Annotated in this window: 44 protein-coding genes, 1 other RNA gene and 1 pseudogene (1 of these 46 cut by a window edge); 32 read left to right on the forward strand and 14 right to left on the reverse strand. The window is 48.3% G+C overall.

What is annotated here, in order from left to right; all coding sequences use genetic code 11:
* Positions 1 to 139: 139 nt before the first annotated feature.
* The 3 genes from cysT to HMPREF2696_RS02385 all read left to right on the forward strand — a co-directional run bounded on the left by cysT (position 140) and on the right by HMPREF2696_RS02385 (position 2,991).
* Complete coding sequence (gene cysT / locus HMPREF2696_RS02375; RefSeq protein WP_003683475.1) at positions 140 to 976, forward strand: sulfate ABC transporter permease subunit CysT; 837 nt, start codon at positions 140 to 142, stop codon at positions 974 to 976.
* Positions 977 to 1,060: 84 nt separating this feature from the next.
* Entirely contained in the window at positions 1,061 to 1,921 is an 861-nt protein-coding gene (gene cysW / locus HMPREF2696_RS02380; RefSeq protein WP_049336112.1) for a sulfate ABC transporter permease subunit CysW, read from the forward strand.
* Positions 1,918 to 2,991: a sulfate/molybdate ABC transporter ATP-binding protein gene (locus HMPREF2696_RS02385; protein ID WP_049336114.1), complete on the forward strand. Its 1,074-nt coding sequence runs from the start codon at positions 1,918 to 1,920 to the stop codon at positions 2,989 to 2,991. Before cysW ends, HMPREF2696_RS02385 begins: the two co-directional genes overlap by 4 nt.
* 54 nt (positions 2,992 to 3,045) lie before the next feature.
* Here HMPREF2696_RS02385 and ung read toward each other — a convergent pair whose 3' ends face one another.
* The gene (gene ung / locus HMPREF2696_RS02390) at positions 3,046 to 3,705 is read right to left on the reverse strand and encodes a uracil-DNA glycosylase (RefSeq protein WP_049336116.1); all 660 of its coding nucleotides are present in this window, start codon (positions 3,703 to 3,705) and stop codon (positions 3,046 to 3,048) included.
* A 192-nt stretch (positions 3,706 to 3,897) separates the two neighbouring features.
* Here ung and HMPREF2696_RS02395 point away from each other — a divergent pair, with 192 nt between their 5' ends.
* The 4 genes from HMPREF2696_RS02395 to HMPREF2696_RS02410 all read left to right on the forward strand — a co-directional run bounded on the left by HMPREF2696_RS02395 (position 3,898) and on the right by HMPREF2696_RS02410 (position 7,557).
* Positions 3,898 to 5,160, forward strand: coding sequence for a multifunctional CCA addition/repair protein (locus HMPREF2696_RS02395; RefSeq protein ID WP_004520587.1), 1,263 nt, complete (start codon positions 3,898 to 3,900; stop codon positions 5,158 to 5,160).
* A complete protein-coding gene (locus HMPREF2696_RS02400) occupies positions 5,160 to 5,798 on the forward strand; it encodes a hypothetical protein (RefSeq protein ID WP_004520588.1) in 639 nt (212 codons plus the stop codon). Before HMPREF2696_RS02395 ends, HMPREF2696_RS02400 begins: the two co-directional genes overlap by 1 nt.
* Before the next feature lie 62 nt (positions 5,799 to 5,860).
* The gene (locus tag HMPREF2696_RS02405) at positions 5,861 to 6,172 is read left to right on the forward strand and encodes a hypothetical protein (RefSeq protein ID WP_004520589.1); all 312 of its coding nucleotides are present in this window, start codon (positions 5,861 to 5,863) and stop codon (positions 6,170 to 6,172) included.
* Between the two features lie 167 nt (positions 6,173 to 6,339).
* Positions 6,340 to 7,557: a uracil-xanthine permease family protein gene (locus HMPREF2696_RS02410; RefSeq protein ID WP_003679234.1), complete on the forward strand. Its 1,218-nt coding sequence runs from the start codon at positions 6,340 to 6,342 to the stop codon at positions 7,555 to 7,557.
* 117 nt (positions 7,558 to 7,674) lie between these two features.
* Here the strand turns inward: HMPREF2696_RS02410 and ffs are convergent.
* Positions 7,675 to 7,771: signal recognition particle sRNA small type (ffs, locus tag HMPREF2696_RS02415), an RNA gene on the reverse strand.
* Positions 7,772 to 8,031: 260 nt separating this feature from the next.
* Between ffs and HMPREF2696_RS02420 the strand changes: the two genes are divergently transcribed.
* The gene (locus tag HMPREF2696_RS02420) at positions 8,032 to 11,865 is read left to right on the forward strand and encodes a DUF3683 domain-containing protein (RefSeq protein WP_049336118.1); all 3,834 of its coding nucleotides are present in this window, start codon (positions 8,032 to 8,034) and stop codon (positions 11,863 to 11,865) included.
* Between the two features lie 187 nt (positions 11,866 to 12,052).
* Here HMPREF2696_RS02420 and HMPREF2696_RS02425 read toward each other — a convergent pair whose 3' ends face one another.
* From HMPREF2696_RS02425 to HMPREF2696_RS02435, 3 genes are read right to left on the reverse strand one after another with little or no spacing between them, the layout of a single operon-like run.
* Entirely contained in the window at positions 12,053 to 13,507 is a 1,455-nt protein-coding gene (locus HMPREF2696_RS02425) for a LutB/LldF family L-lactate oxidation iron-sulfur protein (protein ID WP_049344815.1), read from the reverse strand.
* Positions 13,504 to 14,205 carry a LutC/YkgG family protein gene (locus HMPREF2696_RS02430; RefSeq protein ID WP_049344814.1) on the reverse strand — a complete coding sequence of 234 codons (702 nt, stop codon included), beginning with the start codon at positions 14,203 to 14,205 and terminating at the stop codon, positions 13,504 to 13,506. Before HMPREF2696_RS02430 ends, HMPREF2696_RS02425 begins: the two co-directional genes overlap by 4 nt.
* Positions 14,202 to 14,981, reverse strand: coding sequence for a (Fe-S)-binding protein (locus HMPREF2696_RS02435; protein WP_049344813.1), 780 nt, complete (start codon positions 14,979 to 14,981; stop codon positions 14,202 to 14,204). Before HMPREF2696_RS02435 ends, HMPREF2696_RS02430 begins: the two co-directional genes overlap by 4 nt.
* A 664-nt stretch (positions 14,982 to 15,645) precedes the next feature.
* Between HMPREF2696_RS02435 and HMPREF2696_RS02440 the strand changes: the two genes are divergently transcribed.
* The 10 genes and pseudogenes from HMPREF2696_RS02440 (at position 15,646) to clpP (ending at position 27,940) form a co-directional block, all read left to right on the forward strand.
* On the forward strand, positions 15,646 to 17,556 hold the full coding sequence (locus HMPREF2696_RS02440) for an alpha-amylase family protein (protein ID WP_070587669.1): 1,911 nt from the start codon (positions 15,646 to 15,648) through the stop codon (positions 17,554 to 17,556).
* Positions 17,557 to 17,710: 154 nt separating this feature from the next.
* The gene (locus HMPREF2696_RS02445; protein ID WP_070460706.1) at positions 17,711 to 18,535 is read left to right on the forward strand and encodes an amino acid ABC transporter substrate-binding protein; all 825 of its coding nucleotides are present in this window, start codon (positions 17,711 to 17,713) and stop codon (positions 18,533 to 18,535) included.
* A complete protein-coding gene (locus tag HMPREF2696_RS02450) occupies positions 18,525 to 19,241 on the forward strand; it encodes an amino acid ABC transporter permease (RefSeq protein WP_083300553.1) in 717 nt (238 codons plus the stop codon). The genes HMPREF2696_RS02445 and HMPREF2696_RS02450 overlap by 11 nt, the downstream gene beginning before the upstream one ends.
* A 9-nt stretch (positions 19,242 to 19,250) precedes the next feature.
* Positions 19,251 to 20,018: an amino acid ABC transporter ATP-binding protein gene (locus HMPREF2696_RS02455; RefSeq protein ID WP_070587672.1), complete on the forward strand. Its 768-nt coding sequence runs from the start codon at positions 19,251 to 19,253 to the stop codon at positions 20,016 to 20,018.
* Positions 20,019 to 20,187: 169 nt separating this feature from the next.
* Positions 20,188 to 22,104, forward strand: a complete 1,917-nt coding sequence (locus HMPREF2696_RS02460) for an ATP-binding cassette domain-containing protein (RefSeq protein WP_070587675.1) — start codon at positions 20,188 to 20,190, stop codon at positions 22,102 to 22,104.
* Between the two features lie 47 nt (positions 22,105 to 22,151).
* Positions 22,152 to 22,505 carry a hypothetical protein gene (locus HMPREF2696_RS02465; RefSeq protein WP_004520602.1) on the forward strand — a complete coding sequence of 118 codons (354 nt, stop codon included), beginning with the start codon at positions 22,152 to 22,154 and terminating at the stop codon, positions 22,503 to 22,505.
* Positions 22,506 to 22,541: 36 nt separating this feature from the next.
* Positions 22,542 to 23,093 carry a hypothetical protein gene (locus HMPREF2696_RS02470; protein ID WP_004520603.1) on the forward strand — a complete coding sequence of 184 codons (552 nt, stop codon included), beginning with the start codon at positions 22,542 to 22,544 and terminating at the stop codon, positions 23,091 to 23,093.
* A 293-nt stretch (positions 23,094 to 23,386) separates the two neighbouring features.
* A pseudogene (locus tag HMPREF2696_RS02475) lies at positions 23,387 to 25,726 on the forward strand (DNA translocase FtsK); the annotation flags it as partial.
* A gap of 192 nt (positions 25,727 to 25,918) precedes the next feature.
* Positions 25,919 to 27,229, forward strand: a complete 1,311-nt coding sequence (gene tig, locus HMPREF2696_RS02480; RefSeq protein WP_004520605.1) for a trigger factor — start codon at positions 25,919 to 25,921, stop codon at positions 27,227 to 27,229.
* A gap of 90 nt (positions 27,230 to 27,319) precedes the next feature.
* Positions 27,320 to 27,940, forward strand: coding sequence for an ATP-dependent Clp endopeptidase proteolytic subunit ClpP (clpP, locus tag HMPREF2696_RS02485; RefSeq protein WP_004520606.1), 621 nt, complete (start codon positions 27,320 to 27,322; stop codon positions 27,938 to 27,940).
* Positions 27,941 to 28,005: 65 nt separating this feature from the next.
* Here the strand turns inward: clpP and HMPREF2696_RS02490 are convergent, their stop codons facing one another.
* Both HMPREF2696_RS02490 and clpB read right to left on the reverse strand, forming a co-directional pair.
* Positions 28,006 to 29,991, reverse strand: coding sequence for a site-specific recombinase (locus HMPREF2696_RS02490; protein WP_070587682.1), 1,986 nt, complete (start codon positions 29,989 to 29,991; stop codon positions 28,006 to 28,008).
* Positions 29,992 to 30,218: 227 nt separating this feature from the next.
* On the reverse strand, positions 30,219 to 32,792 hold the full coding sequence (clpB, locus tag HMPREF2696_RS02495; RefSeq protein ID WP_070587684.1) for an ATP-dependent chaperone ClpB: 2,574 nt from the start codon (positions 32,790 to 32,792) through the stop codon (positions 30,219 to 30,221).
* A 259-nt stretch (positions 32,793 to 33,051) separates the two neighbouring features.
* Here clpB and trpS point away from each other — a divergent pair, with 259 nt between their 5' ends.
* From trpS to tpx, 3 genes are all read left to right on the forward strand, one after another.
* Positions 33,052 to 34,062: a tryptophan--tRNA ligase gene (gene trpS, locus HMPREF2696_RS02500; protein ID WP_070587687.1), complete on the forward strand. Its 1,011-nt coding sequence runs from the start codon at positions 33,052 to 33,054 to the stop codon at positions 34,060 to 34,062.
* Positions 34,063 to 34,143: 81 nt separating this feature from the next.
* A complete protein-coding gene (locus HMPREF2696_RS02505; RefSeq protein WP_070587691.1) occupies positions 34,144 to 34,683 on the forward strand; it encodes a hypothetical protein in 540 nt (179 codons plus the stop codon).
* Positions 34,684 to 34,726: 43 nt separating this feature from the next.
* On the forward strand, positions 34,727 to 35,221 hold the full coding sequence (gene tpx / locus HMPREF2696_RS02510) for a thiol peroxidase (RefSeq protein WP_004520611.1): 495 nt from the start codon (positions 34,727 to 34,729) through the stop codon (positions 35,219 to 35,221).
* A 284-nt stretch (positions 35,222 to 35,505) separates the two neighbouring features.
* Here the strand turns inward: tpx and ftsH are convergent, their stop codons facing one another.
* Together ftsH and HMPREF2696_RS02520 are read right to left on the reverse strand one after the other, a co-directional pair.
* A complete protein-coding gene (gene ftsH / locus HMPREF2696_RS02515) occupies positions 35,506 to 37,467 on the reverse strand; it encodes an ATP-dependent zinc metalloprotease FtsH (RefSeq protein WP_004520612.1) in 1,962 nt (653 codons plus the stop codon).
* 70 nt (positions 37,468 to 37,537) lie between these two features.
* Complete coding sequence (locus tag HMPREF2696_RS02520; protein WP_004520613.1) at positions 37,538 to 38,158, reverse strand: RlmE family RNA methyltransferase; 621 nt, start codon at positions 38,156 to 38,158, stop codon at positions 37,538 to 37,540.
* A 111-nt stretch (positions 38,159 to 38,269) separates the two neighbouring features.
* Between HMPREF2696_RS02520 and yhbY the strand changes: the two genes are divergently transcribed.
* The 8 genes from yhbY (at position 38,270) to HMPREF2696_RS02560 (ending at position 50,176) form a co-directional block, all read left to right on the forward strand.
* On the forward strand, positions 38,270 to 38,557 hold the full coding sequence (yhbY, locus tag HMPREF2696_RS02525) for a ribosome assembly RNA-binding protein YhbY (RefSeq protein ID WP_004520614.1): 288 nt from the start codon (positions 38,270 to 38,272) through the stop codon (positions 38,555 to 38,557).
* A gap of 224 nt (positions 38,558 to 38,781) precedes the next feature.
* The gene (locus HMPREF2696_RS02530; protein WP_004520615.1) at positions 38,782 to 40,209 is read left to right on the forward strand and encodes a tetratricopeptide repeat protein; all 1,428 of its coding nucleotides are present in this window, start codon (positions 38,782 to 38,784) and stop codon (positions 40,207 to 40,209) included.
* Between the two features lie 620 nt (positions 40,210 to 40,829).
* Positions 40,830 to 43,493, forward strand: a complete 2,664-nt coding sequence (gene aceE, locus HMPREF2696_RS02535) for a pyruvate dehydrogenase (acetyl-transferring), homodimeric type (RefSeq protein WP_004520617.1) — start codon at positions 40,830 to 40,832, stop codon at positions 43,491 to 43,493.
* Positions 43,494 to 43,630: 137 nt separating this feature from the next.
* The gene (gene aceF / locus HMPREF2696_RS02540) at positions 43,631 to 45,229 is read left to right on the forward strand and encodes a dihydrolipoyllysine-residue acetyltransferase (protein WP_070504889.1); all 1,599 of its coding nucleotides are present in this window, start codon (positions 43,631 to 43,633) and stop codon (positions 45,227 to 45,229) included.
* Between the two features lie 77 nt (positions 45,230 to 45,306).
* Positions 45,307 to 47,091, forward strand: coding sequence for a dihydrolipoyl dehydrogenase (gene lpdA / locus HMPREF2696_RS02545; RefSeq protein WP_049344805.1), 1,785 nt, complete (start codon positions 45,307 to 45,309; stop codon positions 47,089 to 47,091).
* 89 nt (positions 47,092 to 47,180) lie between these two features.
* Positions 47,181 to 47,519, forward strand: coding sequence for a P-II family nitrogen regulator (locus HMPREF2696_RS02550; protein ID WP_003683576.1), 339 nt, complete (start codon positions 47,181 to 47,183; stop codon positions 47,517 to 47,519).
* A gap of 404 nt (positions 47,520 to 47,923) precedes the next feature.
* A complete protein-coding gene (gene mpl, locus HMPREF2696_RS02555) occupies positions 47,924 to 49,300 on the forward strand; it encodes a UDP-N-acetylmuramate:L-alanyl-gamma-D-glutamyl-meso-diaminopimelate ligase (protein WP_049344804.1) in 1,377 nt (458 codons plus the stop codon).
* 222 nt (positions 49,301 to 49,522) lie between these two features.
* Positions 49,523 to 50,176: a DUF1287 domain-containing protein gene (locus tag HMPREF2696_RS02560; RefSeq protein ID WP_070587693.1), complete on the forward strand. Its 654-nt coding sequence runs from the start codon at positions 49,523 to 49,525 to the stop codon at positions 50,174 to 50,176.
* A 115-nt stretch (positions 50,177 to 50,291) separates the two neighbouring features.
* On the opposite strand, the gene HMPREF2696_RS11130 is transcribed toward HMPREF2696_RS02560, so the two are convergent.
* From HMPREF2696_RS11130 to lon, 5 genes are all read right to left on the reverse strand, one after another.
* A complete protein-coding gene (locus tag HMPREF2696_RS11130; RefSeq protein ID WP_003683546.1) occupies positions 50,292 to 50,420 on the reverse strand; it encodes a FeoB-associated Cys-rich membrane protein in 129 nt (42 codons plus the stop codon).
* A complete protein-coding gene (locus tag HMPREF2696_RS02565) occupies positions 50,417 to 52,285 on the reverse strand; it encodes a ferrous iron transporter B (RefSeq protein ID WP_049336637.1) in 1,869 nt (622 codons plus the stop codon). The genes HMPREF2696_RS11130 and HMPREF2696_RS02565 overlap by 4 nt, the downstream gene beginning before the upstream one ends.
* Positions 52,286 to 52,312: 27 nt before the next feature.
* Entirely contained in the window at positions 52,313 to 52,582 is a 270-nt protein-coding gene (locus tag HMPREF2696_RS02570; RefSeq protein ID WP_049344802.1) for a FeoA family protein, read from the reverse strand.
* A 347-nt stretch (positions 52,583 to 52,929) separates the two neighbouring features.
* Positions 52,930 to 53,199 (reverse strand): HU family DNA-binding protein, encoded by a 270-nt coding sequence (locus HMPREF2696_RS02575; RefSeq protein ID WP_003683413.1) that lies wholly within the window; start codon positions 53,197 to 53,199, stop codon positions 52,930 to 52,932.
* Between the two features lie 185 nt (positions 53,200 to 53,384).
* Positions 53,385 to 55,844 carry an endopeptidase La gene (gene lon, locus HMPREF2696_RS02580; protein ID WP_070587696.1) on the reverse strand — a complete coding sequence of 820 codons (2,460 nt, stop codon included), beginning with the start codon at positions 55,842 to 55,844 and terminating at the stop codon, positions 53,385 to 53,387.
* 213 nt (positions 55,845 to 56,057) lie between these two features.
* Between lon and HMPREF2696_RS02585 the strand changes: the two genes are divergently transcribed.
* The 3 genes from HMPREF2696_RS02585 to lipA all read left to right on the forward strand — a co-directional run.
* Entirely contained in the window at positions 56,058 to 56,333 is a 276-nt protein-coding gene (locus HMPREF2696_RS02585; protein WP_004519710.1) for an HP0495 family protein, read from the forward strand.
* The gene (gene lipB, locus HMPREF2696_RS02590) at positions 56,333 to 56,935 is read left to right on the forward strand and encodes a lipoyl(octanoyl) transferase LipB (protein ID WP_004519711.1); all 603 of its coding nucleotides are present in this window, start codon (positions 56,333 to 56,335) and stop codon (positions 56,933 to 56,935) included. The genes HMPREF2696_RS02585 and lipB overlap by 1 nt, the downstream gene beginning before the upstream one ends.
* Before the next feature lie 129 nt (positions 56,936 to 57,064).
* Positions 57,065 to 57,671, forward strand: partial view of a lipoyl synthase gene (gene lipA, locus HMPREF2696_RS02595; protein WP_003683323.1) — the 5' portion only. Its footprint extends 377 nt past the window's final position; the window shows 607 of its 984 coding nt (coding positions 1-607); its start codon is at positions 57,065 to 57,067; its stop codon lies beyond the right edge, outside the window.

The following is a 57,671-nucleotide window of genomic DNA, read 5'->3' on the forward strand; positions in this document are numbered from 1 at the left end:
CGTCTGAAATTTGGTTTTCAGACGGCCTTTTCATGTCTTCAATATAACAAAATCGTCTTTATACCAAACAAAGCATTCTTTCCAGTTTTCAGACTGCCTTGTTAAAGTAAGCGTGTATTAAATTCTGACGGTTGCCATTATGTTGTTACTCAAAACGCCTTCTGTATTGCCGGGTTTCAAGCTCAGTTTGGGTTTGACGGTTTTATGCCTGTCGCTTTTGGTGGTTTTGCCGTTTGCGATGATGGCGGCCAAAGCAGCAGAAATCGGCTGGAGCGGATTTTGGAACACGATTACCGAACCCAATGTCTTGGCGGCCGTCTGGCTGAGCTTGCGGATGTCGTTTTATGCGATGTTAACCAATATCGTGTTCGGCACGTTGGTCGCCTGGGTATTGGTGCGCTATGAATTTCCGGGCAAAGGGTTGGTAAACGCTTTGGTCGATTTGCCGTTTGCGCTGCCGACAGCGGTAACAGGCATTGCGTTGGCAACCCTGTATGCGCCCAATGGCTGGATAGGCCGTTTTTTCGAGCCTTTGGGTATCAAAATCGCCTTTACGCCCATCGGTATTTGGATTGCGCTGATTGTCGTCAGCCTGCCCTTTATCGTCCGCGCCGTACAACCGGTATTGGAAGAATTGTCGGGCGAGTATGAAGAAGCAGCGGCAACTTTGGGCGCAAGCCGTTGGACTACGTTCCGCCGTGTTCTCTTGCCTGAAATCACACCGGCCTTGTTGACCGGTGCAGGCATGATGTTTGCCCGCTCTACCGGCGAATACGGCTCGGTCATTTTCATCGCGGGCAATATTCCGATGGTGTCTGAAATCCTGCCCTTGATTATTACCGGCAAACTGGAGCAATACGATGCTCAGGGCGCGTCTGCCGTTGCTCTGTTTATGCTGATGATTTCGTTTGTCATCCTGCTGATTTTAAACATTATGCAATGGACTTTGAGCCGCCGTGCCGGAGCGAAGGTTTAACAAACAATAGGCCGTCTGAAACATCAAGCAAACATTTTTTAGACGGCCTAAACGGATACAAGAATAAATAGAGACTTCACTAACATGAAAACCCATTCTACCAATCCAAACCTGAGCGAACCGCGTTGGCTGCGCGTATTGCTGACTGCTACCGCCTTGGGCTTTCTGCTGCTGATGCTGGTCGTGCCTTTGGTTGCCGTATTCTACGAGGCCTTAAAAGGCGGTTGGGATTTATACCTGCAATCCTTGACCGATCCCGAAGCATGGTCTGCCATCAAATTAACCCTGATTACCGCTCTGATTGTTGTTCCTATCAATGCCGTATTGGGTGTGGCGATGGCGTGGCTGTTGACCCGTTTCGACTTTCGCGGCAAGCAGTTGCTGACCACCCTGCTCGATTTGCCGTTTTCCGTATCGCCCGTGGTGGCCGGTTTGATGTTCGTCTTATTGTTCGGCACGCATACGGCATTGGGCGGCTGGCTTGAAGCGCAAGGCATACAGATTATCTTCGCCATCCCCGGCATTATTTTGGCGACGCTGTTCGTTACCTTCCCCTTTGTCGCGCGCGAAATCATTCCTTTAATGCAGGCGCAGGGCGACAGCGAAGAACAGGCCGCGCTAATACTCGGCGCAAGCGGCTGGCAGATGTTTTGGCGCGTTACCCTACCCAACATCAAATGGGCGCTGCTCTACGGCATCATCCTCACCAACGCCCGCGCGATGGGCGAATTCGGCGCGGTCAGCGTGGTATCGGGACACATCCGCGGCGAAACCAACACCATCCCGCTTTTGGTTGAAATCTTCTACAACGAATACAACTTCACCGGCGCATTCGCCCTCTCCGGCGTATTGGCACTTTTAGCCTTGGCCACATTGCTGGTGCAAAACATCATCACAAAATTACAAGACAAAAAACTCGCCGCCGCTGAAAGGAACGCAGCATGAGCATTACTATTCAAAATCTAAACAAACACTTCGGAGCGTTCCACGCGCTGAAAAACATCAACCTCAACGTCCCCACCGGCAAACTCGTTTCCCTGCTCGGCCCATCCGGCTGCGGCAAAACCACGCTCCTGCGCATTATCGCCGGACTGGAAAACGCCGATGGCGGCCAAATTCTCTTTGACGGCCAAGACGTAACCGCCAAGCATGTGCGCGAGCGCAAAGTCGGCTTCGTATTCCAACACTACGCCCTCTTCCGCCACATGAACGTGTTTGACAACGTCGCCTTCGGTTTGACCGTATTGCCCAAGTCCGAACGCCCGTCCAAAGAACAAATCCGCGCCAAAGTCGAAGAATTGCTCAAACTCGTGCAGCTTTCCCAACTCGCCAAATCCTATCCGCACCAGCTCTCCGGCGGCCAACGCCAACGCATCGCCCTCGCCCGCGCCCTCGCCGTCGAACCCAAACTTCTGCTCTTGGACGAACCCTTCGGCGCGCTGGATGCCAAAGTGCGCAAAGAATTGCGCACCTGGCTGCGCGACATCCATCACAACCTAGGCGTAACCAGCATTCTGGTGACGCACGACCAAGAAGAAGCCCTTGAAGTTTCCGACGAAATCGTCGTCATGAACCACGGCAAAATCGAGCAAACCGGCAGTGCCGAAGCCATTTACCGCAAACCTGAAAACGCCTTCGTTACCGAATTTCTCGGCGAAACCGACGCCTTCGAAGGCAGAATCGAAAAAGGCATCTGGCATTACAACGGCTTCGCGTGGAAATTGGACACGCACTACAAATGGCAGGAACAAACCGCTATCGGCTACATCCGTCCGCACGAATGGCAGCTTGCCGCCGAAAACGAAACCCCGATGATCCGCGCCAAAATCGAAAAAATCCACGCCGTCGGCGCATTGACGCATATTGTGGTAAAACACGACAAACAAGACGTGCATATCACGCTGGCAGGCAGCGATGCCGCGCGTTACCAAATCGCCGAAGGCAAAGAATTGAGGCTGATTCCGAAACAGGTTTATGTCTTTTCTCAAAACGAGCTGATTGAATATTCGATTTGAGACTAAAGCATAAGGCCGTCTGAAAATCTGCTTTCAGACGGCCTTTCATCTTATTTAAACCTGCCAATCAATCGGCTCTAAACCATGTGCCTGCAAATAAGCGTTTGCCTGCGAAAAATGTTTGCAGCCAAAAAAGCCGCGATATGCCGATAAAGGCGAAGGGTGCGGCGCGGTCAGCACCAAATGGCGATTGCGGTCGATAAACGCGCCTTTCTTCTGCGCATGGCTGCCCCACAGCATAAAGACTAAATGCTCGCGTTCCTTATCCAATTGTCGGATGACTTCATCGGTAAACGCCTCCCAGCCAAAAGTCGCATGGGAATGCGCTGAACCGGCACGGACAGTCAATACCGTGTTCAACAGCAACACGCCCTGTTCCGCCCAATGCTGCAAATAGCCGTGTTGCGGAATCTGAAAACCCTCAATATCCGTCGCCAACTCTTTATAAATATTGACCAGCGACGGCGGCACCGCAATTTCAGGCTGGACGGAAAACGCCAAACCATGCGCCTGACCCGCACCGTGATACGGGTCTTGCCCTAAAATCACTACCTTTACATTTCCGAATTCAGTCGTCCGAAAGGCATTGAATACATCGCGCTCGGGCGGATAAACGGTTATCCCCGCCTGCCTTTCATGGCGCACCTTCTCCAAAATCGTTTGAAAATACGCCTTTTCTTTTTCCGCACCAATTGCCTCGTGCCAAGTCTGCATTATTTGCCGCTCCGTATTTGAATGGGCTTATTATAAAGGATATGCCGCATAACGATATGGTTTGTTGTCGCCGCAGGACTGAAGATTATCGACAGCAACAAACCTAAAGCGTCATAATAGCGTTCTGACTCAGGCCGTCTGAAAACCCAATACGGCTTTTCAGACGGCCTTTTTATATCGTTCGATTTTTATATGAATACACAAACCATCAAAACCTATCTTGTCGGCGGCGCTGTCCGCGACCATCTTTTAGGCCTGCCCGTCAAAGACCGCGACTGGGTAGTCGTCGGTGCAGATGCGCAAACCATGTTGGCTCAAGGCTATCAACCTGTTGGCAAGGATTTTCCCGTCTTTCTCCACCCGGACAGCCACGAAGAATACGCCCTCGCCCGTACCGAGCGTAAAACTGCCAAAGGCTATGCCGGATTCAGTTTTCATGCCGATAAAGACGTTACGCTGGAACAAGACCTAATGCGCCGCGACCTGACCATCAATTCCATGGCTCAGGATTCAGACGGCACGATCATCGATCCTTTTGGCGGACAACAAGATTTGGCGGCCGGCATCCTGCGCCACGTTTCGCCTGCCTTTGCCGAAGACCCTGTGCGGATTTTGCGTATCGCCCGTTTTGCCGCGCGTTATGGTTTTCAAATTGCCGATGAAACCATGTCGCTGATGCGGCAAATGGTAGAAAACGGCGAAGCGGATGCCTTGGTTGCCGAACGTGTCTGGCAGGAATTGGCCAAAGGCTTGATGGAGAAAAATCCGCGCCGAATGATTGAAGTTTTGCGCGAATGCGGCGCACTCAAAGTTTTACTGCCAGAAGTCGATGCCCTTTTCGGCGTACCGCAACGCGCCGACTATCATCCCGAAATCGACAGCGGTATTCATACGCTGATGGTTGTACAACGAGCCGCCGAGATGAACCTGTCCCTCGCTGAACGCTATGCTGCCTTATTGCACGACTTGGGCAAGGCAAAAACACCGGCCGATATACTGCCGAAACACTACGGACACGACCTTAACGGCGTCGAACCCGTCCGCGAAGTCAATCAACGCCTGCGCGCGCCCAAACACTGCGCCGAGCTTGCCGAACTCGTCTGCCGTTGGCACATCATGCTCCATCAAGTCGGGCAGTTCAAAAGTAAAACTATTTTGAATGTTTTGAAAAAAACCGACGCATTCCGCCGCCCCGAACGTTTTCAGACGGCCTTAAACGTCTGCGTGGCCGACAAACAAGGCCGTCTGAATCTTGAAAACACGCCTTATCCGCAACGTGAACACTGGCTGGCCTTACTTGAGGCCGCCAATCAAGTAGATGCAGGCAAAATTGCCGCCGAGTGCCGCGCACAAGGCAAAGCCCATTTAATTGCCGAACAAATCGATCATGCCCGCTTGGCGCAAATTAGGCCGCTGCAAAAAGCGTATCAGGCTGAAAAAATAGGAGGCTATTGATGGCATCTTCGCGTTATAAAATCGAACGCATGCCCGACGGCATTGCCGTATCTGCTCGTGTTGTACATGACTCGCAGGAAATCGGTTTTACCGCGGTATTTCTTATGTTTTCCTTTGTTCTTACATGCATCGCGCCGTTTTACCTTGAAGAGCACTATTTCACTAATTTAGAAGCCATTCTCATCCCTTTACTTTTTACTTTCTACTTAGTCGGTTCACTTGTTTACGGCCTTCTTTGGCAACTTTTCGGACGTGAAAACATCAAGATCCGTAACCATACGCTGTCTCATGGTTATACCTTGTTTTCCATTGGGCGTTGGCGTAGTTTCCCGTTGTCAGAAATCTCCGAATGGCATTCTCGTGACCATATTCCCCAAGCTCCTGTTGCACAAGGAAGGAAACAGAGGTTGCCAAACGAAAACCTCTACCAAAATGGTATGAAACGAAAAATTCACAATGTCCCCAATATTTTACGTATCCAAAAATGTGTACAAGGTGCATGGTCTTTCGATTATCAGGGAAAAACCATACGTATCGGCGATTTTTTTGATAGCCGCGATTTTCAGGCAGTCAATATTGAATTGAACAGATTTATCCCCACATTCGCCAAAGCCCGTCAACTTAAAGACGCCCTTTGAAACAGCCGACACGATATCCGCTATAATCCGCACCTTAACCATCTTATTTCAACAATAAAATCATGACTATCCAGACCAATTTACTTCACGAAAAAATCAGCAATAAAGATTATCAACGCCTCATTGTCAAACACAGCGAATCTTTCAGCGACGGCGAAATCTGCCTATTGAATGAGATTTTGGAAAAATTTGAATTTGATGTCGTACAGGAACAAGCATTGGCGCAAGCTGTGATGCAGCAGGTGCGCTTCGATCCAAACGACTACCATATCGACAGCGACGATGAAGACACAACCGGCATCTGTCCGCACTGCATCAATCCGCCCATGCCACCCCTGCGCGATTATTTGGTTTGGCGCGAAACACGCGGCTGAAAATTTTCCTAATCGATTTTGATAAGTTATTAACAATTCGCTATCGAATAAGGCCGTCTGAACAGGTGTCATCGTTACATATGTTCAGACGGCCTTTTGTAAATAAATGTTCACAATTAGGATAAATCAGTATAATCTGCGCCATTTGAATTTTCTTCGGAGCTTTTATGAATCAGCTTAAAACGGCGGTAGCCGGTGCGCAGATTTTGTTTGTCGCATTCGGTGCCATGGTGCTTGTGCCGCTTCTGACGGGACTGAACCCGGCTTTGGCATTATTGGGCGCAGGCTTGGGCACTTTGTTGTTCCAATTGGTTACCAAACGTAAAGTGCCGATTTTCCTCGGCTCTTCTTTTGCCTTTATTGCACCGATTATCTACTCCATCGGCGAATGGGGCCTGCCTTCTACCATGTTCGGCCTGTTTGCGGCAGGTTTCATGTACTTTGTCTTTGCCGCGCTAATTAGATGGCGCGGTCTAGATGCGGTACACAAGCTGTTGCCGCCCGTGGTTATCGGTCCGGTGATTATGGTAATCGGTTTGTCCGTGGCCGCTGCAGCCAGCAGCATGGCCATGGGTCAGGCGGATGGAAAACAGGTCATCGACTATATCGACTCGCTGATTCTGTCCGGCTTTACCTTTGCGGTAACCGTCATTGTTTCTGTCTTCGGCAGCAAAATGATGAAGCTGATTCCGATTCTGATCGGCGTGGCTTCAGGCTATGTGTTGGCTTTGATCATGGGCTTGGTCGATACCAGCGCCATCATCAACGCTCCTTGGTTTGCCGTCCCTCATTTTGAAACGCCTCAAGTCAACTGGCAGGCTGCCTTGTTTATGTTGCCCGTTGCCATCGCCCCGGCCATCGAACACATCGGCGGCATTATGGCCATCGGTAATGTAACCGGCAAAAACTACACTAAAGACCCGGGCTTGGACAAAACCCTCGCCGGCGACGGCTTGGGCGTGTGCGTGGCCGGTTTGATCGGCGGCCCGCCTGTGACCACTTACGGTGAAGTGACCGGCGCGGTGATGATTACCAAAAACAGCAACCCCGTTATCATGACTTGGGCGGCAATTTTTGCGATTTTCATGGCATTTTTCGGTAAGTTCAACGCGTTTTTGGCTTCGATTCCTATGCCGGTTATGGGCGGCATTATGTTGCTGCTGTTCGGTACAATCGCCTCTTTGGGCATCAAAACATTGATTGATGCGAAAGTCGATTTGATGCAGCCGAAAAATCTGGTTATCGTCAGTTCCGTATTGACGACAGGTATCGGCGGCATGATTATCAAAGTAGGTACTTTGAGCTTCGCCGGTGTAGGTTTATGCGCCGTATTGGCCATTATCCTGAACTGCGTTTTGCCCAATACAAAATCAGAAGAAGCATAAATAGCTGGCTCATAAACTCAAAGGCCGTCTGAAAATGAGATTTCAGACGGCCTTTTTATTACGCTTTATACAATGAAAAATGCCGGAGACTTAACCATCTCCGGCATTTTTGAATAAGGTGGCGAGCCGAACCCCCGGCACTGGCTCATCAGAGTGGGCTGCTGGCTTCCGCCCCTGACCCGGTGTTCCGAATTACCATGCGGGGAGACCCGCCATAGAAGAAACGCATTATAGCGGTTTTACAGAAAAACTCAAGCGATAAAATCTGTCAGGCCGTCTGAAAATCATTTACATGACAAGATTGTAAACAATATTACCTAGTTGAAAATCATTCCCATTGAAATGTTTATTGTCTTTTCCGTTGAAAAATATCGAAAATTACACTACATTAACACTTTACGCCATCAAGAAGAAATTGCATTTTTCAGACGGCCTTTAATATAAAAACATTACATCCATCAACGGAACACGACCATGACCACGACTACTGCCCCTCAGCGTATTCGAGAAATTCCCTATAACTATACTTCTTATACCGACCGCGAAATCGTCATCCGACTGTTGGGCAACGAAGCGTGGCAAATCCTGCAAGACCTGCGCGGTCAACGCAAAACAGGACGTTCGGCACGAATGCTGTTTGAAGTATTGGGCGATATTTGGGTGGTCGTGCGTAATCCGTATCTGGTCGATGATTTGCTGGAGCATCCGAAACGCCGCGCCGCGCTGGTGCGGGAAATGCGCCACCGCTTAAATGAAATCCGCAAACGCCGCGACGATAATCGGCAAGTGGATGTCTTGGTTGCAGCAGCAGAAAAAGCAGTCGAGCGTTTTGATAGCAGTTTTGATGAAACCAGCCAAAAACGCCATCAAATTTTGGATCGCTTAAGCAAAATTACCAAGCCGCACAATATTATGTTTGACGGATTGGCTCGAGTAACGCACGTTACCGATGCGACTGACTGGCGCGTGGAGTATCCGTTTGTTGTCGTTAATCCTGATACCGAGGCAGAGATCGCGCCTTTGGTGCGCGCTTTAATTGAGTTGGACTTGGTCATTATCCCACGCGGTGGCGGTACCGGCTACACTGGTGGCGCAGTACCTTTAGACGCAAACAGCGCAGTCATCAATACCGAAAAACTCGACAAGCATCGCGGCGTCGAATATGTTGAGCTGGCAGGCTTGGACGGCAGACATCCGATTATCCATTGTGGCGCAGGCGTAGTAACCCGCCGGGTGGAAGAAACCGCGCATCAGGCGGGTTTGGTGTTTGCCGTTGATCCGACTTCCGCCGATGCGTCTTGCGTGGGCGGTAATGTGGCGATGAATGCAGGTGGCAAAAAAGCTGTGCTGTGGGGTACTGCCTTGGACAACCTCGCCTACTGGAACATGATCAACCCTCAAGGCGAATGGTTGCGTATCGAACGCGTTCGCCACAATTTTGGCAAAATCCACGATGAAGAAATCGCCTTGTTTGATGTACATACGTTGGATTCAGACGGCCGCAATATCGTCAATACCAAACGCTTGGAAATCCCCGGCCACAAATTCCGCAAAGTCGGTTTGGGCAAAGACGTTACCGACAAATTCTTGAGCGGTCTGCCCGGCGTGCAGAAAGAAGGCACAGACGGCATCATCACCAGCGTCGCCTTCGTATTGCACAAAATGCCGAAATACACGCGTACTGTATGTATGGAATTTTTCGGTACAGTCGCCACCGCAACGCCTTCCATCGTCGAAATCCGCGATTTCCTGCTTACCCATGAAAGCGTTCGGCTGGCGGGTTTGGAGCATTTAGACTGGCGTTACGTCCGCGCCGTCGGTTATGCCACCAAAGCGGCAGGTAAAGGCCGACCTAAAATGGTCTTGCTGGCAGACGTGGTTTCCGATGACGAAGCCGCCGTACAGGCAGCCGCCGAACACATCTGCAAACTTGCCCGCGCCCGCGACGGCGAAGGCTTTATCGCCATATCTCCAGAAGCGCGCAAAACCTTCTGGCTTGACCGCAGCCGCACCGCCGCCATCGCCAAACATACCAACGCCTTTAAAATCAACGAAGACGTAGTGATTCCGCTGGAGCGGCTCGGTGAGTATTCAGACGGCATCGAGCGCATCAACATTGAGCTTTCCATTCAAAACAAACTCAAACTCTGTGCCGCCTTAGAGCAATATCTGTCCGGCAAACTCCCCATCGACAAAATGGGAACAGACCTGCCAACCGCCGAACTATTGGGCGAACGCGGCAAACACGCCCTAGCCCACGTTTCCGCTGTCAAAGCGCGTTGGGAATGGCTGCTTGCTAACTTAGACGCGCCGCTTGCCGACTATAAAGCACGCTATGGCGCAGCCGTCCACGCTGCGCCCGAAGCCAAAAACAATGAAAGCTGCTTTATTGCCTTCCGCGATTTCCGCCTGCGCGTGTCTGTCAAAGCGGACGTAATGAAGCCGCTTTCTGAAATCTTCAGCGGCAAAACAGATACCAAAATTATCCAAGGCTTGGGCAAAATCCACGCCAAAACCGTACGCAGCCGCGTCTTCGTCGCCCTGCATATGCACGCCGGCGACGGTAACGTTCACACCAATATTCCGGTTAACTCAGACGATGCCGAAATGCTTCAGACGGCCTACCGTTCTGTGGAACGCATCATGAAAATCGCCCGTTCGCTCGGCGGCGTAATTTCCGGCGAACACGGCATCGGCATTACCAAGCTCGAATTCCTGACAGATGAAGATTTGCAACCGTTTTGGAATTACAAAAACCAAGTCGATCCCAAACACACCTTCAACCGTCACAAACTGATGAAAGGCTCGGACCTGCGCAACGCCTATACGCCGTCTTTCGAGCTTTTGGGTGCGGAATCGCTGATTATGGAAAAATCAGACCTCGGCACCATCGCCGATTCCGTCAAAGACTGCCTGCGCTGCGGCAAATGCAAACCTGTTTGCTCTACTCATGTTCCGCGTGCCAACCTACTGTATAGCCCCCGCAACAAAATCCTCGGTGTGGGCTTACTGACCGAAGCCTTCTTATACGAAGAACAAACCCGTCGCGGCGTTTCCGTCAAGCATTTTGAAGAACTGATGGACATCGGCGACCACTGCACCGTGTGCCACCGCTGCGTTAAGCCCTGCCCTGTCAACATCGACTTTGGCGACGTTACCGTAGCCGTCCGCAACTACCTTGCCGATTCCGGCCACAAACGCTTTGCGCCTGCAGCTTCAATGGGTATGGCATTTTTGAACGCCACAGGCCCGAAAACCATTAAAGCCCTTCGCGCCGCCATGATACAGACCGGCTTCCCAGCGCAAAACTTTGCCTACAAAATCGGCAAGCTTCTTCCGATTGGCACTAAAAAGCAAAAAGCCGAACCGAAAGCCACCGTCGGTACCGCCTCAATCAAAGAACAGGTTATCCACTTCATCAACCGTCCTTTGCCGAAAAGCGTGCCTGCTAAAACTCCACGCTCCATGCTGGGTATAGAAGACGACAAGAGTATTCCTATCATCCGCAATCCGGCTTCTCCGGAAGATGCCGAAGCCGTGTTCTACTTCCCCGGCTGCGGCTCTGAGCGCCTGTTCAGCCAAATCGGACTAGCCGTTCAAGCCATGCTCTGGCATGTCGGCGTACAAACCGTCCTGCCGCCGGGCTATATGTGTTGCGGCTATCCGCAAGACGCAGGCGGAAATAAGGCTAAAGCCGAAGAAATGAGCACCAACAACCGCGTGGCTTTCCACCGTATGGCGAACACCCTCAACTACCTCGACATTAAAACCGTCGTCGTCAGTTGCGGTACCTGCTACGACCAACTGGAAAAATACCGTTTTGAAGAAATCTTCCCAGGCTGCCGTATCATCGACATCCATGAATATCTGCTTGAAAAAGGTGTGCAGCTAAACGGCGTACAAGGTCAGCAATACCTCTACCACGACCCTTGCCATACCCCGATCAAAACCATGAATGCCACCCAAATGGCCAGCAGCCTGATGGGACAGAAAGTCGTCTTAAGCGACCGCTGCTGCGGCGAGTCCGGTATGTTTGCCGTCAAACGACCCGACATTGCCACTCAGGTCAAGTTCCGCAAACAAGAGGAAATTGAGAAAAACCTCAAAGAGCTGCCTCAGGGCGAACCCGTCAAAATGCTTACCTCCTGCCCAGCCTGCCTGCAAGGCCTGAGCCGCTACGCCGACGACAACAATATGCCTGCCGACTACATTGTCATCGAAATGGCGAAACACATCCTCGGCGAAAACTGGCTGGATGAGTTTGTAAAAAAAGCCAATAACGGCGGTGTAGAAAAAGTATTGCTCTAAGGACTTAGACAAAAACTTTTGGATGTAATAAAGGCCGTCTGAAAATCTTTCAGACGGCCTTTTTATTCAAAAGAATCAAAATACAATAATCAAATCAAATGCCTTTACAAATAGCGATGCTACACCAGCAGTATTCAATAAAAAATAAAACTTGAGGCTTTTATCCCCCAGGTTTTATTTTCAAGTCTTATGCTTTTTCTTGCTGACGTTTTCTTTCTGCCATCATCTCATGCAATGTTTGCTTGGCAGGTTTCATCGGAACATGGTTATTGGTCCAGCTTAACTGCTTGCTTGGCGTCAATGCACGGAATTTGGTAGCAGCCCAGCCGAATGCTCGATAAGCCTTACTGCCGCTGAAAATGCCGTTAAACGTACGCCACGCCATTTGCTCGCCGAAGGTATGCGATGCGCCTTGACCACGGATAGGATGAGGAACGGTTTCTGTTGGCGAACGTTGCGCTTCAACACGCAGACGTTGCATTTGTTCGGTAATCGGAATGCGTACCGGACAAACCTCAACACAGGCGCCACACATGGTACATGCAGTCGGCAGATCGCGTGTCGCATCCAAGCCTAACAAATGCGGAGAGATAATCTCGCCAATCGGGCCGGGATAAGTCGTACCGTAGGCCGCGCCACCGATACGGGTATAAACCGGACAGTGGTTCATACACGCACCGCAACGGATACATTGCAAGGTACGGCGCATTTGATCTTCTGCATACGCTTGACTACGGCCGTTATCAAGCAGTACCAAGTGCATTTCTTGAGGGCCGTCCAGCTCTTCGCTACGGCGAGGACCGGTAATCATATTAAAATAAGTGGTAATGTTCTGACCGATGGCGGAGCGTGGCAGCAGGCTGTACAAAGGCGGAACATCCGACAGCTTCGCAACCACTTTTTCAATACCGGTAATGGCGATGTGCACAGGCGGTACAGTGGTACTCAAGCGGCCGTTGCCTTCATTTTCGACCAGACACAAAGTGCCCGTTTCAGCAACGGCAAAGTTCACACCGCTCAAACCGACATCGGCAGTGCTGTAAATATCGCGCAATGCTTTACGCGCAAATCCAGTCAACTGGTCTACATCATCTGTTAATGGAGTGCCGAGGTTTTGATGGAAAAGCTCGCTAACCTGCTCTTTGGTTTTATGAATGGCAGGCATCACGATATGGGTTGGTTTCTCGCCGGCCATTTGAACGATAAACTCGCCCAAGTCGCTCTCAATCGCTTTGATGCCTTGATCTTGCAGATAATGGTTCAGCTCAATCTCTTCGCTGACCATAGATTTGCCTTTCACCATCAGCTTACCGTTTTTATCGGTAATGATGTTGTGAATGATTTGGCAGGCTTCGGCAGGTGTTTCTGCCCAGTGGACTTTAACGCCCAACTTGGTCAGGTTTTCTTCCAGCTGTTCCAATAATGCAGGCAATTTGGACAACGAACGTTGACGGACATGCTCACACAAGTCACGCAGGCTTTGCAGCTCTTCTTCATCTGTCAAAACGGCTTTGCGCTTGGTCATCAGCATGTCCATCGCTGTGCGCAAGCTTTTACGCAAAGGTTTGTCTTGCAAAGAAATCGCGGCGTTTTGCTTGAACGTTTCCGGCTTCATATGGAATTTAATGGTTTGGGAACTCATGCTTTTTCCTCCAAATCGGCAGGGGAAATGTGATCAGGCAGAACGGCCAAAACCACCAAATCGCGCGGGCCGTGTGCACCATAGGCCAAAGTCAATTGAATATCAGCAGTCTTAGACGGGCCGGAAATCAAAATAACGTTGGTAGGCATGCCTTTTTCTACCAGTTTTTCGCCTTCAACAGCATTATGTAATTCGTTGTACATTTTGCTGGTGTCAAACAAGCAGAAATGCACAGGCGGAACCAAACTCAGGCTGCGTGGCTCGACAGGACTGGACTCCAGCATAATCGTACCGGTACGGGCAATACCGCATTTAGAGCCGCTAAAACCAGCCTCAATATCGGTAAAGAATTCGTTTTTCCAGTCGTCGATTTTTCGCTCAAAACCACGCGGTTCAATATCGGTATCGGCCAAAGCTGCACGGGCCAGCTGACCATGTTCTGTTTCCAATGGAAGCAGAATGTTTTTCAAGCCCTTGCCTTCGGCGGCTTGACGGAATACTTGCGGCCAGTTGGATTTGGTAACCCAATAGATTTCAGTTTTGACGGCACGCATGGCAGCCGCCCAATGTTTCAAGCGTTCGACATCGTTTGCCCAAGAAACACCCATTTCACGGTAATAATCGAAAACCGGCGGTTCTTCCATCGGCAAGGCATCGGCTTTTTTCAATTTCGCTAAAATATTTTCGCGCGCGCTCATGCTTTACCTCCGGTGCGTTCCAACAGGAAAGATGCAATATGTTTCGGACGTGGCATATTGGGTTCGTCTTTAGCGATTTTGCCGCCAATATTCATCATGCAACCGCAGTCCGCGCTGATGATTTCAGTTGCGCCGGTTTCTTTCAGCGCGGCAACTTTGTCGGTTACCATCGCTCCGGAAATATCGGCTTGTTTCACAGAGAATGTACCGCCAAAACCGCAGCACTCGCTTTCATGGTCGTGAACGATACGTTCAACATTTTCCATGCCGTCGATCAACTGCCAGCCTGACAAATGTACATTCATCTCGCGACGCGCCGCGCAGGAAGTATGAACAGCCACTTTAACCGGCTCGCCTTTATCTTCAGGTTTGTAACCAATCGCCAGCAGGAAGTGGGTAAATTCAATGATACGATTGGCGCAATCAATGGCTTTTTGCTCGTACTCGGTACCTTTGAACAAAGTCGGCCAGTGGTGTTTCATCATGCCGCCGCAAGAACCGGAAGGCACGACAATCGGCCAATTTTCAGGGAATAAATCCAGTTGCGCTTTGGCAACATCAAAGGCTTCTTTAGGATGGCCTGACGAATAGGCCGGTTGACCGCAGCAGCTTTGCTCCATTGGATAATGGACACGGATACCCTGTTGTTCGATTAAAGTAATGGCATCCATGCCTGCTTCAGGCATGAAAAGGTCGAGAACGCAAGTACCGAAGAAATAAGCATCGGTTGGCTTGCTGTCGAATACAGTGATTTGTGGTGGTTTGATTGCGCTCATTTTTTAGAACGGGACAACCCGTTTTCTTGTGTAAAAATAAGATGGATACTTTAAGTAATTGCTTGTAATGGGTCAAGTCTAATTTTAAAAAATAATATTAAAAAAGCATGACAAACCAGACAAACACCTTTTCCTTATTAACTTGATAATCTACATAATAACCACTATCAATAAGAAAACTGATGGATTCATTTTTTAATGAATGAAGCTCGTACATTCTCTCTATTTAAAACACAATAACTGCCTCTTTATAGAATCTTGATTTACATCAGAAGTCATGAACTTAATCTCTATGACTCATTTTTAAACAAAATAAGCGACCCATTATGCTGTACATATGTTTCAGACGGCCATATCTGAATAAAAAGATGTCTAAGATAATAAAAATAAAAGTTTTTCTCACAAGACTCAGGTCGTCTGAAAGATAAGTTCGTCAAAAGGCCGCTTTCCATATGCTCAACCTTACTTTTAATCAAAATCAAACACTTGAAAAATCATCCTTCTTAACCTTGAAAACTCTATGCACACTCAAGCACTTCCAGTATCATTGAGACAGTCTCTTGACGCAAAATTACAGTCTTAGCCGCCCACAATCGGCATGGATTTGTAAAAGAAGTGAAACCAAGCTTCAAAACAATTTCACCTTAATTTCAGAGTAGGCATTATGTTGACCCAGACTCAACAGGTTGATTTGACCTTGCATCACCTTAAAGAACGCACCCTATCGATTTATACCCCCGAACAGCGTGCAAGCATCGAGACATCTGAAGACTGGAAACAGTTTGACAGACGACTTGAGGAACACTTCCCAAAACTGATGCACGAGCTGGACAACGTATACAACAACAACGAAGCCGTCCTCCCTATGCTGGAGCAACTGATTGCCCAAGCATGGCAAAGCTATTCCCAACGCAACTCATCCTTAAAAGACATCGATATCGCACGCGAAAACGATCCTGACTGGATTTTGTCCAACAAACAGGTTGGCGGCGTGTGCTACGTCGATTTATTTGCAGGCGATCTGCAAGGTTTGAAAGCCAAAATCCCTTATTTCCAAGAATTGGGCCTGACCTATCTGCACCTGATGCCCCTGTTTAAATGCCCTGAAGGCAAAAGCGACGGCGGCTATGCTGTCAGCAGCTACCGCGATGTCAATCCGGCACTGGGCACAATAGACGACTTGCGCGATGTCATTGCCGCGCTGCACGAAGCGGGTATTTCCGCCGTTGTCGATTTCATCTTCAACCATACTTCTAACGAACACGAATGGGCCAAAGGCTGCGCCGCCGGTGATCCGCTCTACGACAACTTCTACTATATTTTCCCCGACCGCTGGATGCCCGACCAATACGACCGCACCCTGCGTGAAATCTTCCCCGACCAACATCCGGGCGGCTTCTCCCAACTGGAAGACGGACGCTGGGTATGGACAACGTTCAACTCCTTCCAATGGGACTTGAATTACAGCAACCCATGGGTATTCCGTGCCATGGCAGGGGAAATGATGTTCCTTGCCAACTTGGGCGTTGATATTCTGCGCATGGACGCCGTTGCCTTTATTTGGAAGCAAATGGGCACAAGCTGCGAAAACCTGCCTCAGGCACACGCTCTGATTCGCGCGTTTAACTCCGTAATGCGTATCGCAGCGCCAGCCGTGTTCTTCAAATCCGAAGCCATTGTCCACCCTGACCAAGTTGTCCAATACATCAGCCAAGACGAATGCCAAATCGGCTACAACCCTCTGCAAATGGCATTGTTGTGGAACACCCTCGCCACGCGCGAAGTCAACCTGCTCCATCAAGCACTGACCTACCGCCACAACCTGCCCGACCACACAGCATGGGTCAACTACGTCCGCAGCCATGACGACATCGGCTGGACGTTCGCCGACGAAGACGCATCGCAATTCGGCATCCACGGCTACGACCACCGCCAATTCCTCAACCGCTTCTTCGTCAACCATTTCGACGGCAGCTTCGCGCGCGGCGTACCATTCCAATACAACCCAAGCACAGGCGACTGCCGTGTCAGCGGTACAGCCGCGGCATTGGTCGGCTTGGCGCAAAACGATCCATATGCCGTTGAGCGCATTAAACTTTTGTACAGCATTGCTTTGAGTACCGGCGGCCTACCGCTGATTTACCTAGGCGACGAAGTCGGTACACTCAATGACGACAACTGGTCGCAAGACAGCAATAAGAGCGACGACAGCCGCTGGGCACACCGTCCTCGTTACAATGAGGAGTTGTACAACCAACGCCATGACAGCTCGACCACTGCCGGTCAAATCTTCCAAGGTTTGCGCCATATGATTTCCATCCGCCAAAGCAATCCGCGCTTTAATGGCGGTAGATTGGTCACCTTCAACACCAACAACAAACACATCATCGGCTATATGCGCAACAACGCGCTTTTGGCATTCGGTAACTTCAGCGAACAAGCGCAAACCATCAGTGCGCACACCTTGCAGGCCATGCCGTTCAAAGCGCACGATTTGATCAGCGGCCAAACCGTTTCTCTGAATCAGGACTTAGTACTGCAACCCTATCAAGTCATGTGGCTTGAAATTGCATAAGCTGAATTTTTTATACATCATTCAAGGCCGTCTGAACAAATCAGCGTTCAGACGGCCTTTTAAGGCATAAGATGTATTTTGTATTTTGGGCAGTTTCGCTTAGAATGCACGCTTTAATACTAAATGACACACTTAAAGTCAGGAGTAAAAATCCATGTTGAAAAAATTCGTACTCGGCAGCATCGCTGCAGTAGTTTTGGCTGCTTGCGGTGGAGAAGGTAGCAACTCAGCTTCTTCTGCTCCGGCACAATCCGGTGCGGCCTCAGGCTCATTGATTGAGCGTATCAACAACAAAGGTACCATCACTGTCGGTACGGAAGGTACTTACGCACCATTCACTTACCACGACAAAGACGGCAAATTGACCGGCTACGATGTCGAAGTAACCCGCGCAGTCGCCGACAAACTGGGCATCAAAGTTGAATTTAAAGAAACACGTTGGGACTCTATGATGGCAGGTTTGAAAGCTGGCCGTTTTGACGTGGTCGCCAACCAAGTCGGCCTGACCAGCCCTGAACGTCAAGCGACTTTTGACAAATCCGAGCCTTACAGCTGGAGCGGTGCCGTATTGGTTGTACGCAAAGACAGCAACATCAAATCCATCGATGACATCAAAGGCGTGAAAACCGCACAATCCCTGACCAGCAACTATGGCGAAAAAGCCAAAGCGGCAGGAGCTGAACTCGTGCCGGTAGATGGTTTGGCGCAATCTCTGACTCTGATTGAACAAAAACGTGCCGATGCAACCCTGAACGACGAATTGGCAGTATTGGACTATCTGAAAAATAAACCTGATGCTGGTGTAAAAATCGTTTGGTCTGCCCCGGCTGACGAAAAAGTCGGCTCCGGCTTGATTGTCAATAAAGGCAATGATGAGGCATTGGCCAAATTCAGCACAGCCATGAACGAACTGAAGGCCGACGGTACGCTGAAAAAACTGGGCGAACAATTCTTCGGAAAAGACATCAGTGTTAAATAATTTCCTTGCCTCTCTGCCGTTTATGACGGAAACACGCGCTGATATGCTCATCAGCGCGTTTTGGCCTATGGTCAAAGCCGGCTTTATAGTATCTCTTCCTCTGGCGATTGCTTCTTTCGTTATCGGTATGATTATTGCTGTAGCCGTTGCTTTGGTAAGAATCATGCCACCTGGTGGAATTCTTCAAAAAATTCTACTTAAAGTGGTTGAATTCTATATTTCTGTCATTCGTGGAACACCGCTTTTAATACAACTAGCAGTGGTCTTCTATGGTCTGCCATCTGTTGGTATTTATATCGACCCGATTCCTGCCGCCATCATCGGTTTTTCGCTCAACGTTGGTGCATACGCTTCCGAAACCATACGCGCGGCAATTTTGTCCGTACCTAAAGGTCAATGGGAAGCTGGTTTCTCCATCGGTATGACCTATATGCAGACATTCCGCCGCATTGTCGCTCCGCAGGCATTCCGCGTTGCCGTACCGCCTTTGAGCAATGAATTTATCGGTTTGTTCAAAAATACCTCGCTTGCAGCAGTTGTAACGGTAACTGAATTATTCCAAGTTACTCAACAGATTGCGAATCGCTCCTATGACTATCTACCGGTTTATATCGAAGCCGCATTGGTTTATTGGTGTTTCTGCAAAGTGCTGTTTCTGATTCAGGCGCGTTTGGAAAAACGTTTCGACCGCTATATCGCCAAATAAGGAGTTGTCATGATTAAAATCCGCAATATCCATAAGACCTTTGGCGAAAATACCATTTTGCGCGGCATCGATTTGGATGTCGGCAAAGGACAAGTGGTTGTTATCTTAGGCCCTTCCGGCTCAGGCAAAACCACGTTTTTACGCTGTTTAAACGCTTTGGAAATGCCTGAACAAGGTCAAATCGAGTTTGACAATGCGCAGCCGTTAAGCATCGATTTTTCCAAAAAACCAAGCAAACACGATATTTTGGCACTGCGCCGCAAGTCCGGCATGGTATTCCAACAATACAACCTCTTTCCGCACAAAACTGCGTTGGAAAACGTCATGGAAGGGCCGGTTGCCGTACAAGGCAAGCCTGTCGCCAAAGCGCGTGAAGAGGCTGTCAAATTGCTTGAAAAAGTCGGTTTGAGCGATAAGATTGACCTCTACCCCTACCAGCTTTCCGGCGGTCAACAGCAGCGCGTCGGCATTACCCGAGCATTGGCAATTCAGCCTGAATTGATGCTGTTTGACGAACCGACTTCCGCGCTTGACCCTGAATTGGTGCAAGATGTTTTGGATACCATGAAGGAGTTGGCACAAGAAGGCTGGACCATGGTTGTCGTTACGCATGAAATCAAATTTGCCTTGGAAGTGGCAACCACCGTCGTCGTGATGGATGGCGGCGTTATTGTCGAACAAGGCAGCCCGCAAGATTTGTTCAATCATCCCAAACATGAGCGGACACAAAAATTCCTGCGCCAAATCCGTGCGGACAATGCCGATCTTCAAATTTAATTGAAACAACAGACAATTTGAAAGCATTTCCAACCGTCATTTCATAAAGGCCGTCTGAATAAGTGAAATAGAAATCGTTGATTTCGTTTTCATACTTGTTCAGACGGCCTTTTATATGTCTTTTCAGGTAAAATAACGCCTTTCGTTTTACACCCCCTTGCCTGCCATCATGATAGAAATCAAAAAACTCACCCTACAACGCGGTTTGAAAGTCCTGCTCGATAAAGCCGATGCCGTAATCAACCCCGGCCAACGCGTTGGTTTAATCGGTAAAAACGGTACAGGAAAATCCAGCCTGTTTGCGCTGATAAAAGGTGAAATCACGCAAGATGGCGGCGAAATCCTTATTCCCAAAACATGGCGCCTTGCTTCCGTCTCTCAAGAAACGCCTGATTTAGATATTTCCGCTTTAGACTACGTTTTGCAAGGCGATGCCGAATTACAGGCTTTTCAGACGACCTTGGCTCAAGCAGAAGCTCAAAACGAAGGCATGAAGCAAGCCGAATATCACGCCAAACTTGAAGAAATCGATGCCTATACCGCGCCGGCACGCGCTGCCAAGCTGCTTAACGGCTTGGGTTTTGCACAAGAAGAACATACGCGCCCCGTCAAATCCTTTTCCGGTGGCTGGCGTATGCGCCTCAACCTCGCCCAAGCACTGATTTGTCGTGCCGATTTGCTGCTTTTGGACGAACCGACCAACCACTTGGATTTAGAAACCGTGTTGTGGCTGGAAAACTATCTCGCCTCCCTGCCCTGTACGCAAATCATCATCTCCCATGACCGCGACTTCTTGAATGCCACCACAACGCACACCATCGAACTGTCGCAACAAAAACTGACCCAATACGGCGGTAATTACGATTTCTACCAAGCGGAACGTGCCCAACGTCTGGCGCAACAACAAGCCGCCTACGTCAAACAGCAGGCACAAATCAAACATCTGCAATCCTTTATCGACCGTTTTAAAGCCAAAGCCACAAAGGCCGTACAAGCCCAAAGCCGCATGAAGGCTCTGGCCAGACTCGAGCGCATCGCCCCTGCGCATTTGGATAGCGAGTTTTCCTTTGAGTTTGCCAATCCGACCCACCTGCCCAACCCATTATTGAAACTCGACCATGCCGACTTGGGCTATGGCGACAAAACTGTTTTGCACGATATCACCTTGTCTCTGGAAAGCGGCGCACGTTACGGCCTGCTGGGTGTTAACGGCAGCGGTAAATCCACATTTATCAAAGCCTTGTCTGGAAAAATCGATTTACTTTCCGGCAGCATCGTACGCTCCGAAAAGCTCAATATCGGTTATTTTGCCCAGCACCAACTGGATACCTTACGTGCAGACCAAAGTCCGGTTTGGCATATCCAACAGCTTTCGCTCGAAGTCCGCGAACAGGAAATCCGCAACTTTTTAGGCGGTTTCAACTTTATTGGCGATATGGCGGTTCAAAAGACCGAGCCTTTTTCGGGCGGCGAAAAAGCGCGACTCGCCCTTGCCATGATTATCTGGCAAAAACCTAATCTGCTACTGCTTGACGAACCGACCAACCACCTAGATTTGGATATGCGCCACGCCCTGACACTTGCCCTGCAAAGTTTCCAAGGCGCATTGATTGTCGTTTCGCACGACCGCAGCCTGCTTGAAGCGACTACCGACAGCTTCCTCCTTATCGACAAAGGCCGTCTGAACAACTTCGACGGCAATTTGAACGACTACCGTCAATGGCGGTTGGCACAAGAAAACGCTGCAGCTCCCGCCGCTTCTGCACAAAGCCAAAGCCGTAAGGACACCAAGCGCATAGAAGCACGAATCCGTCAGGAAAAGGCCAAACGCAGCAAACCGATTCAGCAAAAAATCGACAAAGCCGAAAAAGAAATCGCACGATTGACTGATATTCAGACGGCCTGTGAAGCATTTTTGGCACAAGAATCTGCTTATTCAGAAGAAAATAAACCCAAATTGCAAGAGACACTCGCACAATTAACAGAAACTAAAGTAAAATTAACGCAACTGGAAGAAAACTGGCTGCAATGGCAGGAAGAGCTTGAGCAAATCCAAGTTGATGTCGAAGCCAAGTTTTCCCAATAAAAATAGAGCCATCAGGCCGTCTGAAATAAAACACAATACGGAAAAACATGACTTCAACCATCAAACAAGCCGGATACTTCCTCGTATCCTCTTTCGTCTTGGGCATTTCTCTTCATGCAGCTGCCGCAGTTTATTCCTGCGGCAACGGCAGCTATACCTCCGAACCTAAATCCTCCTGTGCACAGGCTCAATTGCCTAAAATTAGCGGCCATCAAGGCAGCGGTTACCACCTTAACATCCGAAGCCTCAATGCCTCTGATGAACGCGCAAGTGCAAAGCCTAAGAAAAAGGCACGCGCGGAAAAATCCGATAAACAAGAGAAAAAAGCCGACAAACCGAGCAAAAACAAAAACAGTGCAAAAGCTAAAAAACAGCAGCCCATACCGTCTGAACAAGAATAAAATGCTCAAGTGCAACGAATCAGCCCTACCTGAATCATGAAAAAATATCTGCTTACCCTATCCCTGCTGCCGCTTGCCATTTTCAACAGCCAAGCCCATGCCGCAAAAATCTACACCTGTGAAGTCAACGGCTCGATTGTCTATACCTCGCGCCCAAGCGGCAACTGCCAAGCCGTTAACGATTTGCCGATTGTCGGCAAATACAGCAGCAGCCGATACGATGCCCCGGTCAGCGATGCGCCTACACTCAACGCGCCGACATCACAAACTGCTCCAGCAAAAAGCAAAAATACAGCGGCAAAATCCAACCACAAAGCAACACCCAAACCTGCCCCTGTCCGCACCGCTTCTGAAACAGCTCCTCCTCCGGTTCCAAAATCCTCCGGCGTCAACAGCCGCCGCTCTATTCTGGAAACCGAGTTATCCAATGAACGCGCGGCTTTGGCCGATGCCAAAAAGCAACTGAGCCAAGCGCGGACGGCCAAAGGCGGCAGCGTCAATCAACAGGCCATCAGTACGCTGCAAGGCGCGGTTTTGGATAGGGAGAAAAACATTCAAGCCCTCCAGCGCGAACTGGGCAGAATGTAAGTCCAAATCAATCAAAACATCAGACCGTCTGAATAGGTGGAAACGAAATCCAAAATTTTCGTCACGCCAAACAGACGGCCTGAATCCTATAATGATTACGCCCGTTTCAATTTCTTGTGCCTAGTAAATACGGTATAATTTGTCCTTTACGCACATTACCTCCGGTCTTTTCAGACGGCCTTTATCTCATGACTGCAAAATCTTCTAAAACCCAAACAAAAAAACGCGTCTCTACCAAACCGGCAGCCAAACCGACCACACGCAAATCCACCAAAGCACAAACTCAAGCCGACAATAAAGTCTCCCAACGTCTCAAGGCCGCCAAAGAGCTGCAAAGAAATGAAGAAAAAAAAGCGCGCCCCGAGCATGTCGTTAACTTGATTAATGATGCTTTATGGCTGTTTGGCTTGGTTATCACCATTTATCTGGCCATTTCTCTGGCCAGCTTCAGCATGGACGACCCTGCATGGTCGCGCAGCGTTCCCAAAAGCAACGATGTCGCCAACCTCGGCGGCCTCTTTGGCTCCTATCTTTCCGATGTCGGATATTATCTGTTCGGCCTGTCATCTTGGTGGTGGATCGTCGCCTCTTGCGTTTTCCTCTACAAAAACTTCCGCCCCATGAAAAAGCAGGAAAACCATAAACCTTACAATCACGGCGTAGCCGCTTTGGCATTATTCCTCCTGCTGGTGTGCAGCCCGATTATCGAACATTTTCTGTTTGACAACGCATTGAGCGAATCCCTTCCCGTCGGTGCCGGCGGCTTGGTCGGCTTATTGGCCGGCTCAGGCTTGGCTTGGCTGTTGGGTAAATCAGGCAGCCTGTTGATTATGCTGGTGATGTTGCTGTTATCCATTTCCCTGTTGGCTCAGGTGTCATGGTTGGAAGTCATGGCCAAATCCGGCAGCCATATGGGCGGCCTGTTTGGCAGCTTGATGAAAAAACTGTCGCAATATCAAAATAAAAAAGAAGATGTCAGCGCCGAAACTTTGGAAACCCAAAATACGCGCCGCATGGTTAAAGAAGCCAAAACCATTACCGCTACTCCGGTTGCTCCGTTGGCAGGCAGCAGCAGCAACCGTAAAACCGTTGCCGTATCTGTTGCGCCGCCTCCTAAAATCCAAACTTCCCTGTTTGACGATACTGAACCTAAAAACAACGGCGAATACCACAAACCCAACATGAACCTGTTGCGTATGCCGTCTGAAGAACCGGTTGCCGTCAATCCGGATGAATTGCAACAAACCGCAGAATTGATCGAAGCCAAGCTGGCTGAATTTGGTATCGGCGTACAGGTTGTTTCCGCCACTTCCGGCCCCGTGATTACCCGCTACGAAATCGAACCGGCACAAGGTGTCAAAGGCAGCCAAATTGTCGCCTTGTCCAAAGATTTGGCGCGCTCGATGTCTCTGCAAGCGGTACGTATCGTAGAAACTATTGCCGGTAAAAACACCATGGGCATTGAATTGCCCAATGAGAAACGCCAAGACGTGATGTTGAGCGAAATCCTCTCTTCTCCCGTGTTTACCGACGCTAAGTCCAAACTGACCGTTGCTTTGGGTAAGGATATTGCAGGTACGCCCGTTGTCGGTGACTTGGCAAAAATGCCGCATCTTTTGGTTGCAGGTATGACCGGATCGGGTAAATCCGTCGGTGTGAACGGCATGATTATGTCCATGCTCTTCAAAGCCTCGCCCGACGAAGTCCGTTTCATCATGATTGACCCGAAAATGCTGGAATTGAGCATTTATGACGGCATTCCGCACCTGCTCTGCCCGGTTGTGACCGATATGCGCGAGGCTGGGCAAGCGTTGAACTGGTGTGTTGCCGAAATGGAAAAACGCTATCGCCTGCTTTCCCATGCCGGCGTGCGCAATCTGGACGGTTTCAACCAAAAAGTCGAACAAGCCAAAGCAGCAGGCAAGCCATTGCTCAATCCGTTCAGCTTAAATCCTGACGATCCTGAGCCTCTGGAAAAACTGCCACTGATTGTGGTCGTCATTGACGAGTTAGCAGACTTAATGATGACTGAACGCAAATCCGTTGAGCAGCAAATCGCACGCCTTGCCCAAAAAGCGCGTGCAGCAGGCATTCACATGATTGTCGCCACCCAACGCCCGAGTGTCGATGTGGTTACCGGCCTGATTAAAGCCAACATTCCGACACGCATGGCCTTTACCGTACAAAGCAAAATCGACAGCCGCACCATTCTTGACCAAATGGGTGCAGACGAATTGCTCAAATACGGCGACTCGTTATTCCTGCAACCGGGCAGCGCAGAACCGACACGCCTGCAAGGTGCATTTGTTTCCGATGATGAAGTACATCAAGTCGTCAATTTCGTCAAAAAACAGGCTCCGACCAATTATGTGGAAGGCCTGCTCAGTGGCGAAGCAGCCATCGAAACCACCAATATTGTTAATCCGAACGCAAACAGCGATGAGCTATTCGATCAAGCCGTTGCCTTCGTATTAGAAAGCCGCAAGACTTCCATTTCCGCCCTGCAACGCCAATTACGCATCGGCTACAACCGTGCCGCCAATTTAATAGATGCGCTTGAAAATGCCGGTGTTCTCTCTCCGGCAGACATCAACGGCAGCCGACGAATTCTGGCTCAAAAAGACCAGCTGTAAAAAACAACAATATCGAAACACAAAGGCCGTCTGAAAAGAATTTCCTACTTTTCAGACGGCCTTTTTATGTTATTCGTGAAACATTGTGTTATACTAAGCAGCTAAATTTTGACCTTATGCACGCTTCCGAAATTCTTCGGAATACTGAGCAGAAGGATAACCGTTTAAACACAACAAATTTAAGGGCTTACGATGAGCGTAACTGTTGAAACTTTAGAAAATCTGGAACGCAAAGTAGTATTGTCTCTGCCTTGGTCCAAAATCAACGCAGAAACTGAGAAAAAACTGAAACAAACCCAACGCCGTGCAAAAGTTGACGGCTTCCGTCCGGGTAAAGCACCGTTCAAAATGATTGCCCAAATGTACGGCGCAAGCGCACAAAACGACGTTATCAACGAATTGGTACAACGCGAATTCTACGAAGTTGCTGTCGCTCAAGAATTGAAAGTTGCCGGTTACCCACGCTTTGAAGGCGTTGAAGAACAAGACGATCAAGAGTCTTTCAAAGTTGCCGCTATTTTTGAAGTCTTCCCCGAAGTAACCATCGGCGATCTGTCTGCCCAAGAAGTAGAAAAAGTAACTGCAACCGTTGGCGATGCCGAAGTTGACCAAACTGTAGAAATCCTGCGTAAACAACGCACCCGCTTCAACCATGTTGACCGCGAAGCCCAAAACGGCGACCGCGTCATCATCGACTTCGAAGGCAAAATCGACGGCGAACCTTTCGCCGGCGGCGCATCTAAAAACTACGCTTTCGTATTGGGTGCAGGTCAAATGTTGCCTGAATTCGAAGCCGGTGTTGTCGGCATGAAAGCCGGCGAAAGCAAAGATGTTACCGTAAACTTCCCTGAAGACTACCACGGTAAAGATGTTGCCGGTAAATCTGCCGTATTCACCATCACATTGAACAACGTTTCTGAAGCTACTTTGCCTGAAGTTGACGCTGACTTTGCTAAAGCACTGGGTATTGAAGACGGCGACGTTGCCAAAATGCGTGAAGAAGTGAAGAAAAACGTCGGCCGCGAAGTTGAGCGCCGCATCGGTGAACAAACTAAAGAATCTGTAATGAACGCCCTGCTCAAGGCAGCCGATTTGCAAGTTCCTGTTGCTTTAGTCAACGAAGAAGCCGCCCGCTTGGCAAACGAAATGAAACAAAACTTCGTTAACCAAGGTATGGCTGACGCTGCCAACTTAGATCTGCCTTTGGATATGTTCAAAGAACAAGCAGAACGCCGCGTTGCTTTAGGTCTGATTTTGGCTAAATTGGTTGAAGAAAACAAACTTGAGCCAACTGAAGACCAGATCAAAGCCGTTGTTGCCAACTTCGCTGAGAGCTACGAAGACCCTCAAGAAGTTATCGACTGGTACTACGCAGAGCCTTCCCGCCTGCAAGGCCCGACTTCTTTGGCAGTAGAAAGCAACGTTGTTGATTTCGTTCTGAGCAAAGCTAAAGTAACTGAAAAAGCGCTGTCTTTTGACGAAGTAATGGGCGCACAAGCTTAATTGCTCTAAGGCCGTCTGAAACAGACAATCAAAAGCACCGAAGCGCTTTAAATGGCTTTGGTGCTTTTCCATCATTAACAGGAGACAAAAATGTCCTTCGATTTCAATAATTACCTTGTCCCTACCGTTATCGAACAAAGCGGTCGCGGCGAGCGCGCATTCGACATCTACTCACGCCTTTTGAAAGAGCGCATCGTTTTCTTGATTGGCCCGGTGACAGACGAATCTGCCAACTTGGTTGTTGCGCAATTACTGTTCTTGGAAAGTGAAAACCCTGATAAAGATATCTTCTTCTATATCAACTCTCCGGGCGGTTCGGTTACTGCCGGTATGTCGATTTACGACACCATGAACTTCATCAAGCCGCATGTTTCTACTTTATGCTTGGGCCAAGCGGCAAGCATGGGCGCATTCCTGTTGTCCGCAGGCGAAAAAGGCAAACGCTTTGCCCTGCCAAACAGCCGCATCATGATTCACCAACCGCTCATCAGCGGCGGCTTGGCCGGTCAGGCTTCCGATATTGAAATTCACGCTAAAGAGCTGCTGAAAATCAAAGAGAAACTGAACCGCTTACTCGCTAAACATTGTGATCGCGATTTGGCCGACTTGGAACGCGATACCGACCGCGACAATTATATGTCTGCCGATGAAGCTAAAAAATATGGTTTGATTGACCAAGTTTTGGAAAACCGCGCCTCTCTGCAAGCCTAATCTTTATAGTTTTTAAATTAAAAGGCCGTCTGAAAAGTATATATTCAGACGGCCTTTCTTCAATCTTACTTCGTGTTTTCTTTGTTATTCACTTGAACCGGATACAGCAAAATCAAAGGATTGGCTTTAACTTGACTCCAGAAGCTTTTCAGCAGATTACGCATACTGCCCAAACGCGTGCCGCGTGAACGAAGCGCAACAGCCAAAGCCAAAGAAAAGCTGACCACCAGATTCACCATGCCGATTGCCAATACACTTGCCAAGCCAAGCATAAAAGTGAATATATCTACATGATCGCTAATCGCGGCATAACCCAAATTTGCCGAAGAGAACGCTACATGACGAATATCCAGCGGCAAGCCGAAAAGATGGCCGAAATAGCCGGTCATCCCCAAAAGCATACCGAAAATAAAATTGCCCATAAGCGAGCCGTAATGCTTATGAATATAAGCGGCCAAACGGCGGCGTGGCTCCGGACGCATGATTTTTCGTAACAACGGATTAAACGGCAGGCGCTGACGCAGGTTTAGATAATCGGAACGATTGTCAAAAAAGCCGGCAATAATACCCGAACAAAATAACCATACACCGGCAATAGCGGCATACCATAAGGTCGGCTGAGTAAAAATCTCAATAGATTTAAGCTGGTAGGCTGTAACCGCCTCGTTTAATAAAGGCTGACCATGCGTGTAGGCATAACCCCAAGCGATCCCCGCCGCCAACAATATGGCAATCGATACATTGCCAAACACGGCAACACTTTGCGAACGGCACACATCAATCAGCAGTTTTGCCAATTTATTGTCCACCGCTTTGCTACCTTCATTTGAGTCCACCTGCTCGGCAAAGCTCGCCGCCGTCATGGCTGGCTGCTTGGTCGCAACAGTGCAGTGCAGCATATGAATCAGCATAAAGCCTAAGCCGTAGTTAAGTCCGGCAAGGAATGAAGTCGTAAACTCGCCGAACCCCAAAGACGCAATATGGATTTTATTCAATGCCATCAAAGCAATAATTACGCCGCCGCCTGCTGCGGAATAAAACATTTTGAAATATTCGCTACGGTTGCGCGTAATGTAATGCTCGCCATGATGACTTTTGTTTTCCGTAATACTGCGTGCCAGCATTCGGATACTGCTTTTACGCAAGTGGCTGGTGCTGTATTGCTCCACCGCCGCATAAATCATCGCATTCATCAGATTGACAGTTAAGCGGGTGCGGCTGGTTTCGATTTGAATATTGGTCAATAATTTCAGGCGGTCTATGGTTTGTTGCAGGCGTTCGAGCAAGTGGGCAACTTTTACCGACGAACCAGACCCGGCTCCCGTACCGCGACGGCGCAAATAGTCAATTTGCTTTTCACACTGGTCAAACATAACCTCCAAGTGTGCCGTGTCATAAGTTTCTTCACCATGGCGATAATGTTCCACCATCTTCGCAACTTCGCGCTGTAAAGCAACAAATGCAGAATCTGCTTCCAACAAACGGGGGGCAATCCGTATTAAATCCGGCTCAATCGCTTCGGAAGCAATCCAGATGGACAACATTTCTACCGCACGCAAACGTGCATCTGTCAATTGTCGGCTGGCCGTCTGAAGCAAAGCGGGATCCGCCTTGGCCAACAACAATTCATACATACCCAGCCATTGTCGCAAACTCAGTGTTTGCAACCATTTATCATCGTTTTCAGAATGGAAAAGATATAAAAAAACTTCGCGCAAGTTGGAAAAATCTTTATAAGACGGACTGAACCGCTCATAAATCCGTATGCCCATTTCCCGGGTAAAACTATGGCGAGAGAAAATACCCAGCTTAATCAGCGCAGGATAAATGTGAACTTTAGACAGCCAAGTATAAAAGCGCAGGCTGAATTGACGGCATAAAGCATCGTCTTGTTTTAACGTAGATAAAATCAAATCAAAACGTTCGGAGGCCTTCTTTTTGCCTCCTCGGCGCAAAAATTTGATTAAGGCATTGAGGATAAGAACAAAGTCGGTATCGTTTAAGCGCTCCGACAAAATAATGTGAAGATTTTGATTAGTCAGTTTTTGCATTGTAGTATTATTACATTAAATTAGGTATTTAGCAAGAAACTTGGTAAACAAGTCGGATTATAGCGCATTCTTTATCAAACTAAGGCATAAGAATTTGATCAAATTCCCTAAAATTCAAAGAATAATCAAATCACATAACAATTATATAATATAAATCAATAATCAAGAAAGGCCGTCTGAATTCTTTCAGACGGCCTGTTACAACAATATACTACATCAATTTAATCCTATGCAAACAAGAGTTTACCACCCTCTTCTTTAACATGGATTGTGCTATCGGGCGCATATTTGCCTTCAAGCAAGGCTTTTGCCAGCGGATTTTCGATTTCCGACTGGATGGCGCGTTTGAGCGGACGGGCACCATACACAGGGTCGAAACCGGCTTTGGCAATCAGATCCAAGGCAGCATCATCGACTTTCAGATGCAGATGTTGCGCTTCCAAACGTTTTTCCAAACCTTTAAGCTGGATTTTCGCAATGCTGCGGATATTGGCCTGATCCAAACCGTGGAACACGACGACTTCGTCAATACGGTTGATCATTTCAGGACGGAAATGTTCTTTCACATCCTCAATCACAACTTCTTTTACTGCTTCGTAGTCCTGAGTACCCATTTGTTGGATATGTTGGCTACCAATATTGGAAGTCATGACGATAACAGTATTTTTAAAGTCTACTGTACGACCTTGTCCGTCGGTCAAACGGCCGTCATCCAAAACTTGCAACAGGATGTTGAACACGTCGGGATGGGCTTTTTCCACTTCGTCCAAAAGAATCACGCTGTACGGTTTGCGACGGACTTGTTCGGTCAGGTAACCGCCTTCTTCGTAGCCGACATAGCCCGGAGGCGCGCCGATTAAGCGGGCAACGGCGTGTTTTTCCATGTATTCGGACATGTCGATACGGATGAGGTGGTCTTCGCTGTCGAACAGGAAGCCTGCCAAGGCTTTGCACAACTCGGTTTTACCCACGCCGGTCGGACCCAAGAACAAGAAGCTGCCGTAAGGTTTGTTCGGATCAGCCAAACCGGAGCGACTGCGGCGGATGGCGTCGGAGACGGCACGCACGGCTTCGTCTTGACCGACCACGCGGCGGTGCAACACTTCTTCCATTTTCAGCAACTTGTCACGTTCGCCTTCCATCATTTTGGACACAGGGATGCCGGTCATGCGCGATACGATTTCGGCTACTTCGTCTGCGCCGACTTCTGTACGGAAGAGTTTGTTTTGTTTTTTGCCCTCAGGATTGCTTTCTGCTGCTTGCAACTGTGCACCCAATTTCGGCAACTCACCGTATTCGAGTTCGGACGCGCGGGCGAAATCGCCTTGACGTTTGGCCTGCTCGATTTTGACTTTGATGTCGTCCATCTGTTTCTTGATGTCGGCAGTGCTGGAAGAGGCGGCTTTTTCGGCTTTCCAGATTTCGTCCAAATCGGCGTATTCTTTTTGCAGACCGTCGATTTCCTCGTCTATCAACTCCAAACGTTTTTTGCTGGCCTCGTCGCTTTCTTTGGCAACGTGCATTTTTTCCATTTTGAGCTGGATGATGCGGCGGTCGAGTTTATCCATCTGCTCGGGTTTGCTGTCCAGCTCCATTTTGATGCGGCTGGCTGCTTCGTCAATCAAATCAATCGCTTTGTCGGGCAGGAAGCGGTCAGTGATGTAGCGGTCGCTCAACTCTGCAGCGGCAACGATGGCTGGGTCGGTGATGTCGATGCCGTGGTGGATTTCGTAACGTTCCTGCAAACCGCGCAAGATGGCGATGGTGTCTTCCACACTGGGTTCGCCGACCAATACTTTTTGGAAGCGGCGTTCGAGTGCCGCGTCTTTTTCGATGTATTGGCGGTATTCGTCCAAGGTGGTCGCGCCGATGCAGTGCAGTTCGCCGCGTGCCAAAGCCGGTTTCAGCATATTGCCCGCATCCATTGCACCGTCGGTTTTACCCGCGCCGACCAAAGTATGGATTTCGTCGATGAAAATCAGGGTATTACCGTCGTCTTTCGCCAAATCGTTCAACACGCCTTTCAGGCGCTCTTCAAATTCGCCACGGTATTTTGCACCGGCAATCAATGCCGCCAAATCCAAAACCAGCAGGCGTTTATTGCGCAGGGATTCGGGCACTTCGCCATTAACAATACGTTGCGCCAAGCCTTCAACAATAGCGGTTTTACCCACACCAGGCTCACCAATCAGCACAGGGTTGTTTTTGGTACGGCGTTGCAGCACCTGAATCGCACGGCGGATTTCGTCGTCGCGGCCGATAACGGGGTCAAGTTTACCGTCACGGGCGCGTTGCGTCAGGTCGAGTGTGTATTTTTTCAGCGCATCGCGTTGGTCTTCAGCATTGGCATCATTCACGTTTTGTCCTCCTCGTACCGCGTCAATTGCAGCATTGATGTTTTGTTCGGTTGCTCCGGCTTCTTTCAAAATTTTGCCGGTAGCGTCATTCTGCTGCACCAAAGCTAACAGGAAAAGTTCGCTGGCGATATAGGCATCGCCGCGTTTGGTTGCAGCCTTGTCCATCAAGTTCAATACAGCTTGCAGCTCACGGCTGGGCATAATATCGCCACCCTGGCCGGATACTTTCGGCAGGCTGTTTAAATGCTGCTGCAAACGTTGTTTCACTTGAGGCACATTCACACCTGCATGAGCCAGTAACGCAGCAGCTCCACTGTTTTGATCATCAAGCAATGCTTTTAAGATAAAACCAGCCTCGAGATAGCTGCTGTCCGCAGCCAAAGCCAGGCTTTGACCTTCTTGCAGAGCTTGCTGAAATTTAGCAGTCAATTTATCAAATCTCATTTTACGTTCCTCTACAAATATATTTCTGTTGAAGCCTATATAGGCGCAAATGTGGATAACTCAAGAGTTATTTTTTCATTAAATAGTAAATTTAATTTATATTATTGTTTTATAATGATTAATTTTTATGATTTTATGTGTATAACTTTTCTTTTCCATTCACCCCATACATAAAAGGCCGTCTGAAAAATCAAGAAGAATCAGGTATAATCGGCAACATATTAATTTTCAGACGGCCTTTGCGCCGAAGGATACTTTCATGAGCAAAAAACGAGTTTTAACAGGCGTTACCACAACAGGTATTCCGCACTTGGGCAACTACGTCGGCGCCATCCGCCCGGCTATCCGCGCGGCGCAAGATTCCAATACCGAATCATTCCTCTTTTTGGCCGACTATCACGGCATCATCAAATGTCATGAGCCGGAAATGATTCATCAATCTACTCAAGCTGTTGCCGCTACATGGCTCGCCTGCGGACTCAATCCGGAACAGACTACTTTCTACCGTCAAAGTGATATTCCCGAAGTGATGGAGTTGAACTGGATTCTGACCTGTATCACCGCAAAAGGTCTGATGAACCGCGCACACGCTTACAAAGCCGCAGTACAGGCAAACACCGAAAACGGTCAGGAAGATCCGGATCATGGCGTGGAAATGGGCCTGTACAGCTACCCTATCCTTATGACTGCCGACATCCTTATGTTCAATGCCCATGAAGTTCCAGTCGGTCGCGACCAAATCCAACATGTCGAAATGGCGCGCGATATTGCCGGACGCTTCAACCACCGCTTCCAAGAACTCTTCACCCTGCCCGAAGTAGAAATCGATGAAAACGTCGAACTTTTGGTCGGCCTGGACGGACGTAAAATGTCCAAATCCTACGGCAATACCATTCCGCTTTGGGAAAACGACAAGAAAACCCAAAAATCGGTCAACAAAATCATCACCAACATGAAAGAGCCCGGTGAACCAAAACAGCCTGATGAAAGTCCTCTGTTTGAAATCTACAAAGCCTTCTCCACGCCGTCTGAAACTGCCGAATTCACACAAATGCTGGCCGAAGGCCTTGCTTGGGGTGATGCCAAGAAACTCTTGGGCGCAAAAATCAATGCCGAACTCGCAGAACCTCGCGAGCGTTACAATGAGTTGACAGCCAAACCCTCTCAAATTGAAGATATTTTGCAGGCCGGCGCACAAAAAGCGCGTAAAGAAGCACGCGAATTGTTGGATAAAGTACGCGATGCAGTAGGTATTCGTCCGTTGAAATAATAGCAAGGCCGTCTGAAAATTTTAGACGGCCATAATATCGTTTATTATTCGAAATATAACCGTTTTTCTAGGGTTTCTCATATGAAAAAAACCTTCCCCCTTATCTTGCTCAGCCTTTCATTGGCTGCTTGCGGCGGTAAATCTGAAGATACTGCCGCCAATGATGCTGCTTCAGGCAAAGCGCCTAAACCTACCTTCAAAGTTAAATATATCGATGAACAAGCCATAGCCGGTTTGGATTTAGGTACAGCACAAGAAGGCGAAACGAAAGAAGGTAAGAAACAACGCACCTATCCGATTAACGGCATAGAGGGCGGTGTTATCAATCTGATTGGTAAGCACCCTACCGACTTAGAAGTCATCAGCGGCCAATGCATGGAAAAAAATGAAAAAGGCGTTTCAGCCGGCTGGTCAGCCAACGGCGTCTGCCACACTGCCTTTGCAAAAATGGTGGACAATATCGCCCAAGACGGCAGCAAACTGACCGACTATCTGATTTCACACGCTGCTTTGCAGCCTTATACCGAGGGCAAAAGCGGTTATGCCGCCGTCCAAAACGGCCGCTATATTTTAGAAATTGACAGCGAAGGCATGTTCTATTTCCGTCGCCGTCATTACTAAAATCCTGCCTATCCTATTTTCCTCCTGACACAAGGACTGAATCATGGCTCAAGTTACTTTCCAAGGCTCTCCTATTTCTACAAACGGCAATTTGCCTGCCATCGGCCAAGTTGCACCTGATTTCACATTGGTAGCAGCAGACCTATCTGAGAAATCATTGGCTAACTTTGCAGGCAAACGCAAAGTGCTGAATATTTTCCCTAGCATTGACACCGGCGTATGTGCCCAGTCCGTCCGCACTTTCAACAAATGCGCCTCTTCTTTGGACAATACCGTCGTCTTGTGCATTTCTGCCGATTTACCGTTTGCACAAGCCCGTTTCTGCGGCGCAGAAGGTTTAGAAAATGTTGTGACACTTTCTACATTCCGCAGCAGCTTTTCTAACGATTACGGTGTTACACTGACAGAAAGCCCATTACGTGGCCTTACTGCCCGCGCAGTGGTGGTTTTGAACGAGCAAAACCAAGTTCTCCACGCTGAATTGGTTTCTGAAATTGCGAACGAGCCTGACTACGAAGCAGCTTTGGCTGTTTTGTAATTAACCAAATAAAATCAGGCCGTCTGAAAATTTTCAGACGGCCTGAGACCTTTGCAAAATTCCTTTTCCCCCGACAGCCGAAACCTAAACAAAGATTTTCGGCTGTTTGTGTTTCAAATATCCACTGATTCTACCCAAATACCCCCTTAATCCCTCTTGGATACCTGATTAATCAGGCATCCAACCGCCTTTTAGGCAGCAACAGGCGCACTTAGCCTGAGACCTTTAGCTTATCTTCAAAATAAAAACGGTAGCTTAAAAGCTACCGTTTTCTGTTTCAAACCTTATACAGATTTATCTGTTTTGTCTGCTTCTACTGACTCAGTATTCTGAACCTCATTTTGCTCAACAGGTTCAACAGCTTCAGCAACAGGAGCTTCAGGCTCTTCTACTTTGTCATCGCGGACATTGTGGCTGTAATCCTTAGGCGGACTAGGCTGTTTACCAGCCATAATTTCCAAAACTTGGTCTCGATCGATGGTTTCCCAATCCATCAGTGCCCTGCACATGGTTTCCATCTTATCACGACTTTCATCCAAGATTTTGTAAGCCACTTGGTATTGCTCTTCTAAAATACGGCGGATTTCCGCATCGATATCTTGTTGGGTTTTCTCGGAAATATTTTGAGAACGGGTTACGCTACGACCCAAGAATACTTCACCTTCGTTCTCAGCATAAACCATCACACCCATTTTGTCGCTCATACCATAACGCGTTACCATCTCGCGTGCCATTTGAGTTGCACGCTCGAAGTCGTTAGATGCACCGGTAGAAATACGGCCAATAAAAATATCTTCAGCAATACGGCCACCAAACAAGATTGAGAGCTGGCTCAGCATTTGGTCTTTGTACATACTGATGCGGTCACGCTCAGGCAGTTGCCAAGTCAAACCCAATGCACGGCCACGAGGCATAATCGTTACTTTGTGAACCGGATCGGTAAACGGCAGGCTTTCCGCTACGATTGCATGACCGGCCTCATGATAGGCTGTTGCACGTTTTTCATCTTCGTGCATCACCATGCTGCGACGTTCCGGACCCATGTAGATTTTGTCTTTCGCATCTTCAAAGTCGCTTTGATCAACTTTAACTTTATTGCGACGGCCGGCAAACAAAGCTGCTTCATTGACCAAGTTTGCCAAATCCGCACCTGAAAAACCAGGTGTACCACGAGCCAAAGAAGTCAAATCTACGGAGGCATCCAAAGGTACTTTTTTAGCGTGTACTTTTAAGATTTGCTCACGGCCACGAATATCAGGCAATGGAACAACGACTTGACGGTCAAAACGGCCCGGACGCTGCAACGCAGGGTCAAGTACATCAGGACGGTTGGTTGCTGCGATCACAATAACAGTTTGGTTGCTTTCAAAACCATCCATTTCAACCAATAATTGGTTTAATGTTTGCTCACGCTCATCATTGCCACCGCCCAAACCGGCACCACGCTGACGGCCGACCGCATCAATTTCATCAATAAAGATGATACATGGAGCGTTTTTCTTGGCCTGCTCGAACATATCGCGGACACGGCTCGCACCGACACCGACAAACATTTCTACGAAGTCAGAACCTGAGATACTGAAGAATGGCACCCCTGCCTCACCAGCAATCGCTTTGGCCAGCAATGTTTTACCCGTACCAGGGCTACCAGCCAACAAAATACCACGCGGCACACGACCGCCTAAGCTTTGGTAACGATTGGGGGCTTTTAAATAATCTACGATTTCTTGTACTTCTTCTTTTGCCTCATCACAACCGGCAACATCGGCAAAAGTCACTTTATTGGAATCTTTATCCAACAAACGCGCACGGCTTTTACCAAAAGAGAAGGCGCCGCCTTTACCGCCACCGCCGCTTTGCATGCGCATGAAGTAGAACCATGCACCGATCAACAACAAAACAGGCAGCAGGCTGTAAAACAGACTGGCCAGCATGCTTGGTTTTTCTTCCGGAGTCACTTTGACGCGTACTTTGTTATCCAACAGTGTTTTAACCAAGTTGTCATCCAAAGGCGCATTGGTATAGAAGGCAGTTTTATCGGTGCGCTCACCTTTAATCAGATAGCCGCTGACAACAGATCCTTCAATATTGACATTGGATACTTCGCCACTATTAACTTGCTGAATAAATTGAGAATATTCGATTTGCTGTTTATCTTCCTGCTTATCGCTGAGTGCATTGAATGCTGCTAAAAGCATAGCACCACCCACTACCCAGACTAATATGTTTTTAATGGTATTCCCCACTGAACAGGCTCCATGGTTACAAAATAAATAAAATCAAGGGAAAGAATTTTAAAGCACCTACCCTACATTGTCAGCGTTTATTTTTACCTAATAGGTAAATCTCACTGGAACGATTGCGGGAAGCATCCGGCTTTCGAGTTTGTACACTGGCAAAAATTTCACGCATAGCCGCCGTATACTCTTGATAACCCGCGCCTTGAAACACCTTCACTAGAAAACTGCCTCCGGTTTTCAAATGTTGGGAGGCAAAATCCAAAGCCAGTTCACACAAATAAAAACTGCGTGCCTGGTCTGTTACGGCATTGCCTGACATATTGGGTGCCATATCACAGATTACAAGGTCTAACGGACGATTATCCAATAAGGCTTCAAACTGTTCCAAAACAGCATCTTCCCTAAAGTCGCCCTGAATAAACGACACGCCTTCAATAGCATCCATCGGCAAAATATCCAAAGCAAACACTGCCCCTGTTTTACCGACCAGCTTGGCCGCTACCTGTGACCAACTTCCCGGCGCGCTGCCCAAATCCGCCAAAACCGTACCCGGCTTGATTAATTTATCTTTTTGATTGATTTCCAATAATTTATAAGCCGCTCTGGCACGATATCCGTCTTTTTGTGCCATATGGACATAATGATCGTTGACGTGCTCATGCAGCCATGCTTTTGAAGATTTTGAGCGTACAGCCATCTTGATTTGAAATGCTTAAGTTGAAATCAGCATTGTACGTTATTTCCCCCGTAAATGTTCTAAATCGCGTACAATATAGCCATTATTCTTTTTAATTGGATACTTATCAAAATGAGCGACAACAAACTAAGCACCAAAGAAATTTTGGCCTTGAAAGCCCAAGCACACCACCTTCATCCCGTTGTTATTGTTGGCCAACAAGGTTTGACCGACTCCGTCATTAAAGAAACCGACGCCGCATTGACAGCACACGAATTGATTAAAGTCCGTGTTTTTGGCGATGATCGTGCTGAACGTATTGAAATTTGTGATGCCCTGTGTGAAACACTGGGTGCTCAACTGGTGCAACATATTGGCAAATTACTTGTTTTGTGGCGTAAAAAACCGGATGATAAATAATTTAAACTGAATAAACAGCAGAAGTATTTTCTCAACCCACTTTATCATATCCTTCTGTTGTATTTATGCAGCATAAAAAAAATTATTCCATTATTCTAAGTATAAAAGTACAAATACGGTTGCCTGTTTTTGTAAATAACCTCAAAATTACAAAATCATAACGGCCGCACCCTGTCGGCCGATTATTTTATTCCTAATCCTTCACAAAATATAAAAGCAAACCGATGAATGCTCAACAATATGAAGAATCTTTTCTGCTAGCAGAAAAATTAATCACTCAAGACCCACCTGACTTTGCACGAGCCATCCCATTGCTCTGCGAAGCAGCAGAAGCCGGGCATGTTGAGGCTGCATTTCAGCTGGCAGGATGCCTGTTCGAAAACCAAGAAAACGAACAAGATTTAGCAATTGCAGTTGAATATTTAAAACAAGCGGCAAGAGCCGGTCATCCCTATGCCCGCTACAATCTTCTCCAATTACAAGAAAATAACGGCGCAGAAGTAGAAACGCTTATTTCAGCCTATCAAGAACTTGCCAAAGAAGACTTGGTCCCGGCCCAGCTGCGCCTGATGCGTTTATATGCGGATAGCGGCAATGACCAAGAAGCAGTCAAATGGGCATTGAAAGCTGCCGAGCAACAAAACCCTCAGGCGCAATATTTCTTAGCCCAACACTACCAATACTCAAGCACCCCTGATTTAGAATACTCCCATAAACTCTACCAGCAATCTGCCGCACAGGGGTTTATTGCAGCACACTGGCAACTTGGTCTTCAATATAAATTGGGTCAAGGTGTCGCACAAAATCCTGAAAAAGCAATCGAACATTTACGCATTGCCGCCAATTACGACATTGTTCCGGCGCAAACTTCTCTTGCAGAACTCTTAGTCGCATCAAATCCTGCTGAAGCATTGGAATGGTTTGAAAAAGCTGCCGCACAAGGTGACAGCAATGCGCATGTAGCACTTGCCGAAATCTATCTTTTGGGAAAAAACACCGAGCGAAACCCTCAAAAAGCCTATCAACACGCCAAGTCTGCTGCGGACCAAAATGATCCGGAAGGCTTGCGCCTTTTGGGAGATATCCATCGCTACGGATTGGGACGAGCAGTTGATGCAAACACCGCCCGTCAGTATTATCAACGCGCAGCCGACTTAGGCAATCTTGTCGCTTACCAAAAACTTCTATCTGACAGTGCGTTGAATAACCAGCAAAACTATGAGTTAACCAAAGAAATCGCCCTCCAACGTCAAGAGGCCGAGCGCCTATACAAACTGGCATTTGCAGCGCACTATGGCTTAAAACGTCAACAAAATTACGCTGAAGCACTGGATCTATACCATCAATCCGCAGAACATGGACACAGCAAATCCCAAACCAATCTTGGCATGATGTATTACAGTGGACAAGGTGTACCTGTCGACTATGCCCAAGCTGCAAAATGGTTTGAAGCTGCAGCCAAACAAAGGGATACAATGGCCCAATATAATCTTGCCTGTCTCTATTACCACGGCCTAGGTGTAGAGAAAGACATCAATAACGCATGTTTTTGGCTGCAAGAAGCCATCCAACATGGACATGAGCAGCAAGATGTTCTCAAAGAGCTTTTAGCTCAATGGAAGCAATTTGCCCAAAAATCCTCTGCAGTTTAAAGGCCGTCTGAAATTCTAACTTCCTACATAAATGACATGTTCAGAGCTAAACTAAAAGCCTGTACATGTCATTTTTTCATTTACTCTTCCTAAATAATTATCATCTTCAAATCCCATTTCCTCTTAATCTCTTTAAAGTCTTCAGACGGCCTATTCTCTTTGTAAAGAATCAGATAATCTAAATTTTCTCTTTCAAACCCTAAATCCAATATAAACTTTCAATTTAAAACGAAATTTGAAAAATATTTTTCGTATTCGAATCCATTTACTCAAATATCTGATGCTTTTTTACTGTATCCACTCAATATCCCGATTTAAAAACAAGCTCCATAACTCTTTTAAAAAATCTTATTTTAACCTTTACATCCTATCAATATCTACAGCATGATTTGCCAGTTTGCCCAATTACTGATAGCATTTGCAGGTTGGCCGGTTCGCAAAAAGTTCTATTCTTTCTGATTTTTCATCAATGGTTATAACGTATTGAAAACATTTCAGTAATTAAGACTTTTTCGAATTTGACTCTAGGAATTTTCGTTTTTAACTCATATATGTTCACAAACGAAAATATCGGAGTAATACTCCGTCATTGAAAAACACTCAACACAAGGATAGATATTATGTCCACCCAATTACACGATGTTGACCCAATTGAAACCAAAGAATGGTTAGACGCGTTAAGCTCTGTTTTAGAATATGAAGGCAGCGAACGCGCCCAGTATCTGCTGGAAAGTTTGGTCAAATACAGCCGTGACAAAGGCATCCGTATGCCCCATGGCACCACTACTCCATACTTGAACACCGTTTCCGTTGAAGACGAAAAAGGCATCCCTGGCGACCAAAACATCGAACACCGTATCCGTGCATTCGTTCGTTGGAACGCTGCCGCTATCGTTTTGCGCGCAGGTAAAAAAGATTTGGAATTGGGTGGACACATTGCATCTTTCCAATCAGCCGCCACTATGTACGAAGTCGGCTTCAACCACTTCTGGAAAGCTAAAGGTGAAGGCGAAGAAGGCGATTTGGTATTCTTCCAAGGCCACGTTGCCCCTGGTATCTACGCACGCGCTTTCGTTGAAGGCCGTCTGACTGAAGACCAATTGAACAACTTCCGTCAAGAAGTTGCCGGTCATGGTCTGCCTTCCTATCCTCACCCTCACCTGTTGCCTGACTTCTGGCAATTCCCAACCGTATCTATGGGTCTTGGCCCATTGATGGCGATTTACCAAGCCCGTTTCCTGAAATACTTGGAATCTCGCGGCCTAGCTAAAACCAAAGGCCGTAAAGTATGGGTATTCTGTGGCGACGGCGAAATGGATGAACCTGAAAGCCAAGGTGCTATTGCTCTGGCTTCACGCGAAGGCTTGGATAACCTGGTATTCGTCATCAACTGTAACCTGCAACGTTTGGACGGTCCAGTACGCGGTAACGGCAAAATCATTCAAGAGCTGGAAGGCAACTTTGCCGGCGCCGGCTGGAATGTTGTGAAAGTCATCTGGGGTCGTCGTTGGGACCGCCTCTTGGCAAAAGACAAAGATGGCATCCTGCGCAAACGTATGGAAGAGTGCCTGGACGGTGACTACCAAACTTACAAATCCAAAGACGGTGCATACGTTCGCGAACACTTCTTCAATACGCCTGAACTGAAAGCATTGGTCGCCGATATGACTGATGAACAAATTTGGGCATTGAACCGCGGTGGTCACGACCCTCAAAAAGTGTACAACGCTTACGACCGCGCAGTGAACCACGCCGACGGCAAACCTACTGTCATTTTGGCTAAAACCATTAAAGGTTACGGCATGGGTGCATCCGGCGAAGGTCAAAACGTTGCTCACCAAGCCAAGAAAATGGACAAAGCTTCTCTGAAACAATTCCGTGATCGCTTTGACATTCCTGTTACCGACGAGCAAATCGACAGTGGCAACCTGCCTTACCTGACTTTTGCTCCCGACAGCGAAGAATACAAATACCTGCATGCACGCCGTGAAGCTTTGGGTGGCTACCTGCCTCAACGCAAACCTACCCAAGAAGTTCTGGAAGTGCCTGAACTGTCAGCATTTGAGACTCAACTGAAATCCAGCGGTGACCGTGAATTCTCAACCACCATGGCTTTCGTCCGCATCCTGTCTACTTTGTTGAAAGACAAAAAAATCGGCAAACGCGTGGTGCCTATCGTTCCAGATGAAAGCCGTACGTTCGGTATGGAAGGTATGTTCCGTCAATACGGTATTTGGAACCCTAAAGGCCAACAATACACTCCTCAAGATAAAGACCAACTGATGTTCTATAAAGAATCTGTTGACGGTCAAATCTTGCAAGAAGGTATTAACGAACCAGGTGCTATGGCTGACTGGATTGCTGCTGCGACCAGCTACGCAAACAACGACTTTGCCATGATTCCTTTCTACATCTACTACTCTATGTTCGGTTTCCAACGCGTCGGCGACTTGGCATGGGCAGCAGGCGATATGCATGCACGCGGTTTCCTGCTGGGTGGTACAGCCGGCCGTACAACACTGAATGGCGAAGGTTTGCAACATGAAGACGGCCACAGCCACATTCAAGCAGATTTGATTCCAAACTGTGTAACTTACGATCCGACATTCCAATATGAAGTAGCCGTTATCGTACACGATGGCTTGCGCCGTATGTATGTTAACCACGAAGACGTGTTCTACTACATCACCCTGATGAATGAAAACTATACCCATCCGGACATGCCTGAAGGCGTAGAACAAGACATCCTGAAAGGTATGTACTTGCTGAAAGCCGGCGGCAAAGGCGATAAAAAAGTCCAATTGATGGGTTCCGGTACCATCCTGCAAGAAGTCATTGCCGGTGCCGAATTGTTGAAAGCCGACTTCGGCGTAGAAGCAGACATCTGGTCTTGCCCATCATTCAACCAGCTGCACCGCGATGCCATCGAAGTGGAACGCTTCAATCGTCTGAACCCATTGGAAACTGCAAAAGTACCGTTTGTTACTTCTCAACTGCAAGGTCATGACGGTCCGGTTATTGCCGCTACCGACTACATCCGCAGCTATGCTGACCGTATCCGTGCCTACATCCCTAACGACTACCACGTCTTGGGTACCGATGGCTTCGGTCGTTCCGACAGCCGTGCCAACCTGCGCAGCTTCTTCGAAGTTGACCGCTACAACGTTGCCGTTGCTGCATTGAGCGCTCTGGCCGAACAGGGCAAAGTCAGCAAAGAAACCGTTCAACAAGCCATTGAAAAATATGGTATTAAAGCCGATGCAGCTCCTAGCTGGAAACGCTAATTGATGTTTCAGACGGCCTGTTAACATTAGGCCGTCTGAAAACCAAATGTTTGAATGGTTTGAACAGACAAACTGTACCGATGCCGTGTGAAACAGTTTTCAGACGGCATCAAACTGAAAATATTAAAGGAACTCAAATGAGTATCGTAGAAATCAAAGTCCCTGATATCGGCGGTCATGAAAACGTCGACATCATCGCTGTAGAAGTTAAAGCAGGCGACACCATTGCCGTTGACGACACCCTGATTACTTTAGAAACCGACAAAGCCACTATGGACGTACCTGCCGATGCAGCCGGTGTCGTGAAAGAAGTTAAAGTTAAAGTTGGCGATAAAATCTCTGAAGGCGGCGTTATTCTGACCGTTGAAACCGATGCCGCCGCTGCCGATGCAGCCCCGGCTCCTGCAGCTCCCGCTGCCGCTCCTGCCGCAGCCCCTGCAGGCGGGGCAACTGTAAAAGTTGTTGTCCCGGATATTGGCGGTCATACAGATGTAGACATTATTGCCGTTGAAATTAAAGTTGGCGACACTGTTGCCGTTGACGACACTCTGATTACTCTGGAAACCGACAAAGCCACTATGGACGTACCATGTACAGAAGCCGGTGTTGTTAAAGCCGTATTTGTAAAAGTTGGCGACAAAGTATCTGAAGGTTCTGCCATTATCGAAGTAGAAACCGCCGGTTCCGCCGCAGCTGCTCCTGCTCCTGCCGCTCAAGCTGCCGCACCTGCACCAGCCGCTGCTCCGGCTCCTGCTGCTCCCGCACCAGCCGCTACGCCTGCTCCAGCTGCACCTGCAGCTGCCAAAATTGACGAAGCTGCTTTTGCCAAAGCCCATGCAGGTCCTTCCGCACGTAAACTGGCGCGCGAATTGGGTGTAGATTTGGGTCAAGTTAAAGGTACCGGTCTGAAAGGCCGTATCATGGGCGAAGACGTTAAAGCCTTCGTTAAATCCGTTATGCAAAGCGGTGCAGGCAAACCTGCCGCTGCCTCTTTGGGCGGTGGTCTGGACTTGTTGCCATGGCCTAAAGTTGACTTCTCTAAATTCGGCAGCGTCGAAGTTAAAGAATTGTCTCGCATTAAGAAAATCTCTGGTCAAAACCTGTCTCGCAACTGGGTTGTGATTCCTCACGTTACCGTACACGAGGAAGCGGATATGACCGAATTGGAAGAATTCCGCAAACAGCTGAACAAAGAATGGGAACGCGAAGGCGTGAAACTGTCTCCATTGGCCTTCATCATTAAAGCCTCTGTTGCTGCACTGAAAGCCTTCCCTGAATTCAACGCCTCTTTGGATGGCGACAACTTGGTGCTGAAAAACTACTTCAACATCGGTTTCGCAGCAGACACGCCAAACGGCTTGGTTGTTCCAGTAATCAAAGACGTGGATCAAAAAGGCTTGAAACAAATCAGCCAAGAGCTGACCGAATTGTCTAAAAAAGCCCGCGAAGGCAAGCTCAAACCACAAGAAATGCAAGGCGCATGCTTTACCATTTCCAGCTTGGGCGGTATCGGCGGTACAGGCTTCACGCCAATCGTGAATGCTCCTGAAGTTGCCATCTTGGGCGTGTGCAAATCCCAAATTAAACCGGTTTGGAACGGCAAAGAATTCGCTCCTCGCCTGATGTGCCCATTGAGCCTGTCCTTCGACCACCGCGTCATCGACGGTGCCGCCGGTATGCGCTTTACCGTATTCCTGGCTAACCTGTTGAAAGACTTCCGCCGCATTACTCTGTAATCCGAGCATTTTCAGACGGCCTTTTTACTCAGGCCGTCTGAAAAAAGAAGTCCGAACATCATTCAGAAAGATTAGACATGAGCTTAGTTGAATTAAAAGTGCCCGACATTGGCGGTCACGAAAACGTAGATATTATTGCGGTTGAAGTAAATGTAGGCGACACCATTGCTGTGGACGATACCCTGATTACTTTGGAAACCGATAAAGCCACTATGGACGTACCTGCCGAAGTTGCAGGTGTCGTTAAAGAAGTTAAAGTTAAAGTCGGCGATAAAATCTCCGAAGGCGGCTTGATTGCAGTCGTTGAAGCCGAAGGTGCGGCTGCCGCTCCTAAAGCCGAAGCACCAGCTGCTCCTGCGCAAGAAGCACCTAAAGCAGCCGCTCCTGCTCCTCAAGCTGCTCAATTCGGCGGTTCTGCCGATGCCGAATACGACGTAGTTGTATTGGGTGGCGGCCCTGGCGGTTATTCTGCTGCATTTGCCGCTGCTGACGAAGGCTTGAAAGTTGCCATCGTCGAGCGTTACAAAACTTTGGGCGGCGTTTGCTTGAACGTTGGCTGTATCCCTTCCAAAGCCCTGTTGCACAATGCTGCCGTTATCGATGAAGTGCGTCACTTGGCTGCCAACGGTATCAAATACCCAGAGCCTGAACTCGATATCGACATGCTGCGTGCTTACAAAGACGGCGTGGTTTCCCGTTTGACTACCGGTTTGGCAGGCATGGCCAAAGGCCGTAAAGTAGACGTTATCCAAGGCGACGGCCAATTCTTAGATCCGCACCACTTGGAAGTGTCGCTGACTACCGGCGACGTGTACGAGCAAGCGACTCCTACCGGCGAGAAAAAAATCGTTGCCTTCAAAAACTGTATCATTGCAGCAGGTAGCCGCGTAACCAAACTGCCTTTCATTCCTGAAGATCCACGCATCATCGATTCCAGCGGTGCACTGGCTCTGAAAGAAGTACCAGGCAAACTGTTGATCATCGGCGGTGGTATTATCGGTCTCGAAATGGGTACGGTTTACAGCACTTTGGGGTCTCGCCTGGATGTTGTTGAAATGATGGACGGCCTGATGCAAGGCGCAGACCGCGACTTGGTTAAAGTATGGCAAAAACAAAACGAATACCGTTTTGACAACATCATGATCAACACCAAAACTGTTGCTGTTGAGCCTAAAGAAGACGGCGTTTACGTTACTTTTGAAGGTGCAAATGCGCCTAAAGAGCCACAACGTTACGATGCCGTATTGGTGGCTGCCGGTCGTGCGCCTAACGGCAAACTCATCAGCGCCGAAAAAGCAGGCGTTGCTGTAACTGACCGCGGCTTCATCGAAGTGGACAAACAAATGCGCACCAACGTGCCGCACATCTACGCTATCGGCGACATCGTCGGTCAACCGATGTTGGCACACAAAGCCGTTCACGAAGGCCACGTTGCTGCGGAAAACTGTGCCGGCCATAAAGCCTACTTTGACGCGCGCGTTATTCCGGGTGTTGCTTACACTTCTCCTGAAGTGGCATGGGTTGGCGAAACCGAGTTGTCTGCCAAAGCTTCCGGCCGCAAAATTACCAAAGCCAACTTCCCATGGGCTGCTTCCGGCCGTGCAATTGCCAACGGTTGCGACAATGGTTTCACCAAGCTGATTTTTGATGCTGAAACCGGCCGCATCATCGGTGGCGGTATCGTTGGTCCTAACGGCGGCGATATGATCGGTGAAGTCTGCTTGGCGATTGAAATGGGCTGTGATGCCGCCGATATCGGTAAAACCATCCACCCACACCCAACCCTGGGAGAATCCATCGGTATGGCTGCGGAAGTGGCATTGGGCGTATGTACCGACCTACCGGCTCAGAAAAAGAAATAAGTTCACTCAAATAAAATTTGAACGAACTTGATGGAACAAAGGCCGTCTGAATGTTTCAGACGGCCTTTTTGCAAACAAGGAGACTTAATATGAAAAAAATCGAAGCTATTATCAAACCTTTCAAACTCGACGATGTACGCGAAATCCTGACTGAAATCGGCATTACCGGCATGACCGTCAGCGAAGTCAAAGGTTTCGGCCGCCAAAAAGGCCATACGGAAATTTATCGCGGCGCAGAATACGCAGTTGATTTCCTGCCTAAAGTGAAAATCGAATTGGTATTGGCTGACGACAAAGTCGATCAGGCTGTTGATGCCATTTTAGAAACCGCACATTCCGGCAAAATCGGTGACGGTAAAATCTTCATTTATCCGGTTGAAGAAGCTATTCGTATCCGTACCGGTGAACGCTCGGAAGCAGCGCTTTAATAGAAATCGCAAAACACAGAATACAAATGCCGTCTGAAAATAAGTCGTAGCGTGGTTTGCTCAGGACTTATTTTTCAGACGGCATTAATTGAATACCCCCCATTCTCTAAAGTCTATCCAAGTAAACCTATTATCGAAAACTTCACGCTATCAAGCATGGAGGAGTTCGAGGCAATGCTTCACCTGACCTTCGTGAACGACTTTACCGTATCAAATAACTCTTTCCAAAGCAGGGCTAACCCCAATCCCATACTTGCAAAACCTCAACGCCCTCCTTTTAAAATCAATTCTTCGCATTTTTTCCTATTCTTGTTGTTGCCTAACTTTTCAGACGACCCCTTTCTTTATCCAAACTCCGTTATAATGACGGCTTTAAAATTAATTTATCCAAAGACAGTCTTATCATGAAACACATCCACATTATCGGTATCGGCGGCACATTTATGGGCGGCGTAGCGGCTATTGCCAAAGAAGCAGGTTTTAAAGTCAGCGGTTGCGACGCAAAGATGTATCCGCCGATGAGCACCCAGCTTGAAGCCTTGGGCATAGACGTACATGAAGGTTTTGATGCCGCTCAATTGGACGAATTTAAAGCCGATATTTACGTTATCGGTAATGTTGCCAAACGCGGCATGGATGTGATTGAAGCCATTTTGAATAAAGGCCTGCCTTACATTTCCGGCCCGCAATGGCTTGCTGAAAACGTATTACACCATCATTGGGTACTCGGTGTAGCCGGCACACACGGCAAAACGACTACCGCCTCCATGCTCGCCTGGGTCTTGGAATATGCCGGTCTCGCTCCGGGCTTCCTGATTGGTGGCGTACCGGAAAACTTCAGCGTTTCCGCCCGTCTGCCACAACCCCCGCGCCAAGACCCTAACTCAAAATCCCCATTCTTCGTTATCGAAGCCGACGAATACGATACTGCCTTTTTTGACAAACGCTCCAAATTCGTACACTACCGTCCGCGTACCGCCATTTTGAACAATCTTGAATTCGACCACGCCGACATTTTTGCCGATTTGGGCGCCATTCAAACCCAATTCCATCATTTGGTACGCACCGTGCCGTCTGAAGGCCTCATCGTCTGCAACGGCCAACAGCAAAGCCTGCAAGATACTCTGGATAAAGGCTGCTGGACGCCCGTAGAAAAATTTGGTACCGAACAAGGCTGGCAGGTTGGTACCGTCCATGCCGACGGCTCGTTCGACGTACGTCATCACGGCGAAACAGTCGGACACGTCGCGTGGGAACTGATGGGCGAACACAACCGTATGAACGCCCTCGCCGTTATCTCCGCTGCACGTCATGCCGGCGTCGATATTCAGACGGCCTGCGAAGCTTTAAGTGCATTTAAAAACGTCAAACGCCGTATGGAAATCAAAGGCACGGTAAACGGCATCACTGTTTACGATGACTTTGCCCACCACCCGACCGCCATCGAAACCACTATCGAAGGTCTGCGCCAGCACGTCGGTAACGCACGCATCCTCGCCGTCCTCGAGCCACGTTCTAACACTATGAAACTCGGTACCATGAAAGCCGCCCTGCCCGCAAGCTTAAACAATGCCGACCAAGTGTTCTGCTACGCCGGTGGCGTGGACTGGGACGTCGCCGAAGCCCTCGCGCCTTTAGGTGACAAACTGCACGTAGGCAAAGACTTCGATGCCTTTGTTGCCGAAATTGTGAAAAATGCCGAAGCAGGCGATCATATTTTGGTCATGAGCAACGGCGGTTTCGGTGGAATACACGGGAAGCTGTTAGAAGCATTGAAATAGCCTTCTCCAATAACTAAGGCCGTCTGAAAAGTTTTCCGACGGCCTTTTATCATATGCCAATTTAAAATCTATATTTACAAAAAATGTTTTGGTAATACCCAAATAACACTCATCTATTATTTGCCCGTACATACTTGCTCAAGACCATTTTTCCATTATGCATTGCCAACCCACTCAAAAATCTGATAATAATGCAGACAACATCTAAGCCGTGCATATATCATGAAACACAAAATAGCCTTTAAGCCCATAGTTCTCAGTATTGCGCTTTCTATCCTTCTGATTACAACAGTTGTATTTTTTGCTCGTCATCACAATTCTATCCTAAGTATTAATACCGATTTCCTACAACAAAAAATTACCGAACCCAAAGGACCATCACCGAAAATCGTACAATCTGCGCGCAACCAAATCGGCAAAACCCTTCGTTACGACCCAGCTTACACGAAGCTCACTTATCCGATGGGAGATGTGCCGATATCAAAAGGCGTTTGCACAGACGTCATTATCCGTGCCTTGCGCGACCAAAATATAGATTTGCAAGATCTTGTTCATCAAGACATGAGCCGCAACTTTTCCGTCTATCCGAAACGCTGGGGTTTGAAACAACCTGATACCAATATTGACCACCGCCGCGTACCTAACCTAATGACTTATTTCACGCGTCAAGGCTGGGCAGTTCAAGATACAAACTATCAAGCTGGCGATATTGTAACTTGGGAACTAAAAGGCAACCGTCCCCATATCGGCATTGTCTCCGATCGAAAAATCGGCGACAGGCCCCTGATTATCCATAATATCGGTTCTGGAACCCGTGAAGACGATATTCTCTATCGCTACACTATCACCGGACATTTCAGGCTTCCCGTTCAATAAATCTTAGTGCTAAGTCCTAGATACCTAGTTTTGAATCTGAAAAGCCATAGAGCAATAAAAAAGGCCGTCTGAAACCATTTCAGACGGCCTTTTACTTTTACCTAACCCTCTTTATTTAACCGCAACCGCCGCATTTGCCGCAGCCGCTGCTGCAGTCGCGTTTTTTCGGTTTGAACACGAATTTTCGCAAGAGGAAGAATACGCAGGCGAGCATAATCAAGCCGACGATAATATATTGAGTCATGACGATAGTATCCTTGAAGAAATTTGGTAAACCACGAATGCGGCAAAATAAGCCATCAGGAACAAATAGCCTGTAATCATAAGCATATTTTTCGTGGATTTGGTTTCGCGTCTAATCACGGTCAAAGTCGCGGCACACATCGGAGCATACACATACCAAGCCAAGAAGGCAAAGGCAGTCGGCAAGCCCCAGTTGTTGTGTATGATGGGAATTAATGCGTTTTGTACGGCATCTTCAGACGACGCGCTGACGGCATAAACGGTACCCAATGCGGCAACGACCACTTCACGCGCGGCAATACCCGGAATCATGGCGATACACATTTCCCAAGTAAAACCCAAAGGTGCAAAAAACGGCTGAATAGCATGACCAAGCGTACCTGCCAAGCTGTAATCGATGGCGGCACCGGTTGCGCCTTCAGGCGGTTGCGGCCAGCTTACCAAGCCCCACAGAACCACGGCCAACGCAAAAATGATGGTACCCGCGCGTTTCAGGAAGGCTTTTACCCTATCCCACAAGCTGGTCATGATGTGTTTGAAGTTAGGCGTACGGAAAGTCGGCAATTCCATCAAAAGTGGGAATTGTTGCACATTGCCTTTCATCCGCGCCAAGCGTTTCATGATATACGCTGCCAATGCAGCCGACAGAATGCCTACGATATAAAGAATAAACAATGTCAGGCCTTGCAGGTTGAAAATCCCACCCACTGTACGGTCAGGAATAACAGCGGCGATAATCAGCGCATACACTGGCAAACGTGCGGAACAAGTCAGCAACGGCGCAACCGCGATGGTAACAAGGCGTTCGCGCGGGTCGTTAATGGTACGCGCCGACATCACGGCAGGAACGGCACAGGCAAAGCTGGACAAAAGGGGAATAAACGAACGGCCGGACAAACCGCTTTTTGCCATGATGTTATCCAGCAGGAAGGCTGCACGCGGCAGATAGCCTGAGTCTTCCAATAGCAGGATAAAGGCAAACAAAATCGTAATCTGCGGCAGGAACACCAACACGCTGCCCAAACCGGCAATGACGCCGTTGACGAGCAAGTCGCTGAGGATGCCCGGCTCCATGTTGGCGCCTATCCATTCGCCCAGCGCGGTAAAGCCGCCTTCGATGGCGTCCATAATCGGCGCCGCCCATGTGTAAACCGCTTGGAACACCATAAACAGGATGACCAGCAGCATAATCATGCCCCAGACGGGGTGCAGCACGATGTCGTCGAGTTTTTTGTGCCATGCGGGCAGCGTCATCTGGGTGCGTACCACTTGTGCCAAAATCGATTCGACTTCTTGATAAAGTTTGTCGCTATCCAGCGCATCGAGCGTGCGTTCGGCAGAGGCGGGGTTTGCGGGGAAAGAGCGTTTGCGCGGCAGCTTCGCCACGGCTTCGCGTACAGCCTGTACACCCGACGCGCTCACTGCAACTGTTTCCAAAACAGGTGCATCCAACAACTCGCTCAGTTTGGCCGCGTCGATATTCAAGCCCCTTTTGCGGGCCACGTCGCTCAAATTCAGCGACACCACCATAGGCAGTCCCAGCGTTTTCAGTTCCAAAATCATGCGCAGGGTCATACGCAGGTTGGTCGCGTCGGCAACGGCAATAATGGCATCGGGCGGAATGCCCATCTTGCCTACCATTACATCTTTCGCCACCGCTTCGTCGGGGCTGGTCGTGCGTAGGCTGTATGTGCCCGGCAGGTCGATAATGCGGACGGCCTCGTCGTCGAGGAAGGCGCCCTCGCGCTTATCGACAGTTACGCCCGGATAATTGGCAACCTTGGCATGTGAGCCGGTCAAACCGTTGAACAAAACGGTTTTGCCGCAGTTTGGCGCGCCAATCAAGGCAAAATAGCTTAGTTCCATCATTTTTCCTTATTCTTTCAGACGGCCTTAAACGGCCTCAACGATACGACACATAATCTTCCCAGCCTCTTCCAAACGCAGGGAAAATTGAGATTGGTTACCCAAACGTACCGCAAACGGGCCTCTCCCAAAACCACCCACTGCAATCACTTGCAACGGCATTCCGCTGGAAAAACCCAAATCTGCAAGGCGACGGGTTACCAAGGTATCCAAATCACCAAAAACAGGATTGGAAACGATGGAATCAATATGTACGACTGCGCCTTTTTTCAGGCGCGACAAAGGAATGGTAGACATAAGCCTCTCTTTTCATTTGTTTTAAAAAATCAGATTATTAGAAATGTGAGAAGTGCTGACGAATGTGTGGCACATTTGAAAGATTGGTTATGAATGGCTATTTGCCCCTTCTTTCGATAAGTGCGGTTTGTTTTGAATACTGTGTTTCCGTTAATGATAAGGTATATCAATATAAAAATCAAATGTAACAAGATAAACTAAAAAGGCTGTAATCCTTTTATCATTAGAATTTCAGCCTTTTTATGCACTCAACAAACTAAAGGCCGTCTGAAAACTTTCAGACGGCCTTCAAAATAAAAAACCGAATCAAATCGGTTTTTTATTCCCATTCAGGGAAAGACTCTAAATTACAGAGCGTCTTTCAATGCTTTACCGGCACGGAATTTAGGAGTTTTAGCGGCAGCAATAGTCAAAGGCTCGCCAGTTTTAGGGTTGCGGCCTTGACGTTCGGCACGCTCGCCGACGTAGAAAGTACCGAAACCGACCAGAGTAACAGTGTCGCCGTTTTTCAACGCGTTGGTTACGGCATTAGTAGTAGCATCCAAAGCTTTTTGCGCAGCAGATTTGGAAATGCCGGCTTCTTGAGCAATTGCTTCGATCAATTCAGACTTGTTCACAATTAGTCCCTTCCTATCGTAAAAAATGATGAAATGCCCGAATACTCGGGGCTTAAGCACTTTTAAAGCACATACGCACTTTATAGCAATTCTCAAATTATCATGTCAAGTAAAAGATGTGGAATTGCCCTATTTTTGTGGCATTCAGGGCAAAACCACATTTTTTGCAACATCAGACGGCCAACTTAATGCTTGGTTGCTTTTGTTCTTGACTTCGTCTTAGAAGTTTGCGGGGTCTCGGCAACCGCCAATTCAGCCGCCCATTGCTCAGGCTGAGTTTCCAAGCCCAAAGCCAACACTTCATCAATCCATTTGACCGGATGAATGGTCAGACCGGTTTTGACATTTTCAGGGATTTCTTCCAAATCTTTGACGTTGTCTTTTGGAATCAATACATGCTTGATCCCGCCGCGCAAAGCAGCCAGCAGTTTTTCTTTCAAACCGCCGATAGGCAAAACTTCGCCACGCAAAGTGATTTCGCCGGTCATCGCCACGTCTGCACGCACCGGAATTTTGGTGAAGGCAGAAACCATCGCCAAAGTCATGGCGATACCTGCGCTCGGACCGTCTTTTGGCGTCGCACCTTCAGGCACATGGACGTGAATATCTTTCTTCTCGTAAAAATCAGGAGCCAAACCCACTGATTCAGCACGAGAACGGACAACCGACCATGCGGCCGATACCGATTCTTTCATCACATCGCCCAGTTGGCCGGTACATTGAATCGTACCTTTGCCCGGCAAAGCTACTGCCTCAACAGTCAACAACTCGCCACCGACTTCGGTCCAAGCCAAACCGGTTACCTGACCGATGCGGTTTTCGCTTTCGGCCACACCATAGTCGAAACGGCGCACGCCCAGATAGTCATGCAGATTTTTCTCAGTAACTTTAATCGCTTTAGGCTTGGCCTTGCTTACTGTTTTGGATTTGGACGCTTTTTTCTTGTCCTCATTCAAAGTAACCTGCATTACCACTTTGCGGCAGATTTTGGCAATTTCGCGATCCAACGAGCGGACACCGGCCTCACGGGTGTAGTAACGGATAATATCGCGCACGGCACTTTCATCAACCACCAGCTCACCCTCTTTCACACCATTACGCTTCATTTGTTTCGGCACAAGGTATTGCATGGCAATATTGATTTTTTCATCTTCCGTATAACCGGACAGACGGATAATTTCCATACGGTCAAGCAGCGGAGTCGGGATATTCAAGCTGTTTGAAGTGGCAATAAACATCACATCGCTCAAATCATAATCGACTTCGGCATAATGGTCAGCGAACTTGTTGTTTTGCTCAGGATCCAGCACCTCAAGCAAAGCACTGGCAGGATCACCACGGAAATCGCTGCCCATCTTGTCGATTTCATCAAGCAGGAACAATGGGTTTTTCACACCCGCTTTCGCCATATTTTGCAAGATTTTGCCCGGCATAGAGCCGATATAGGTACGGCGGTGGCCGCGGATTTCGCTTTCATCACGCACGCCGCCCAACGCCATACGCACATATTGACGGCCTGTGGCTTTGGCAATCGACTCACCCAAGGAAGTTTTACCCACCCCCGGAGGGCCAACCAGACATAAAATCGGGCCTTTGAGCTTGTCCATACGTTTTTGAACGGCCAAATATTCCAAAATGCGCTCTTTAACTTTTTCCAAACCATAGTGGTCGGCATTCAAAATCAAATCAGCCTTGGCAATATCTTTGCTGACACGGGATTTTTTCTTCCACGGCAACTCAAGCAAAGTATCGATGTAGTTGCGCACGACGGTAGATTCCGCAGACATCGGCGGCATCATTTTCAGTTTTTTCAATTCAGACAGACATTTTTCTTCAGCCTCTTTGCTCATGCCTGCTTCTTTGATTTTGTTTTCCAGCGCATCCAGCTCGTCGCGCTCGTCTTCTTCGCCCAATTCTTTCTGAATCGCTTTTACTTGCTCATTCAAGTAATACTCACGTTGGGATTTTTCCATTTGACGTTTCACACGGCCACGGATGCGTTTCTCGACCTGCATGATATCGAGTTCGGCTTCCAACTGCGCCAGCAGAAATTCCAAACGGTCAACAATGCCGGCAGTCTCCAGTACATATTGACGCTGCTCTAATTTCAGCTGCAAATGCGCGGCAATAGTATCGGCAAGACGGCTGTTGTCATCGATACTGCTGATGGTACTGATAACTTCGGCAGGGATTTTTTTGTTCAATTTCGCATATTGCTCAAATTGAGTCAGCAAGGTACGGCGCAAGGCTTCAATTTCGGGATTGTCCTTGTCGCTGTTTTCATCAATCGCCTCCACATGGGATAAAAACAGTCCGCCTGTTTCGTCAACCGTCAATGCGCGCGCACGACGGATACCTTCTACCAACACTTTAACGGTGCCGTCAGGCAGCTTCAAAACCTGCAAAACTTGGGCAACCGTACCAGTTTGGTGCAAATCTTCAGCTTTAGGGTCTTCTGTATTAGGGTCAAGCTGGGCCAACAGGAAAACCGGATCATCATTAGCCATTGCCGCCTCAAGGGCTGCAATCGATTTAGGACGACCGACGAACAGCGGCAATACCATATGCGGATACACCACGACATCGCGTAAAGGCAAGGTAGCCAGCGCACTGTATTCCTCGAAATATTTGTCTTTTGTCGGCATAGTTAGAAATCTCAATCATTGTTAAATCAGAATGTAGCTCAAAATTGGGCTGAAGCGCTCCATTTCAAGACTTGAAAACAGCTTATCCGCACCTATTTTCTAAAACATCATTTTTAATAGCCCGATATGGACGTTTACGATAAAATATATCGGATTTTGGGCCGTCTGAAAACTTTTCAGACGGCCCTGGCTAACCAAAAAAGGTAGTAAACCATGACAGACTCAACCGAAAAAAAATCATTAATTGAATTCCCTTGCACCTTTCCTGTAAAAGTCATGGGCGTGGTTCATCCGGAATTTGAATCCGCCATCTTGGAAACCGTGCGCAAACACGCTCCCGATACCGAGCCGCACCACATTACTACGCGCCCAAGCAGCAAAGGCAACTATACCGGCGCGACTGTCCATGTAAATGTTGAAAATCAAGAGCAGCTCGACAATATCTACCGCGACCTGACTTCACACGAATTGGTAAAAGTGGTGCTGTAATGAAAATCGTGCACAAAGGCTTGGTCGATTACCTGCCGACTTTCGAAGCCATGAAGGCATTTAATGCCTCGCGTGACGAAAATACCGAAGACGAATTATGGGTGGTCGAACATCCGCCCGTATTCACTCAAGGCTTGGCCGGTAAGCCCGAACACCTCCTCATCCGCGACGATATTCCCGTTGTCCAAATTGACAGAGGAGGTCAAATTACCTACCACGGTCCTGGCCAATTGGTCGTTTATACGATGATCAATTTCAAACGCCGTAAGACCAGTGTGCGCCATATCGTTTCCGCACTTGAAAACAGCATCATCGCCACCTTGGCAGAATACGGCATCGAAGCAGCCGCCGACCCCAAACGTCCCGGCGTTTATGTCGGCGAGCGTAAAATCGCTTCCCTGGGCCTGCGTATCAAAGACGGCTCCGTTTACCACGGCTTGGCGCTTAACGTGAACATGGATTTAAGTCCGTTTACCCATATCAACCCCTGCGGTTATGCCGGTATGGAAATGACCCAAATTGCCGACTTTGTCTCTCCGGCACCCGGCTTGGCAGAAGTTTCAGACAAACTGACCAAGCATTTACAGAAAGAGCTGGCATAAGGCCGTCTGAAAATATTCGACCCCAACACCATCTTTTAACTGCCCCTCTGAACCCACAAGCCCTTAGTTCATAAAGACTACAATAAGCTTTTCAGACGGCCTTTATAACGACAGAAAGAACACATCACCATGAGTGAAGAAGTAAAAAACGACCCAAAACGCGGCATCAAACTGAAAGGCGCAGATAAAACTGCACGCATTCCGATTAAAGTTGTTCCATTGGAACAAAAATTGAAAAAGCCCGAATGGATCCGCGCCAAATTACCGGGCAAGAAATTCTTTGAAATCAAAAACATTCTTCGCGAACAAAAAATGCATACCGTGTGCGAAGAAGCATCTTGTCCAAATATCAGCGAATGCTTTACCAAGGGTACGGCCACATTCATGATCATGGGCGATATTTGTACCCGCCGCTGCCCGTTCTGCGACGTTGGTCATGGCCGCCCCAATATGCTGGATCCTGACGAGCCTAAACACTTGGCCGAATCCGTTAAATCCATGAACCTGCGCTATGTCGTGATTACTTCCGTCGACCGTGACGACCTGCGTGATGGCGGCGCCCAACACTTCGCCGACTGCATCAAAGCCATCCGCGAAACCAGCCCGAATACCAAAATCGAAATCCTTGTTCCCGATTTCCGCGGCCGTTTGGACATCGCACTGGAAATCTTGGCAGAAACACCGCCCGACGTGATGAACCACAACTTAGAAACCCATCCAAGCCTGTATAAAAAAG

Origin of the sequence: Neisseria sp. HMSC058F07 (genome assembly GCF_001810035.1) — a bacterium.
Classification (GTDB): Bacteria; Pseudomonadota; Gammaproteobacteria; order Burkholderiales; family Neisseriaceae; genus Neisseria; species Neisseria perflava.

What these genes read in the sequence shown, in the direction of transcription:
- HMPREF2696_RS02405 (WP_004520589.1), top strand. Translation starts at nt 5,861, where the DNA reads ATGACTATCCAGACCAATTTACTTCACGAAAAAATCAGCAATAAAGAT.
- HMPREF2696_RS02420 (WP_049336118.1), top strand. Translation starts at nt 8,032, where the DNA reads ATGACCACGACTACTGCCCCTCAGCGTATTCGAGAAATTCCCTATAAC.
- HMPREF2696_RS02445 (WP_070460706.1), top strand. Translation starts at nt 17,711, where the DNA reads ATGTTGAAAAAATTCGTACTCGGCAGCATCGCTGCAGTAGTTTTGGCT.
- lon (WP_070587696.1), bottom strand. Translation starts at nt 55,844, where the DNA reads ATGCCGACAAAAGACAAATATTTCGAGGAATACAGTGCGCTGGCTACC.
- cysT (WP_003683475.1), top strand. Translation starts at nt 140, where the DNA reads ATGTTGTTACTCAAAACGCCTTCTGTATTGCCGGGTTTCAAGCTCAGT.
- HMPREF2696_RS02410 (WP_003679234.1), top strand. Translation starts at nt 6,340, where the DNA reads ATGAATCAGCTTAAAACGGCGGTAGCCGGTGCGCAGATTTTGTTTGTC.
- HMPREF2696_RS02520 (WP_004520613.1), bottom strand. Translation starts at nt 38,158, where the DNA reads ATGGCTGTACGCTCAAAATCTTCAAAAGCATGGCTGCATGAGCACGTC.
- HMPREF2696_RS02430 (WP_049344814.1), bottom strand. Translation starts at nt 14,205, where the DNA reads ATGAGCGCGCGCGAAAATATTTTAGCGAAATTGAAAAAAGCCGATGCC.
- HMPREF2696_RS02565 (WP_049336637.1), bottom strand. Translation starts at nt 52,285, where the DNA reads ATGGAACTAAGCTATTTTGCCTTGATTGGCGCGCCAAACTGCGGCAAA.
- HMPREF2696_RS02470 (WP_004520603.1), top strand. Translation starts at nt 22,542, where the DNA reads ATGAAAAAATATCTGCTTACCCTATCCCTGCTGCCGCTTGCCATTTTC.
- tpx (WP_004520611.1), top strand. Translation starts at nt 34,727, where the DNA reads ATGGCTCAAGTTACTTTCCAAGGCTCTCCTATTTCTACAAACGGCAAT.
- HMPREF2696_RS02550 (WP_003683576.1), top strand. Translation starts at nt 47,181, where the DNA reads ATGAAAAAAATCGAAGCTATTATCAAACCTTTCAAACTCGACGATGTA.
- HMPREF2696_RS02530 (WP_004520615.1), top strand. Translation starts at nt 38,782, where the DNA reads ATGAATGCTCAACAATATGAAGAATCTTTTCTGCTAGCAGAAAAATTA.
- HMPREF2696_RS02385 (WP_049336114.1), top strand. Translation starts at nt 1,918, where the DNA reads ATGAGCATTACTATTCAAAATCTAAACAAACACTTCGGAGCGTTCCAC.
- clpB (WP_070587684.1), bottom strand. Translation starts at nt 32,792, where the DNA reads ATGAGATTTGATAAATTGACTGCTAAATTTCAGCAAGCTCTGCAAGAA.
- HMPREF2696_RS02570 (WP_049344802.1), bottom strand. Translation starts at nt 52,582, where the DNA reads ATGTCTACCATTCCTTTGTCGCGCCTGAAAAAAGGCGCAGTCGTACAT.
- HMPREF2696_RS11130 (WP_003683546.1), bottom strand. Translation starts at nt 50,420, where the DNA reads ATGACTCAATATATTATCGTCGGCTTGATTATGCTCGCCTGCGTATTC.
- HMPREF2696_RS02440 (WP_070587669.1), top strand. Translation starts at nt 15,646, where the DNA reads ATGTTGACCCAGACTCAACAGGTTGATTTGACCTTGCATCACCTTAAA.
- clpP (WP_004520606.1), top strand. Translation starts at nt 27,320, where the DNA reads ATGTCCTTCGATTTCAATAATTACCTTGTCCCTACCGTTATCGAACAA.
- HMPREF2696_RS02435 (WP_049344813.1), bottom strand. Translation starts at nt 14,981, where the DNA reads ATGAGCGCAATCAAACCACCACAAATCACTGTATTCGACAGCAAGCCA.
- HMPREF2696_RS02585 (WP_004519710.1), top strand. Translation starts at nt 56,058, where the DNA reads ATGACAGACTCAACCGAAAAAAAATCATTAATTGAATTCCCTTGCACC.
- HMPREF2696_RS02490 (WP_070587682.1), bottom strand. Translation starts at nt 29,991, where the DNA reads ATGCAAAAACTGACTAATCAAAATCTTCACATTATTTTGTCGGAGCGC.
- lpdA (WP_049344805.1), top strand. Translation starts at nt 45,307, where the DNA reads ATGAGCTTAGTTGAATTAAAAGTGCCCGACATTGGCGGTCACGAAAAC.
- aceE (WP_004520617.1), top strand. Translation starts at nt 40,830, where the DNA reads ATGTCCACCCAATTACACGATGTTGACCCAATTGAAACCAAAGAATGG.
- HMPREF2696_RS02395 (WP_004520587.1), top strand. Translation starts at nt 3,898, where the DNA reads ATGAATACACAAACCATCAAAACCTATCTTGTCGGCGGCGCTGTCCGC.
- HMPREF2696_RS02460 (WP_070587675.1), top strand. Translation starts at nt 20,188, where the DNA reads ATGATAGAAATCAAAAAACTCACCCTACAACGCGGTTTGAAAGTCCTG.
- HMPREF2696_RS02465 (WP_004520602.1), top strand. Translation starts at nt 22,152, where the DNA reads ATGACTTCAACCATCAAACAAGCCGGATACTTCCTCGTATCCTCTTTC.
- lipB (WP_004519711.1), top strand. Translation starts at nt 56,333, where the DNA reads ATGAAAATCGTGCACAAAGGCTTGGTCGATTACCTGCCGACTTTCGAA.
- aceF (WP_070504889.1), top strand. Translation starts at nt 43,631, where the DNA reads ATGAGTATCGTAGAAATCAAAGTCCCTGATATCGGCGGTCATGAAAAC.
- HMPREF2696_RS02400 (WP_004520588.1), top strand. Translation starts at nt 5,160, where the DNA reads ATGGCATCTTCGCGTTATAAAATCGAACGCATGCCCGACGGCATTGCC.
- mpl (WP_049344804.1), top strand. Translation starts at nt 47,924, where the DNA reads ATGAAACACATCCACATTATCGGTATCGGCGGCACATTTATGGGCGGC.
- cysW (WP_049336112.1), top strand. Translation starts at nt 1,061, where the DNA reads ATGAAAACCCATTCTACCAATCCAAACCTGAGCGAACCGCGTTGGCTG.
- yhbY (WP_004520614.1), top strand. Translation starts at nt 38,270, where the DNA reads ATGAGCGACAACAAACTAAGCACCAAAGAAATTTTGGCCTTGAAAGCC.
- ung (WP_049336116.1), bottom strand. Translation starts at nt 3,705, where the DNA reads ATGCAGACTTGGCACGAGGCAATTGGTGCGGAAAAAGAAAAGGCGTAT.
- HMPREF2696_RS02505 (WP_070587691.1), top strand. Translation starts at nt 34,144, where the DNA reads ATGAAAAAAACCTTCCCCCTTATCTTGCTCAGCCTTTCATTGGCTGCT.
- HMPREF2696_RS02425 (WP_049344815.1), bottom strand. Translation starts at nt 13,507, where the DNA reads ATGAGTTCCCAAACCATTAAATTCCATATGAAGCCGGAAACGTTCAAG.
- trpS (WP_070587687.1), top strand. Translation starts at nt 33,052, where the DNA reads ATGAGCAAAAAACGAGTTTTAACAGGCGTTACCACAACAGGTATTCCG.
- HMPREF2696_RS02455 (WP_070587672.1), top strand. Translation starts at nt 19,251, where the DNA reads ATGATTAAAATCCGCAATATCCATAAGACCTTTGGCGAAAATACCATT.
- tig (WP_004520605.1), top strand. Translation starts at nt 25,919, where the DNA reads ATGAGCGTAACTGTTGAAACTTTAGAAAATCTGGAACGCAAAGTAGTA.
- HMPREF2696_RS02560 (WP_070587693.1), top strand. Translation starts at nt 49,523, where the DNA reads ATGAAACACAAAATAGCCTTTAAGCCCATAGTTCTCAGTATTGCGCTT.